The organism is Gilliamella sp. Pas-s27, assembly GCF_009795865.1.
In the GTDB taxonomy this organism is placed as follows: domain Bacteria; phylum Pseudomonadota; class Gammaproteobacteria; order Enterobacterales; family Orbaceae; genus Gilliamella.
The window spans coordinates 57672-98737 of the sequence record NZ_WTEW01000007.1 but is presented as its reverse complement, the minus strand read 5'-3'; the positions used below and the strand labels follow the sequence as shown (position 1 = coordinate 98737).

General features: G+C 34.9%; 35 protein-coding genes, 1 tRNA gene and 2 pseudogenes (1 of these 38 only partly in view). 20 read left to right on the top strand and 18 right to left on the bottom strand.

The features are described 5' to 3' along the window. The first annotated feature begins 334 nt into the window (after positions 1–334). Genes GQ589_RS04415 through GQ589_RS04405 form a run of 3 tightly spaced genes read left to right on the top strand, consistent with a single transcriptional unit; the run spans position 335 to position 6274 of the window. A complete protein-coding gene (locus tag GQ589_RS04415) occupies positions 335–3436 on the top strand; it encodes a type I restriction endonuclease subunit R (protein ID WP_160424808.1) in 3102 nt (1033 codons plus the stop codon). Beyond that, on the top strand, positions 3430–5082 hold the full coding sequence (locus GQ589_RS04410) for a class I SAM-dependent DNA methyltransferase (protein ID WP_160424806.1): 1653 nt from the start codon (positions 3430–3432) through the stop codon (positions 5080–5082). The genes GQ589_RS04415 and GQ589_RS04410 overlap by 7 nt, the downstream gene beginning before the upstream one ends. Continuing rightward, positions 5075–6274: a restriction endonuclease subunit S gene (locus GQ589_RS04405; protein ID WP_202115023.1), complete on the top strand. Its 1200-nt coding sequence runs from the start codon at positions 5075–5077 to the stop codon at positions 6272–6274. The genes GQ589_RS04410 and GQ589_RS04405 overlap by 8 nt, the downstream gene beginning before the upstream one ends. Before the next feature lie 507 nt (positions 6275–6781). Here the strand turns inward: GQ589_RS04405 and GQ589_RS04400 are convergent. Next, the gene (locus GQ589_RS04400) at positions 6782–7519 is read right to left on the bottom strand and encodes a carbonic anhydrase (RefSeq protein WP_160424804.1); all 738 of its coding nucleotides are present in this window, start codon (positions 7517–7519) and stop codon (positions 6782–6784) included. A 485-nt stretch (positions 7520–8004) separates the two neighbouring features. Continuing rightward, positions 8005–8080, bottom strand: a tRNA-Asn gene (locus GQ589_RS04395). Positions 8081–8226: 146 nt separating this feature from the next. Between GQ589_RS04395 and GQ589_RS04390 the strand changes: the two genes are divergently transcribed. Further along, entirely contained in the window at positions 8227–8802 is a 576-nt protein-coding gene (locus GQ589_RS04390; protein ID WP_160424801.1) for a TIGR00730 family Rossman fold protein, read from the top strand. Between the two features lie 54 nt (positions 8803–8856). On the opposite strand, the gene fruA is transcribed toward GQ589_RS04390, so the two are convergent. The 12 genes from fruA to GQ589_RS04330 all read right to left on the bottom strand — a co-directional run bounded on the left by fruA (position 8857) and on the right by GQ589_RS04330 (position 23138). Next, positions 8857–10551, bottom strand: a complete 1695-nt coding sequence (fruA, locus tag GQ589_RS04385; protein WP_160424800.1) for a PTS fructose transporter subunit IIBC — start codon at positions 10549–10551, stop codon at positions 8857–8859. Positions 10552–10560: 9 nt separating this feature from the next. After that, entirely contained in the window at positions 10561–11496 is a 936-nt protein-coding gene (gene fruK, locus GQ589_RS04380) for a 1-phosphofructokinase (protein WP_160424797.1), read from the bottom strand. Continuing rightward, positions 11497–12669, bottom strand: a complete 1173-nt coding sequence (gene fruB, locus GQ589_RS04375) for a fused PTS fructose transporter subunit IIA/HPr protein (RefSeq protein WP_160424795.1) — start codon at positions 12667–12669, stop codon at positions 11497–11499. A 213-nt stretch (positions 12670–12882) separates the two neighbouring features. Next, entirely contained in the window at positions 12883–13887 is a 1005-nt protein-coding gene (gene cra / locus GQ589_RS04370; RefSeq protein ID WP_160424793.1) for a catabolite repressor/activator, read from the bottom strand. 190 nt (positions 13888–14077) lie between these two features. Next, the gene (locus GQ589_RS04365; RefSeq protein WP_160400254.1) at positions 14078–14833 is read right to left on the bottom strand and encodes an ATP-binding cassette domain-containing protein; all 756 of its coding nucleotides are present in this window, start codon (positions 14831–14833) and stop codon (positions 14078–14080) included. Then, entirely contained in the window at positions 14830–15801 is a 972-nt protein-coding gene (locus GQ589_RS04360; RefSeq protein WP_160424791.1) for an iron chelate uptake ABC transporter family permease subunit, read from the bottom strand. Before GQ589_RS04360 ends, GQ589_RS04365 begins: the two co-directional genes overlap by 4 nt. Beyond that, complete coding sequence (locus tag GQ589_RS04355; protein ID WP_160424817.1) at positions 15791–16747, bottom strand: iron chelate uptake ABC transporter family permease subunit; 957 nt, start codon at positions 16745–16747, stop codon at positions 15791–15793. The genes GQ589_RS04360 and GQ589_RS04355 overlap by 11 nt, the downstream gene beginning before the upstream one ends. Before the next feature lie 11 nt (positions 16748–16758). After that, a complete protein-coding gene (locus tag GQ589_RS04350) occupies positions 16759–17712 on the bottom strand; it encodes a siderophore ABC transporter substrate-binding protein (protein ID WP_160400252.1) in 954 nt (317 codons plus the stop codon). Between the two features lie 219 nt (positions 17713–17931). After that, positions 17932–19389, bottom strand: coding sequence for a nitrogen regulation protein NR(I) (gene glnG, locus GQ589_RS04345; protein ID WP_160424789.1), 1458 nt, complete (start codon positions 19387–19389; stop codon positions 17932–17934). An 11-nt stretch (positions 19390–19400) separates the two neighbouring features. Beyond that, on the bottom strand, positions 19401–20450 hold the full coding sequence (glnL, locus tag GQ589_RS04340) for a nitrogen regulation protein NR(II) (protein WP_160400250.1): 1050 nt from the start codon (positions 20448–20450) through the stop codon (positions 19401–19403). Positions 20451–20527: 77 nt separating this feature from the next. After that, positions 20528–21937, bottom strand: coding sequence for a glutamate--ammonia ligase (gene glnA / locus GQ589_RS04335; protein ID WP_160424785.1), 1410 nt, complete (start codon positions 21935–21937; stop codon positions 20528–20530). A gap of 226 nt (positions 21938–22163) precedes the next feature. Continuing rightward, positions 22164–23138, bottom strand: coding sequence for a DUF4952 domain-containing protein (locus tag GQ589_RS04330; RefSeq protein WP_160424783.1), 975 nt, complete (start codon positions 23136–23138; stop codon positions 22164–22166). A 129-nt stretch (positions 23139–23267) separates the two neighbouring features. Here GQ589_RS04330 and GQ589_RS04325 point away from each other — a divergent pair, with 129 nt between their 5' ends. The 16 genes and pseudogenes from GQ589_RS04325 (at position 23268) to GQ589_RS04255 (ending at position 36199) form a co-directional block, all read left to right on the top strand. Beyond that, positions 23268–23708 (top strand): rhodanese-like domain-containing protein, encoded by a 441-nt coding sequence (locus GQ589_RS04325; protein ID WP_160424781.1) that lies wholly within the window; start codon positions 23268–23270, stop codon positions 23706–23708. A gap of 23 nt (positions 23709–23731) precedes the next feature. Then, entirely contained in the window at positions 23732–24208 is a 477-nt protein-coding gene (secB, locus tag GQ589_RS04320) for a protein-export chaperone SecB (RefSeq protein WP_160400246.1), read from the top strand. A gap of 40 nt (positions 24209–24248) precedes the next feature. Then, positions 24249–25262 (top strand): NAD(P)H-dependent glycerol-3-phosphate dehydrogenase, encoded by a 1014-nt coding sequence (gene gpsA / locus GQ589_RS04315; protein WP_202113730.1) that lies wholly within the window; start codon positions 24249–24251, stop codon positions 25260–25262. Positions 25263–25582: 320 nt separating this feature from the next. Beyond that, complete coding sequence (gene aas, locus GQ589_RS04310) at positions 25583–27724, top strand: bifunctional acyl-ACP--phospholipid O-acyltransferase/long-chain-fatty-acid--ACP ligase (RefSeq protein WP_160424779.1); 2142 nt, start codon at positions 25583–25585, stop codon at positions 27722–27724. Between the two features lie 15 nt (positions 27725–27739). Beyond that, the gene (gene lplT / locus GQ589_RS04305; protein ID WP_160424777.1) at positions 27740–28927 is read left to right on the top strand and encodes a lysophospholipid transporter LplT; all 1188 of its coding nucleotides are present in this window, start codon (positions 27740–27742) and stop codon (positions 28925–28927) included. After that, the gene (murQ, locus tag GQ589_RS04300; protein WP_160411911.1) at positions 28914–29810 is read left to right on the top strand and encodes an N-acetylmuramic acid 6-phosphate etherase; all 897 of its coding nucleotides are present in this window, start codon (positions 28914–28916) and stop codon (positions 29808–29810) included. Before lplT ends, murQ begins: the two co-directional genes overlap by 14 nt. Before the next feature lie 158 nt (positions 29811–29968). Next, positions 29969–30344, top strand: a pseudogene (locus GQ589_RS12520) (PTS sugar transporter subunit IIA); the annotation flags it as partial. Positions 30345–30400: 56 nt separating this feature from the next. Further along, positions 30401–30943 (top strand): annotated as a pseudogene (locus tag GQ589_RS12515) (PTS system mannose/fructose/N-acetylgalactosamine-transporter subunit IIB); the annotation flags it as partial. A gap of 20 nt (positions 30944–30963) precedes the next feature. After that, entirely contained in the window at positions 30964–31764 is an 801-nt protein-coding gene (locus tag GQ589_RS04290) for a PTS mannose/fructose/sorbose transporter subunit IIC (protein ID WP_065635490.1), read from the top strand. A gap of 16 nt (positions 31765–31780) precedes the next feature. Further along, positions 31781–32692 carry a PTS system mannose/fructose/sorbose family transporter subunit IID gene (locus tag GQ589_RS04285; RefSeq protein WP_160424773.1) on the top strand — a complete coding sequence of 304 codons (912 nt, stop codon included), beginning with the start codon at positions 31781–31783 and terminating at the stop codon, positions 32690–32692. Positions 32693–32862: 170 nt separating this feature from the next. Beyond that, positions 32863–33237, top strand: coding sequence for a DUF956 family protein (locus GQ589_RS04280; protein ID WP_160424770.1), 375 nt, complete (start codon positions 32863–32865; stop codon positions 33235–33237). Between the two features lie 257 nt (positions 33238–33494). Then, positions 33495–33743: a 30S ribosomal protein S16 gene (rpsP, locus tag GQ589_RS04275; protein WP_034900786.1), complete on the top strand. Its 249-nt coding sequence runs from the start codon at positions 33495–33497 to the stop codon at positions 33741–33743. A gap of 23 nt (positions 33744–33766) precedes the next feature. Beyond that, positions 33767–34297, top strand: a complete 531-nt coding sequence (gene rimM, locus GQ589_RS04270) for a ribosome maturation factor RimM (RefSeq protein WP_160400238.1) — start codon at positions 33767–33769, stop codon at positions 34295–34297. A gap of 16 nt (positions 34298–34313) precedes the next feature. After that, positions 34314–35066 (top strand): tRNA (guanosine(37)-N1)-methyltransferase TrmD, encoded by a 753-nt coding sequence (gene trmD, locus GQ589_RS04265; protein ID WP_160424768.1) that lies wholly within the window; start codon positions 34314–34316, stop codon positions 35064–35066. Between the two features lie 33 nt (positions 35067–35099). Further along, the gene (gene rplS, locus GQ589_RS04260; RefSeq protein ID WP_034900792.1) at positions 35100–35450 is read left to right on the top strand and encodes a 50S ribosomal protein L19; all 351 of its coding nucleotides are present in this window, start codon (positions 35100–35102) and stop codon (positions 35448–35450) included. 146 nt (positions 35451–35596) lie between these two features. Then, complete coding sequence (locus GQ589_RS04255; protein WP_160400236.1) at positions 35597–36199, top strand: MarC family protein; 603 nt, start codon at positions 35597–35599, stop codon at positions 36197–36199. Between the two features lie 79 nt (positions 36200–36278). Here the strand turns inward: GQ589_RS04255 and GQ589_RS04250 are convergent, their stop codons facing one another. The 4 genes in view from GQ589_RS04250 to lysA are tightly spaced (at most 53 nt apart) and all read right to left on the bottom strand, a layout consistent with a single transcriptional unit that may run on beyond the window. Continuing rightward, the gene (locus GQ589_RS04250; protein ID WP_202112508.1) at positions 36279–37673 is read right to left on the bottom strand and encodes an amino acid permease; all 1395 of its coding nucleotides are present in this window, start codon (positions 37671–37673) and stop codon (positions 36279–36281) included. A 53-nt stretch (positions 37674–37726) separates the two neighbouring features. After that, on the bottom strand, positions 37727–38833 hold the full coding sequence (locus tag GQ589_RS04245) for an alanine/ornithine racemase family PLP-dependent enzyme (RefSeq protein ID WP_160400235.1): 1107 nt from the start codon (positions 38831–38833) through the stop codon (positions 37727–37729). 25 nt (positions 38834–38858) lie between these two features. After that, a complete protein-coding gene (locus tag GQ589_RS04240; RefSeq protein WP_160400234.1) occupies positions 38859–40265 on the bottom strand; it encodes an APC family permease in 1407 nt (468 codons plus the stop codon). Between the two features lie 52 nt (positions 40266–40317). Continuing rightward, a protein-coding gene (lysA, locus tag GQ589_RS04235; RefSeq protein ID WP_160407447.1) for a diaminopimelate decarboxylase crosses the window boundary here: on the bottom strand, positions 40318–41066 show its 3' portion. The gene runs 649 nt beyond the window's last position; 749 of the gene's 1398 nt are visible here — the last part of the coding sequence; its start codon lies off the right edge, out of view; its stop codon occupies positions 40318–40320.

Below are 41066 nucleotides of genomic sequence, written 5' to 3'. Positions count from 1 at the left end.
ATAACGCATAATCCACTGATTGTTGTTTGAATTCGATACTAAATTTTTTGACCATGATATTTGTCTCCTATGATTTTTGTTTATACCATAGAGGCAACTTTTGTCCACTTTTTTGGCGAGGATCAGAGTAGTAAAGCGATTGAGAGGCGGTGTTTTTTTATAGTAAACTAGTTAACCTCTAATTTGACAGTTATCTGATACTATAGATAGCTGTCAGATTAATTTTGAAAATATAGTTAAATATTATATGATTGATTGAATTTCTCTACCCATCAAATTTTGTTATAATTACAACAAAAATCTCTTTGTTAAGCGATTAACGTTGGTAAAGATAATGAAATTTAATGAAGATACTCGCGTAAAAATTCCTGTTATTCTGCATTTAGTCCGTTTAGGCTATCAATATCTATCACTCAAAACCCAGCAATGGGATAAAAATACCAATATATTTCCGGTTCAATTTCATGAAGCCATGGCTCGAATTAATCCTGCGCTAACTCAGGATGAGATTAATCGTCTGTTGCAAGATATTAGCCTGTGCCTTGATAATGAAGACCTTGGTAAAACTTTTTATGAAATGTTAATCAATCGTTCAGGTATCAAGTTAATTGATTTTGAAAATTTTAATAATAATAGCTTTCATGTTGTGACAGAGTTGACCTATCAAAACGAAGATGAAGAGTTTCGTCCGGATATTACTTTATTGATTAATGGATTACCGCTTATTTTCATTGAAGTAAAAAAACCGAACAATCGTAAAGGGATGCAAGATGAGTATAATCGCATTAATAGACGTTTTCAAAATAAAAAATTTAGGCGTTTTGTTAATATAACTCAGTTTATGATTTTTTCTAATAATATGGAATATGATGAAAATGCATTGCAGCCAATTGATGGCGCATTTTATGCTAGTCCATCTTACCATAAACTGAGCTTTAACTATTTCCGAGAAGAAGATTTAAACTTTACAACGTTACTTAAATCATTAAATGAAGAACAAGAGCTGGTCATCTTAAAAGATAACAACTTGGAAGTTATTCGTGCCAGTTCGGAATTTGATATTAATAAAGACCCCAATCGACCAACTAATCGAATTTGTACGTCCCTAGTAAGTCGGCAACGCTTAGCTTTCATCTTACAATATGCTTTAGCTTATGTTTCTGAGCGTGATGGTTTGCAAAAACATATCATGCGTTATCCGCAGATCTTTGCTACTAAATCTATTGAAGAGCGACTTAATAGCAATATTAAAAAGGGTATTGTTTGGCACACCCAAGGTAGTGGAAAAACCGCATTAACCTATTATAATGTCCGATTTTTAACCGATTATTTTCAAAAAAAGCAAATTATTCCTAAGTTCTATTTTATTGTGGATCGGATTGATTTGCTGGAACAAGCTCAACGCGAATTTACTAACCGAGGATTAGTCGTCCATGTTATTAATTCTCGAGAGCAGTTTAGCCAAGAAATTAAAAATCAAAAAGCGATTCATAATCATAGTGGCCGTCCTGAAATTACGGTTGTTAATATTCAGAAATTTAAAGACGATCCTGATGTTATTTTAAATAACGATTATAACCTTTCGATTCAGCGTATTTATTTTCTAGATGAAGTCCATCGCAGCTACAAACCCACGGGTAGTTTTTTAGCTAATCTTACTGATTCTGATCGAGATGCCATTCATATTGGTCTAACCGGAACACCACTGTTAGGTGACAATAACTCACGTCGTTTATTTGGTAATTATATTCATAAATACTATTACAATGCCTCTATTTCTGATGGTTATACATTACGTTTAATTCGTGAAGATATTGCAACACGTTATAAACATTCGTTACAAAAAGCGATTGATGAAATTGAAGTTAAGCAAGGTGAAATTAACCGTTCTTTAGTGTATGCCGATCCCCATTTTGTCGAGCCAATGCTTGATTACATTATTACTGACTTTGAAACCAGTCGTCATGCCTATAATGACGCATCAATTGGCGGTATGGTAATTTGTGATAGTGCCGAACAAGCAAAGCAAATGTTTACGATTTTTAATGAAAAATACGCGGGGCAATCAAGACAAGCACCACTCAAGGCGGCCAATGAAAGTATTTATTCCGTTTTAAAAATCGAAGAACCGAACAGTTATTATGAGACTAAAAAATGGCAAAATTGTCGGGTGAATTCTGCTGCACTAATTTTACATGATGTTGGAACCAAAGAAGATCGTAAAATATTGGTAGAAGAATTTAAAGCGGGAAATATTGATTTTCTATTTGTTTACAATATGTTACTTACTGGTTTTGATGCTAAACGGCTTAAAAAGCTCTATCTTGGACGTATCATTCGCCAACATAACTTGCTACAGGCACTCACACGAGTTAACCGACCTTATAAAAATTTTCGTTATGGTTATGTTGTCGATTTTGCAGATATACGTAAAGAGTTCGATGCAACAAATCGCGCTTATTTTAATGAGCTACAAGAGGAGTTGGGTGATGAAATTGAGCATTATTCACACTTATTTAAGTCGTCTGAAGAAATTGCAGCAGAAATCGAGCATATCAAAGATGTATTATTCCGTTTTGATTGTGAAAACGCAGAAATTTTTAGTGATCAAATCAATCAAATTGATGATAAAAAAACGTTAAATATATTAAAAAGAGCGTTAGAAGATACCAGAAGCCTTTATAATATTATTCGTTTACAACAAGATTATGTTTTTTTAACTCACCTTGATTTTGAAAAGCTCAATCATCTTTATCGAATGACGGTCGATAGGTTAACTACTTTAAATTATAAAGAAAGCATTGAACAAGGCCGTGATGACCTCAACTTAATCAATATCGCTCTGGAAGATATTATTTTTGAATTTATCAAAGTCGGGGAAGAAGAACTAGTACTTGCCGATGAATTTAAAGAAACACTTCGTAAAGCGCGCGAAGCATTAAGTAACAATTTTGACCAAGAAGATTCCAAATTTATCACGCTCAAAGAAGAGTTAGAAAGACTGTTCAAAAAGAAAAATTTACGTGAAATCACACAAGAAGAGATGAAACAAAATATACCAGTATTAAATCATATTTATCAGCGTATTAAAGAACTCAACCGTCAAAATGAACTACTTCGGAAAAAGTATCAAGGTGATCGAAAGTACACCCGATTACATAAACGTTTGTTAGAAAATCATCAAACTCAAGCATCGGAACGCAATATTTATGAAGCACTATTCGGTGTTAAACAAAATACGGATGATTTAGTTTTGCGTAACTTGCAAATATTGGATAACGAAAGTTATTTTAAACGAATGGTTATGCCAAATATTATTGAACATTTTGTGGAACGCCAAAATATCAATCTTAGCATTAACGCATCAGACTATCTCAATCAATTGATTGTAAATGAATATTTAAAAGAATTTAATTATGGAGCCTATTCGTGGTAATAGAAACTAAGTTACAAACTAATACCCTAAAACTTATTGATGATTTAAAAAGCGTTTGTGCTAACTATGGGTTAGGCAACGATGGCAATGAATTTAAAATCATTACTCAAGCATTTTTATACAAATTTTTAAATGATCAATTTATTGCTGAGGCTAAAAAGAAAGATAAAAATCTTGCCAAAGTCAAAGATGCTGAAGAGTTTTATAAGTGTATATCAGCAATGAGTGAAGATGATTTTGCGCAATTAGAGCGAAAAATGGATGGAAATATTGCTAAATTGAAGCCGATTCATTTTATCCGTTTTTTGTTTCAGCGGCAAAATGAAGGTGACTTTGCTAAATTAGTTGATGATACCTTGATTGATATAGCGACATTGAATAATGATATTTTTGCCATCAAAACTGAAGGGGAGGCCAAAGTCATTCTTTTTGATCGCATCAGCCAATTTATTGCCGATCCCGCAAAGCGGGATGAATTCTGCCGAGCAATCATTAATAAGCTGGTGAACTTTCAATTTAGTTTTGAAGGTAGCTTTGCAAAAGGCTATGATTTTTATGCCACAATCTTTGAATACCTCATTAAAGATTACAATAGTAACAGCGGGGGAAAATATGCTGAATACTATACACCCCATGCAGTAGCACGCATTATGGCAGCAATTTTGGTACCCAAAGAACAACATAAAGTATTAAGAAATATTAGCTGCTACGACCCTGCAGCAGGCTCTGGGACACTATTAATGAATCTTGCTCATGCGATTGGTGAAGATCGCTGTGCTATTTACACGCAGGATATTTCGCAAAAATCATCTAACCTTCTACGCCTTAACTTAATTTTAAATAGTTTGGTTCTTTCTATTTCTAATGTGATTCAGGGCAATACATTACTACATCCCTATCATAAAGAAGGCAATCGATTAAAACGATTTGACTATATCGTCTCTAATCCACCATTTAAACTCGATTTTAGCGATTTTAGAGAACAGTTGGATTGTGATGAAAATCGACAACGTTTTTTTGCTGGAATTCCAAAATTTAAAGCAAAAGACAAAAGTAAGATGGAAATTTATCAGCTTTTTTTACAGCATATTATTTTTTCGCTTAAGCCAGCAGGAAAAGCGGCTGTTGTTGTACCAACTGGATTTATTACCGCACAATCTGGTATTGATAAAGCAATCCGTCAGTATTTGGTCGAAAATAAAATGCTAGCCGGTGTCGTGTCAATGCCCAGTAATATTTTTGCAACAACGGGAACGAACGTTTCAATTTTATTTATCGATGGTGCGAATAAAAGTGATGTTGTGCTAGTTGATGCCTCCAATTTAGGTGAAAAGATTAAAGATGGGAAGAATCAAAAAACCATTTTAACGACAGCTGAAGAACAACAAATTATTGAGATTTTTAACCAAAAACAAATAAAAGATGATTTTTCGGTAGTAGTAAGCTATGAGGAGATTGCTAATAAAAACTACTCATTAAGTGCCGGACAATATTTTGATGTCAAAATTGAATATGTCGACATTACCCCAGAAGAGTTTGCTGCAAAAATGAAGAAGTTTAGTGATAATTTGGAAAGCTTATTTAGTCAATCTCGCCAGTTAGAAGATGAGATTAAAAATCAGTTGGTGAAGGTGAAGTATGAGTAAAGCTAACAGTTTTCAAAACGGTAACTTAAGTCAATTAATGTTTTTTAGTAATGGGAAATCTACTGATAAAAACAATGGAAACATTCCTATTTACGGTGGAAATGGTATTTTAGGTTATACCTCAAAAAGTAACTTTTCAAATATATTAATTATTGGGCGAGTTGGAGCCTATTGTGGGAGTGTTCATATTGAACCTAATGACTGTTGGGTATCAGATAATGCAATTGCAGCAATACCTAATCCTAACAGCTATAACTACTATAATTATTATTTACTTCAATCCTTGCAACTTAATTCTAAAAAAGTCGGTTCAAGTCAACCTCTGTTGACACAAAGCATATTAAATAATATTTCAGTTAAAATTGAACTTAATAAAGAAAAACAGAAAAAAATAGTTTTCATATTAGAAAAAATAGACAAAAAAATCGAACTCAACAATCAAATCAACGCTGAACTTGAATCAATGGCTAAAACACTATATGACTATTGGTTTGTACAGTTTGACTTCCCCGATGAAAATGGTAAACCCTACAAGTCATCTGGTGGAAAGATGGTCTATAATTCGGTGCTTAAGCGTGAAATTCCTGAGGGGTGGGAGGTAGATTCATTAGAGAAACACCTTATATTTAAAAGAGGTATATCTTATAAAAGTACTGATATCTCAGGTGGAGATGGTTTACCTTTTATTAATCTAAACTCTTTTTCGTTAAATGGTCAATTTAAATTTGATGGGACGAAATTTTTTTCAGGAAAATATAAAATTGATAGCTTATATTCTTGTGGAGAGCTTGTTATTGCTGTTACAGATGTGACTCGAAATGCTGATATTATTGGTAAAGCATTTATTATTCCAAATGTTTTTGATAAAGTGTTAATTTCTTGTGATGTTGCCAGTGTTAAATCGCAAAGATTAAATAAATTTTTTTTAGAACAGTTATTTAATTCCTATAATTATCATAATTATATTAAATATTTTGCATCAGGAACTTTGGTTCTACACTTAAACTTAGACGGCATTAATTGGTTTTATATAGCTCTTCCTCCGTTGAGTTTATTAGAAAAGTATGAAGAATATTGTGCACCAATATTGACTAAAAAATCGAAAATATTGGAAGAAAACAATCAATTGAAACAATTTCGAGATTTTCTTCTTCCGATGTTGATGAATGGACAAGTAACCATAAAAGATTGATTCACCCTATTAAGCCGTTTTTATGACGGCTTTATTCGTTATTTTGCACTAAGTTTATTTTGTGCTCTTCAAGCTGCCATCAAAATAGTTATACGTTTAGTTATATTTTAATTTTTAAAAATTAAAAAAATTTCATTAATTATAGTGATATTAAATAAATTCAACTGACGCCAGCTCATAACGACAGAAACGAAATAAGGTAAATCTATTACATTTCAACTTACTTAATTAACTAATTCGATAAGATAAAAGAGTGAACTCCCCCACAAAATCTGGATTGTTTAAAATCTACTTTTTTGGTGGTGGTTCATTATCCCTGTGCATACAGGGAATACGTGATCAACCTGCTACTAAATCCCTAGGTACTTGTATTCCCTATACACATAGGGATAAAATTGAATCATCACCAAAATATTAGACAGTACTCACACTTATCATATAGATGATAAATGCACAGACTCTTGGCTCTATTTTTATACTAATCTTAATCTATAGAGCCAAGAAAAACTAATCAACAATAATACGACCATTCAAAGGTTGAATTGGACGATTGTTGTCGTGATGCATGATTGAGTGGAATTTTTCGATTTGTTCGGCTGATGCACTACTTTCTTGTTCTAACACAATCCATCGAACACCTTCAGTACAAGGTGGTGTTGTTAGTGAACCGCTAAAGCGATAAAAATCCAATTTATTTGGCAGTAAAGCCTTAATATCGACTGATTGAGATAATGTGGCGGTACTTCCTTCTTTTTCTGGCATTTGTTGCCAAGCTTTCGCTAATTCAGGGTTAGATTTTCCTTTATTAAACATCAAGGCAACAACCGCTAAGTCACCATTTTTGTTTTTATAAACAAAATGAGCTTCCATCGGAAAAAGTTTACCTTTAATTTTATTTTCGCTTGGCGAATGAAAATGGAACTGTTGTAAGGTAAACAGTTCGTTGTCAATTTCAAGCGTATTACCATCATTAACATTAATTTGAATTGTATGACCGTTATTGATGATTTCTTGCTTACTTTGTTTAAATGCTAGTTTAAGTTTATCGTGGTGCGTTTTAAAAACATGTTCAATATTGATTGGCGATTGATTTTTTCCTGTTTCGCAGGTTGAAAACTCTGGCGAAAGGTGTCCCCAATTTTCTGGATTATTTTCGCCGTCATAACCCCAATGAGGCGCCGATTCTGTTGCAGCACAAGATAGGCTGGTAACCATTAAAGCCGTAATTATTGCATTAAATTTCATTTTGTTTTTATGCTAGAAAGTTGATTAGTAGGAACCAAATTATACGCCTCAAAAAAGCACCTTACTAGAATCGCACATCATCACTTTTTGATATTTTTATAAAAAAATTGTTTGACATTTAAACAAAAAAATAAACTAAAAAATAACCTGCTTTATTTGCTGTTGATTTTACTCTGTCTAAGGCAATGCATAAAGCCAATAGCATTTTCTTATTATTAGAGCAAAAAACTTCAATAAAATCAACACCTTTCCTGACCGATTTTTGAGTGCTAATTAGATTATTTTTAGTAAAAAAAATCTAGCTTTTTATAGCAATAAAAAATTTAGCATAATCGTTTTTTACTTATTAATTTATTTCGAAATAATCAAGGGTTACATCATTCCCTGTTTTATAGATGCTTTCATTATTGTGCTAATAGGTGATCAAAAAGTGTTTTTAGGGCATAAAAAAACCTGCCATAAGCAGGTTTTAACAATTCGGTAGTTGGCTCCTCCAACAGGACTTGAACCTGTGACATACGGATTAACAGTCCGCCGTTCTACCGACTGAACTATGGAGGAACACTTAACAAGCGAAATATTAACGATCTATTATCACAAAGTCAATTAGTAAAACATTAAATGCAATCAATTGCTCACCTTGTAAACAAATTTAAAGTAACTATGCTAAAATAGCGATTAACTAACATAACAGGTAAAATCAATTGATGAAAAAAAATATTTGTGTTTTTTGTGGTGCAAGTGAGGGCAGTCGTCCAAAATATCGCGAGCAAGCCGAACAATTGGGTAAAATCTTAGCTCAGCAAAATAGGCGTTTGATTTATGGCGGTGGTAATAAGGGATTAATGGGCATTATTGCTAATGCGACACTAGCGCATGGTGGCGAGGTGATTGGTATTATTCCTGAACGCTTAGTCAAAGCCGAAACTGCACACCACGGTATTACTCGTTTAGAGGTGGTAGATAATATGCATCAACGTAAGGCAAGACTATCCGAACTTGCTGATGGTTTTGTTGCAATGCCTGGTGGAACAGGTACGCTAGAAGAAGTTTTTGAAGTTTGGACGGGAATGCAAATCGGTTATCATGAAAAACCTGTTGCTTTATTTAATGCTGCTGAATTTTGGCAGCCTATGCTCAATTTTTTACAACATGCGGTGAATGAAGGGTTTGTTCGAGATAGTTTTTATAAAACATTAATTGTTGATAATGACCCTGAAAGTATGCTTCAAAAAATGGATAACTTTATTCCTAAAAATTTGCAACGTTGGGTTAAAAAGTAGTTTGAAGAATAAAAAAACGCCATCATTTGATGGCGTTTTTTTATATTATTAACATTAAGCAACAGTTCCAGCTTCTGATTCTGGTTGTTTAATAAATGCATAAGCTACACCAGCAAGAACAGAACCAACAACAATAGATAATAAGTAGCCTCCTACTGGTTTAACAACGCCCGGAATTGCTAAAGCAAATAACCCACCATGTGGCGTCATTAATTGAGAACCAAAGGCTAACGCCATACCACCAGTAATAGCACCACCAATAATACAACATGGAATAACACGTAATGGGTCACGCGCGGCAAATGGAATAGCTCCTTCTGATATAAAGCATAAGCCTAATACTAGTGAAGCTTTACCACTTTCTTGCTCAGCTTTAGCAAATTTTTTGTGTGCAATAAGTGTTGCAATCCCCATTGCTAAAGGAGGAACCATTCCGCCAGCCATAACAGCTGCCATTGGGGCATAAACTTGTGCTGAAATTAGACCTGTACCAAATGCGTATGCAACTTTATTAATTGGCCCACCCATATCGGTACACATCATACCACCTAAAATAGCACCCAATATAACAGCATTAGCAGTACCCATTGAATTCAACCATCCCTTTACAAAATCCATTAACCATGCAATAGGGGTACCAACAATAAATTGCATTACAAGACCTGTAATTAACGTTGCAAATAACGGTACGATTAAGATTGGTTTTAAAGCTTCTAACGTTTTTGGTAATGGTAAATATTTTGTTATTAGTAGCGCCAAATAACCCGCAAAATAACCAATAATAATCCCACCTAAAAAGCCGGCGCCAGTCGATACTGCCAGTAAACCACCAACAAGACCCGGAGCAAGGCCTGGTCTATCGGCAATAGAATAAGCAATATAACCTGAAAGCAGTGGTACCATAAGTGAGAAAGCTAGTTCTCCAATTTGAGCTAAATGTGATTCGCCAATTAATTTTTGCACGCCATCAACCATTTCAAAGGAACCAAAAGCAAATGAAAGTGCAATAATCAAACCACCTGCAACAACCATTGGTAACATATAAGATACACCAGTTAAAAGATGTTGATAAACACCTTTTTTCTCATTGTTTGATTTAGTTGTTGAAGCATTAGCGCTTGGTTGATACACGGTTGCTTCTTCAAATGCTTTATCAAATTCTTGCGCTGTTTTTTTCAGAGCTGGACCTGTTTTGGTGCGATAAAGTTTTTTACCTGCAAATTTGCTTAAATCAACGTCAATATCACAAGCAGCGATAACTACATCGGCCGAAGCAACTTCTTCTGGCGTAAGCTCATTACCAACACCAACCGAGCCACGAGTTTCAACTTTACACCACCAACCACGTTTTTTAGCTTCTTCTTCAATTGCTTCAGCCGCCATAAAGGTGTGAGCAACACCTGTTGGGCAAGCGGTAACAGCAACAATGCGTTTTACCCCTGTATCATTACTTGATGTTGGCGCAATATTATTGCTTGCTTGATAAACTACAGCTTTACTTTGTGCATCAGTTAAAACTTGTCTTGGATTAGCAAAAAGCGGGTTTAAATCCTCAACCACATAAACTTTTTTACCTGTCACAGCTTTATCGCTAATGACACCCGAGCCAACAGCAATAATAACATCTGCTGATGCGGCATTTTCAACTACATTTAAATTTAATGCATTTGCAGCTAAAGTTAATTCAGCTTTAGCTAAACGTCCATTAACTGGACCTGCATAACTACCTTCAGTAATATAAATATTCATGAATACTCCTTATCCAGCAATTATTTCGATTTTTTCTAACATATTATTTACAGCTTGACGATCAGAAATCCCCACACCAGCCTGCTCAACCGATAATGCAGCAACGCTTGATGCAAAAACTAAAGTGTCTTTTATTGATTGTTCAGTCATTAAACCATACATTAAACCTGCAACCATTGAATCACCAGCACCAACAGTACTAACGACCCGACATTTTGGCGGTTTTGCCAACCACGCTTCATGTTTAGTTACCCATAAAGCGCCTTTACTACCTAATGATATGATGACATTATCAACACCACCATTAACTAGATCCATAGCAGCTTTTTTTACATCGTTTAATGTAGGTAGCTGATGCCCTATCCACATTTCGAGTTCTTTATCGTTTGGTTTAATTAACCATGGCTTAGCTTTTAAACCAGCAACGAGTGCATCACGACTACTATCAAAAATAACTTTTGGACAAATGGCTTTGACTTGTTCCATCCAATGAGTGAATTTTTCAAGTGAAACACCGGCTGGTAGACTACCACTAATGGCAACCATATCTATATTTTTTAGCCATTCTAGCGAGCTGGTAACAAAATTTTGCCAGTCTTGTTCACTAATTGTGAAGCCTGAAAAGTTAAGATCGGTAACTTCGCTATTTTCTTCGGTCAATTTGACATTAATGCGTGTACGACCTTCGACAGTTTGAAACTTATCAACCACATTTAGTGATTTAAATAATAAATTAAAACCATCACGGTTTTCTTTACCTAAAAATCCACCAACGGTTAATTGAACGTCTAAATCTGATAAAACTTTAGCAACGTTAATACCTTTACCAGCTGCAAGTAAAGCATTGGTTTGGACTAAATTAACATCACCAAGTTCAACTTTAGGACAAAACCCCAAAAGGTCATAAGCTGGATTTAAGGTAATTGTTGCAATACGATAAGTCATTTAAGCACCCTCACCTAAACCACTTTCAATCGCTTTACCTATAGCATCAAGCGCTTGCTGCGCATCATCACCAATAGCAGTAAATTGTAATCGACTACCTTTTTTAGCACCTAATGCAACAATTTTCATTAAGCTAGTTGCACTTACTGGTTCCGCTTTACCATCTAAATTAGCAACTGTCACTTTGCTGTTAAATTCTTTAACGAGTTTAACTAAAACAGATGATGGGCGTGTATGTAAGCCGTTTTCGTTAGGAACAATAAACTCACAAGTAAGTACACCATTATTGGAGCTAACTTCTGATACAGAATTTTCTGTAGCAGTTTGTTGTTCAGCAACAAGTAGATTAATAAGTTTATCAGCATTGGCTGAGACTAGTTGGTCTAAATTTTGATTGAAAGCTAAAGAGGCAATATTGTTAACAACACCAGAAATAGAATCATCAACAGCAGATATGGTAATAAGTAATTTAACAGGGTTACCATTTTCATTCAAATTATTCGTTGTACGGCTAATGGCAATGGCATTTTTTACGTTACCTGTTTTACTATCATTTAACCAAACACCTTGACCAAGGTAATTAGGTTTGTTGTCTAGTACATCAGTAATAAAAGTTGTATTTACCGCGTTTTGCTGCTTTAAACGTGAGGCATTTAAAGCTTGTAGCATAGCTAAACTGTCGGCTGGAATATCAAGTAGCAATGATGATGAATCAACAACAATTTGGTTATCTTCAGTACTTGTTTTACCCGTTAAAATGGCAATGGCTTCGTCGGCGGTTTGAATTTTTTTAATTCGTTCCTCTACTCCATCGGCACCAAGTACATGAGTTAATTGTCGAAGCAATTCTAAATGTTCGTCAGAACTTGCTGCAATACCAATAGCAAGATAAGCCTTTTCACTATCATCCCCCCACTCAACACCATTCGGAAAACAAAATACTTGCACTCCAGTTTTTTTGACTAGATGTCGAGTTTTGGTTGTACCATGAGGAATGGCAAGACCTATACCCAGATAGGTTGCCGCTTGTGATTCTCGTTCAAGCATTCCGTCAACATAACCTTGTTCAACAAATCCCGCACTAGTTAAGGCTGCAGCAATTTTTTTTATCGCTTCAGTTTTATTAGCGGCTTGTTCATTTAAATGAATGTTTTCTGTAACTAAATGAAACATATAATAAATACCTCAGGGTTGAATGTATGTCGATTAAAAAATTTACACAAAAGTAAATCTTTTAATCAACCTCTATTGAATCGTTTCAGCAATAATGAATAGATTAACATGAATAATCCAATAAATTATGGCTATCAATAACCTATTTGTGATCTAGATCTTGTTTTTATTTAAACCGTCAAAATGATAATAAAAATTTTGCTTATCAATTTATTATCGTCCTAAGCTACCGCGATAGATCAATCGTCTTGGGATAATTGTTGTGCCAGATTGATAATTCTGATTATCCATATAGTCTAAAAAAAGTTTTATTGTGACGTTAGCAACTTCTTTATGATCTTGTGAAAGTGATATGACTTTACATGGTAAAAAGTCTAACAACTCGTTATCACCAAAAGTCGCAATGGTTAAGCTTTCAGGTAAATGACCAAATTTTCTTAAAATTGCATCGATCGTTCCTTGTAATAACGAAAAGGAAGTGGTGAAAATACCATTAGGCATTTCATTGTGTTCTAACCATTGACTAAAAGCTAAATCTGCATCGTGACGACTATAATTATTTGCATATAAAAAATCAACTTTATTGCAACGATTAAGTTTGATATCGTTAAAACCATCTAGACGGAGTTGGCTAACCGATAAGCTAGGTAAAGCCCCAATATAAACAACAGAGCCTTCTACAAAATTATTGAATGCTTGAGCCAATAATGTTGAGTCTTGTTTATCTGCACCAACGATGTTTCTAAATTTTGTTGTAGATAATGTTCTATCAAGTGCAAATAGTGGGATTTTTTCGTTTCGCCAATCATCATAAAAAAGATAGTCTTGGGCAGAAACAAATGACGATGAAACCAATAATGCATCGACGCGACGTTGTTGTAGATGTTTAACGCACTCTTTTTCGATTTGTGGATTATCTTCTGAACATGCAAGTAATAATTGATACCCTTCTTTTCTTACCAATTGTTCTAAATAATTAGCAATACGGGTATAACTGTTATTTTCTAAATCAGGAATAATAATACCAATAGTGCGGGTTTTACCTGCTCTAAGTCCAGCTGCAACTGCGTTAGGTTGGTAATTGTACTCTTTTACCACCGACATGACTTTTTCGATTGTTTTATCACTAACGCGGTATTTTTTGGCTTTTCCATTAATCACATAGCTCGCCGTGGTTCTTGATACACCAGCCAAAAGTGCGATTTGTTCTAATTTCATAACACAATCTCAACTAAAATACTGTTATTTAACCTGAATCAAAACCATTTGTAAATCTGATTCTAATGTCTAGTCAATAAGTTAGCTATATTTTCATATTATAAAAAATTTAAGATAAAGATGGCTACTCTAAAAAAATAGTACTTAGCCAAAATCTAAATACTATCAATAATAATAAATGCATTAATCATTAGTAATAGATAGCAATATTTTGACCACTAATATTTTCAATCTTGACAGCTGTATCAAAGATATCTTCCAAAATAGCCTCATTCATGATCTGTTGTGGAGTACCTTGATATACCAGTTCACCATTTTTCATGGCTAAAATATAGTCTGAATATACAGATGCAAAGTTGATGTCATGAATAACAATCATAATTGTTTTATTTAGCTCATCGGCAGCTCGGCGTAATTGTTTCATCATGGCGACAGCATGCTTCATATCGAGATTATTGAGCGGTTCGTCAAGTAATACATATTCCGTATCTTGACATAACACCATAGCAACATAAGCACGTTGCCTTTGACCACCAGAAAGCTCATCTAAAAAACGATCTTTATATTGCGTAAGATCTAAAAACTCAAGAGCTCGGTGGATATGCTCGTAATCGTCAGCCGTTAAGCGCCCTTTGCTATAAGGATAACGCCCAAATCCGACTAATTCAAAAACAGTTAATCGGCTAGTAAAACGATTTTCTTGTCTTAATACAGATAAATAGGTTGCTAGCTTATCGCTTGGTGTGCTTACAACATCCATGTTTTGAATTTTTACTCGCCCTTCATCAGCAAATAATAGTCGACTTATAATCGATAATAATGTCGATTTACCAGCCCCATTTGGACCAATAATAGCAGTAATACCACCTTTTGAAATTGTCGCATTGACGTTTTTTAATACCGGTATTGTTTGATAGTTTTTACTAATATTATCAATTTCTATCACATCGGAACCTTTTTCAATAATAAGAAGATAAACAATGAACCACCTATAAATTCAATCACAATCGATAATGCACCAATCATATTTAGCACCCGTTCTAAGAACATTTGCCCGCCAACAAGAAATATCACCCCCAATAAAAAAGCAGTGGGAAGTAAAAAACGATGCTGGCTTGATCCACTAACACTATAAGCTAAATTAGCAATTAAAAGCCCTAAGAAAGTAAATGGTCCGACTAATGCTGTTGATATGGAAACCAAAACAGACACAAGCAATAAAATAACGGTGACACTTTTTTGGTAATCAATGCCTAGATTTATAGCATTATCACGTCCTAATGCCAGAACATCAAATTGATATCGCATTCGCCATAAAAACAAACCAATGATACAGGCAATAATTAATGAAAAGATAATCAACATCGGTTCGGCACGGGTAAAGGTAGCAAAAATTCGGCTTTGTAATATTGCAAACTCGGAAGGCGTCATTAGACGCTGTAATAGGTTAGAAAAGCTACGGAATAATGTTCCCAAAATAATACCGATTAATAATACTAAATGTAAATTTTGCTTGAGCTTAGTAAACAAACCCCGATATAAAAATAGTGAAAATAAAATTAATAAAAGTGATTCAAATATAAATCGACCAATAACACCAATATAGGGAATACCTTGTGCATCAAGACAGAAGATCACAACAGTTTGAATAAGTACAAACAGTGATTCAAATCCCATGATAGAAGGTGTTAATATCCGATTGTTAGTAACGGTTTGGAAAAGTAATGTTGATGTTGCTGCCGAAAAGGCAACTAAAATCATTGTTAGTATAATCCAAGTTCGATGCTTCAAAATGTAGTTAATATTTCCTTTAAGACCAATTGCCATAAAACAAACGACACACATTGATGCAATAACAAACAATAAAAAGACCCTTTTATGACTTGAAATATGACGGTTTTGATTAATTAACATAGCGTTTTCGACTCAACAATATTAAAAAAATAATAGCGCCAATTACGCCAAGAATAACACTCACTGGGATTTCAAAAGGATAGCGAATTATCCGCCCAATAATATCGCAAATCAAAACCAACCCACTGCCAAATAAACAAACCCATGGAATGGTTTTACGAATATTGTCACCAAATAATAAGCTGACAATATTGGGGACAATTAATCCAAGAAAGGGTAAAACGCCAACAACCACAACAACAATACCACCAATCAATGCAATGACAATAAGTCCAGTCAACATAACACGACGATAATTAAGTCCAACATTGATCGAAAAATCACGACCTAACCCAACAACAGTGAATTGATCTGCACTCCAACAAGCAAGTAATGTTAATCCGCCAACTAACCATAATAATTCGTAACGGCCTTGCAAAATAGCAGAAAAATCACCAGACTCCCAACCTGCTAGTGATTGTAACAAATCAAAATACATGGCAAAAAATGTAGTCGCTGCACTAATAATCGCGCCCAACATAACGCCAATAAGAGGTACCATCAGTACCGATTTAAAAATGATTTTACGAGAAATTGCCATAAAGACCATCGTGCCAACCATTGCAAATAAGCTTGCAACAGTCATTTTAGTCATAACACTTGCACCAGGAGCTAACACCATCATGATTAATAAACCAAGACTGGCCGATTGCGTTGTGCCAACTAACGAGGGTTCAACAAATCGATTTTGAGTCAACAGTTGCATAATTAAGCCAGCAACACTCATTGCGCTACCAGCTAACAATAAAGCAACCGTTCTTGGCACTCGACTAACAAAGAAAATCTCACGCATGTTGCTATCAGACCATAGTTCTAATAGCGTCACGTTTCCGGCACCAATAAATAAACTTATTGCAGTCATGATCAATAAAATGAAAATGCCTGCAATAAAATAAAATGATTTAATCATGCTTTACATTAATGTGCAGGCTCAGCTTGCAAAGCTACGCTAATTTGTTCCATCAAATTGCTATAAGTTTGAATACCACCAGAAATATAGATCGACGTTGAATCTAAGTAAACAATATGGTTATGTTGCCATGCTGAGGTTTTTTGAATTAATTCGTTATTCAATACTTGCTGTGCTGATTGTGCTTCTTTGTTACCAATTGCATTATCTCTATCTAAAACAAATAACCACTCAGGGTTAACACTTAAGATAAATTCCGAAGTAACAGCATTACCATGGCGCCCAGCTTCTTGGAAAGTTGTAGCGGGTTTGAATCCTAACACATCAAATACAAAACCAAAACGAGATTTCGCACTATAAGCAGACATTTTGCCACCATTAACCATAATAACTAATGCTGTTCCTGCTGTACTTGTTTTAGGTTTTAGCTGTTCTATTCTTTGATTAAAATCAGCTAATAATTTATTTGCTTCATTTTGTTTATGAAAAATCTCGCCCAATTGTTGTGTTCTTTGCGTTATGCTTCCTAAAAAGTCATTGTAATCAATATCTAATGAAATCGTTGGCGCAATATCATTTAATTTTTTATAAGCATCATTAGCACGACCACCAGCAATAATGATATCAGGCTGAATAGAACTTAATACCTCGTAATTTGGTTCAAATAAAGTCCCTACATTGGTGTAATCTTTACTGCCGTATTTAGATAAGAAAGTGGGATAATGTACATCTGATTGAGGTACTGCCGTCACAGGAATATTCAATGCGTCCATAATATCAAGCGTTGCAGTGTTAAAAACAACAACTTTTTTAGGGTTGTCTGGAACTTCTGTTTTACCTTGAGAATGTTCAATGGTCACCGTTTTTACCGGCGATTGCTGTTCTTCTTTATTATCACATCCCACTAAAACAAATAATACAGTAAGTAGTATGATGGACTTCGTTTTAATATATGAATACATTATAACTCCTAATTATCGGCCTGATTAAAAATCTATGAAAAGATAATTATAATAATTATCATTTACATTCCGATTGTAACGAAAAAAGGCATAAGGTTCAATGAACTTTAAAGATTAAAAAACACAATATGTAACAAAAGACAAGATAAATAGAAGTAAACAATAATCACAGGACTGAAAAGCTACCGATTTATTCGGTAGCATAAAAAATATTGATATTTAAAAATTTTGATTTGAATCAACAGATAAATCTTTAAGTTTTCGAGTTAACGTATTGCGTCCCCACCCTAATAGATGAGCGGCATCCTGTTTATGACCTCTAGTAAAATTGAGGGCACTTTTTAATAAGATACATTCAACATCATGTATCGCTTCAGTCAAAATGCCTGTTTTCCCACTCATAAGGGCTTGTTTTGCCCATTGTTCAAATAATAGTTTCCAATCGGCTTGTTGTTGTGGCAATAGGGTAGTAGACAATGCTGAATATTCATCATTTGTCACAACCGTTTTAGTTGTTGATGACAGCAACAATTCTGGTGGTAAATCTTGAACAAGAACCTCTTTACTAGAAGACATTACAGTGATCCATCGACAGGTGTTTTCAAGTTGGCGAACATTACCAGGCCAGTTAAATCGACATAAAACATCTAATGCTTCGGGTCTTAATATTTTACTTTCTACACCAAGTTCTTTTGCTGTAGTATACAAAAAGTGCTCGGCAAGTTTTGGAATATCTTGCGACCTATCCCGTAAAGGTGGAAGTAATATACGAATAACATTCAAACGGTGAAATAAGTCTTCTCTAAATTTACCTTCTCTGACTCTTGCTTCTAAATCTTGATGTGTAGCAGCAATAATTCGCACGTCAACTTTAATGGGTGCATACCCCCCAATACGATAAAATTGCCCATCAGCTAAAACTCTGAGTAATCGAGTTTGAACATCAAGTGGCATATCACCAATTTCGTCCAAAAACAAAGTGCCACCATTAGCTTGTTCAAACCGTCCATGCCTAATTTGAGCTGCACCAGTAAAAGCGCCTTTTTCATGCCCAAACAGTTCAGATTCAATTAGGTCTTTAGGAATTGCGGCCATATTTAACGCAATAAAAGGGGATTGTGAACGTGGACTGTGGGTATGTAGAGCTTTAGCAACTAACTCTTTACCTGTGCCTGATTCGCCATTGATCAGTACACTAATTGATGATTTAGATAATCGCCCAATAATACGAAATACCTCTTGCATTGAAGGGGCTTCGCCAATGATTCCTGTTGATGCTTTTGTACTTGTATTATTGTTAGTTTTATTAGTTTGAGTTTGAGAAATCGCCCTTTCAACCAGTTGTATAACTTCATCCACATCAAAAGGTTTTGGAATATAATCATAAGCACCTTTTTGATAAGCATTCACTGCTGCATCAAGATCCGAATGCGCAGTCATAATAATAACAGGTAAATGAGGCAATTTTTCTTTAACATAATGAAGTAATGTTAAACCATCAAGCCCCGGCATTTTAATATCCGAAATTAACACCACTGGTTTTTCAACATAAGTGTCCAAAGCCTCCATAACCTCTTGCCCTGTTGAAAAACAGACACAATTAAAATTGGCATGTGTTAGTGCTTTTTCTAATACCCAGCGAATGGAGCTATCATCATCAACAATCCAAACATTCATTTTAATTTACCTCACTGCTTAATTGGCAAATAGACAGAAAACATTGTATGCCCTGGCCAACTATTAAATTCAATTTTACCACGATGTTGATCAACAATATTATGTGCAATAGAAAGCCCAATACCTGTACCACCTTCATAACCACTCACCATAGGATAAAATAAGGTATCTTGAATATGAACAGGCACACCCGGACCCGTATCTTCAATATCGATACGAGCACATAAGCGGTAACGTTGTCCGTGTAAAGTAACCTGAAAAGCCGTTCTTGTCCTAATAGTAATTGTGCCAGAATTAGAACCAATAGCCTGTAAAGCATTACGAACAATATTTAGAATCACTTGCTCTATTTGTTCAGAGTCATGAATAAAATCTGGTAAGCTTGGGTCATAATCACGAAAAATCTCAATATTGATTGGCTTTTCTAAACACAGTAAAGCATAGATTCGCTCTATTGCTTGATGGATACTTTGCTCTTTTTGTTGTAATCGTTGTTGTGGTCCTAATAATCTATCTACAAGATTTCGTAACCTGTCTGCCTGTTCAATAATGATTTTTGTATAATCTTGTAATTCATTTTTAGGTAATTCACGTGATAATAACTGAGCAGCACCTCTTAATCCTCCTAATGGATTTTTAATTTCATGAGCAAGTCCTCTAACTAATTCACGAGCCGCATTTTGCTGAGCTTGTTGCAGTTGTTCTTGACTAAGGCGTTTATGATTATTTAATGGAACCATCTCAATTAAAATACGACCATTACCCAATAGCTGAGCGGTCAACGATAAAATATGCAGTTCATTATTAATAACTAAATTAACTTCATTATCGGTAAAACCTTGATTTTGTTCTAATGCACCAAGCATTAAATTAATATCTAATGAAAAATAACTTAATAAATCTGGAAAATAACTTTCTAGTATTTTTTTGTTACTTTGCGCTAATAACTGTTGTGCTGCAGTATTGACGTAAAGAATATTGAGTTTTTTATCAAGTAGTAAAATACTTGTAATCATTGAATCGAGAACAAGATTAGCATCAGATTCATTAGCAAATGTCATCGTCGGTTTTCCGTCCTGATTTAGGAACCACCGCATGCTAGCGGTGGTTTAGTGATTTAAATTATTTTAAAAATAACTTATAAGCTATAGTACATTTCAAACTCAACTGGGTGTGGAGTCATACGTACACGATCAACATCTTGACGTTTTAAATCGATATAAGCATCAATAGTGTCGTTAGTAAATACGTTACCACGAGTTAAGAATTCGCGATCCGCATCTAGTGCGCTGAGAGCTTCCTCTAGTGAACCTGCAACTTGTGGGATTAATTTAGATTCTTCTGGTGGTAAGTCATATAAGTTTTTATCCATAGCATCGCCAGGATGAATTTTATTGATGATACCATCTAAACCAGCCATTAACTGTGCAGCAAAAGATAAATATGGATTACCAGCTGGATCTGGGAAACGAACTTCAATACGACGAGCTTTAGTGCTAGTTACAACAGGAATACGAATTGATGCAGAACGGTTACGCGCAGAATAAGCAAGCATAACTGGCGCTTCATAGCCTGGTACTAAACGTTTATAAGAGTTAGTCGCAGGGTTAGTAAATGCATTAATTGCTTTAGCGTGTTTAATAATACCGCCAATATAGAATAATGCCATTTCAGAAAGACCTGCATATTTATCGCCAGCAAATAAATTAACACCATCTTTCGCTAATGATTGGTGACAGTGCATACCTGAACCATTGTCACCAAACATTGGTTTTGGCATAAATGTTGCTGTTTTACCATAAGCGTGTGCAACATTTTGTACTACATATTTATAGATTTGTACTTCATCAGCTTTTTTGGTTAACGTATTAAAACGACATGCAATTTCGTTTTGACCCGCGGTTGCCACTTCATGGTGATGAGCTTCAACCACTAAACCAAGTTGTTCCATAATTAAACACATTTCAGAACGAATATCTTGTGATGAATCAACCGGAGGAAGTGGAAAATAACCACCTTTCACACCAGGGCGATGACCTTTATTGCCTTCTTCATATTTAGTACCAGAATTCCAAGCAGCTTCGATATCATCAATATGCACAAAGCTACCTGACATTGGCGAACCAAAACGAATATCATCAAATAAAAAGAATTCTGGTTCAGGCCCAAAAATAACGGTATCAGCAATACCTGATGATTTTAAAAACTCTTCAGCTCGTTTAGCAATTGAACGTGGGTCACGATCATACCCTTGCAACGTTGCTGGTTCTAATACATCACAACGTAGATTTAATGTTGCATCTTCAAAAAATGGATCAATTACCGCCGTTGAGGCATCAGGCATTAATACCATATCTGATTCATTAATTCCTTTCCAACCAGCAATTGATGATCCATCAAACATTTTGCCTTCTTCAAAAAAATCATCATCAATTTGATTAACAGGGATAGTTACGTGTTGTTCTTTACCTTTAGTATCAGTAAAACGTAAATCAACAAATTTTACATCATTTTCTTTAATCAATTTTAAAACTTTTTGTGTAGACATGTAGCTTCTCCATTAAGGACAAATAATAATTGTTCAGTTTAAAAGGCGTTCTTGCCGAGTTATTAGATTATATGCAAATATGATGCCAATTTTTTAACTCTATTTTTTAGTAGCTTTATAAGCAGCTATAGTAACATAAATATTACAATTGCACTAAAATAAAGCAACAAACACCAAAATAACGCACCAAAATAGTCACATAAAAATTAAAACCAATTTTTATGTCCTATATATCTTCTCGTAGTGCTTTAATGCTCAAATAAAAAGTTATTTTATTCCAGTCATACTCGATCGTTTCTTCTGAACTAAATACCACACTATACAGCATATGATCTTTAGGATTTACGAATGATGTAGAGGGATAACCATCCGTACCCCAATAACAGCAAATTAATTTCAGTTCACTTATTCCCATGGTGTTAGCTAAATACTGATGTGCTTGTTTAGCATATTTACCTTCAATTTTATAAATGACTTCAAGCGGTTTTCCTTGTCCTTTGTCATTTTTTATACAATCATTATATTTAAAGAAATCGGGTGCATCTGCATCAAACTCACGCAAAAAATCACGACAAGTTAAATCAGGATCATAGTAATAGTGAGGAAAATATTCAGGATGTTTGATTTTTACGTTACGAAGTTTTGTTTTCTTTAACTCAGAAATTTGTTCATTAAATTGGATTAATACATTTGGATTATTAGGAAATAAAGTTGCAAATAAGTCTGACTTTTGTTTTGCAGAAACATAATGGCTATTTGAAACAATATCAACAAACATTAAATTCCACAATTTTTCTTGTTGACTAATATAATGTGCAGCATTCACCTCACTCATCATCAAATCATGATTAAATTGATTGGAATCTCGATAAACATCATAATAAAGATCAACCGCTTTATGTAGATCTTGCTCGGTACCATATCCATTTAGAATTAACCAAGCAAGGGAACGCTGAACATAAACTTTCTTGGGAAAATAAAGTTCAGTTTTCTTCATCAATTTCACATAATCACTATAAACCTTATGATAATCACCATTTTCTATATAACGATGTAAATCACTTAAGTTCTGCTCTATATAAGGATAAGAATTATCTATATCAATTTGCTGATTGATATAATCAGAATTGTCATCAGACCAAACAGGGAAAATTGAACAACAAAATAAACAAAACATGAAAATAAACTTTCGAATATGCATTTATTTTTTCCTTAAAATTTAATAATCCCTATTTTTATAGAATAAGATTTCTCTTTTGGTACTGTATTTCAGTACATAATATAGTTATAATCAATACTTATATTTAAAAAATTAGGTAATCATACAAGTATGGAATTTATTACACTCGAAATTATACCTTTTGTAAAAAACCATCTTTTACTTTCATTAGGTTGGATAGTTTTATTTATTGCAATCATTGTATTAACCATTAAAGGAAAACTATCTAAAGTTAAAATTATTAATAATGCACAAGCTATCCAGATGATTAATAAGCAAGATGCCGTTATTATTGATATTCGTTCTGCGGATAGTTTTAAAAAAGGACATATCACAGATTCTCACAATGTTTTACCTATCGACATTAAAAATGCGAGTGCAAAAACAATTGAAAAATTTAAAGAGAAAATTGTTATTTTGATCGATGAGAATGGGTTATCATCAGCAGGTATAGGTGAAATACTTGTTAAACAAGGTTTTTTATATGTTCATACCTTAAAAGATGGCATTGCAGGATGGAACGGCGAAAATTTACCATTAGTTAGAAAATAATTTTATAAAAATAAGGTTTTATTATGACAGAACAAAACAATACACAACAACCCGAAACACAATTTGCTATTCAACGCATTTATACTAAAGATGTTTCATTTGAAACTAACAATGTTCCTGAAATTTTTACCAAGCAATGGCAACCGGAATTAAATATTGAGTTAAACTCATCTTCACAAACATTAAGTGAAAATGTGTACGAAGTTGCGCTACGTGTCACTTTAACGGCAAAACAACAAGATGAGGTAGTATATATTTGTGAAGTAACTCAAGCAGGTATTTTTTCACTTATCGGATTTGACGACGGCCAAATTCAACATTGTGTTGGCGCTTACTGCCCAAATATTTTGTTCCCTTACGCACGTGAAGTTATTTCCAGTTTAGTTAACAAAGGAACATTCCCTCAAGTAAATTTAGAACCAGTAAATTTTGAAGCTTTATTCATTAATTATCTTCAACAACAGCAACAACAAGCGGAATCGACCGAAACATTACAATAATAATGTTTTAGTTAATTAACGATAAGTTTATTGGAATATTATGAAAAAAAATGCTGCAGTTACAGTAATTGGCGCAGGCTCCTACGGGACTTCTTTAGCTATTTTACTAGCACGAAATGGTCATTCCACTCTATTATGGGGACATAACCCAAATAAAATGACCATTTTGCAGCATGATAGGCAAAATAAACAATTTTTACCCGATATTCCTTTTCCAGATTTATTACAAATTGAAAGTGATTTAAAAACAGCAGTTTCAGCTGCACCTATTTTACTCATAGTGGTACCAAGCCACGCTTTTGCAAGCACACTAACGCAAATCAAACCTTTTTTGCGCAAAGAGACTAAAATAGTTTGGGCAACAAAAGGACTAGAAGTTGATACAGGTCGATTATTACAAGATGTCGCAAGAGAGATTTTAGGTAATCAAATTTCATTAGCAGTTATTTCAGGCCCAACATTTGCCAAAGAAGTAGCATCCGGCCTACCTACAGCAGTAACTGTCGCATCGACTGATGATCAGTTTTTAGCTCAACTACAACATTTATTTCATTGCAGTAAAAGCTTTCGTGTTTATAGCAGCAAAGATTTTATTGGTGTGCAACTTGGTGGTGCAATTAAAAATGTTATCGCTATTGGCGCAGGATTATCTGATGGTCTTGGTTTTGGAGCTAATGCTAGAACAGCGTTAATTACCCGTGGACTTGCCGAAATGATGCGATTAGGTGAAGTATTGGGCGCAGATCCTGCAACCTTTATGGGAATGGCAGGACTTGGTGATCTTGTTTTAACTTGCACAGATAATCAATCCCGTAATCGTCGTTTTGGAATTTTACTTGGTCAAAATAAATCAATTCAAGAAGCCCAAGATGCCATTGCGCAAGTTGTTGAGGGGCGTAATAATACCAAAGAAGTCTGGTTACTAGCCCAAAAATACCATGTTGATATGCCAATAACCGAACAAATTTATCAAGTTCTTTATGAAAATAAAGAACCCAAACAAGCTGCAATGGCATTACTTGGACGGTCACAAAAAGAAGAGCTAAAAAGCTAGTTTTTATACTCAAATATCTACCTAAAACTTTTTTAATAAAAACTACTTTTCAATACCGACTTTTTTAATTAGATCAATAATATCATGTTTTAACAAACACACGCTTTTTGATATCTAACATTAAAGGTTAGGCACGCATAAACAAAAAATTGGTAATTTTTTTAGTTTTTTATATTTAATATCCATTTTTTAAATCAATAATCATTGCAAATAAAACTTTAACAACTTGTTTTATATAACAAAAATCACATTTCTTGTATATTTTCTATATTTTCACTATTATTACAGAGTGTAATTTTGCACGATACTTGAGAAATCAGATGTTATTTAAAATATTAAAATTTTTCTTAAAGATCTTATTCCATGTAAAAATTCATGGTAATTTTGAAAACTTAAAACAAGATAGACTTCTTATTACTCCTAATCATGTATCTTTCCTTGATGGTATTCTAATCGGTGTATTTTTACCTGTAAGACCCGTTTTTGCTATTTATTCGGGTTATATTAATCACTGGTTAGTCCGCTTAGCAAAGCGTTATGTTGATTTTGTGCCAATGGATCCTCTCAGTCCAATGGCAATTAAGCGATTAGTTAGAGAAATTGAAAAAGGTCGCCCTATAGTGATATTTCCTGAAGGAAGAATTACTATAACAGGTTCTTTAATGAAAATTTATGATGGCGCTGCTTTTGTTGCAGCACGTTCTCAAGCAACCATCGTACCAGTTTGGATAGAAGGAGCAGAATTTACTCTGACCAGCCGTTTAAAAGGATTGTTTAAACGTCGCTTATTTCCAAAAGTAACCATTCATGTACTTGAACCGACATCAATTGCAATGCCTGATGCACCTAAGGCTAGTGAACGACGTTATATTGCAGGTGAAAAACTTCATCAAATTATGATGAATGCTCGTATGGCAAGTCGTCCCAAATTAACACTTTTTGAAGCATTATTAGAAGCACAAGTTCGCTATGGCGTTAGATCAAGAATGGTGCAAGATCCAACAACACATGAAGCTTCTTATCGTAATCTACTCAAACAAATTATTGGCGTTAGTTGCATTATTGCCAAAATAACCAAAGACAAAGAGCGAGTGGGTGTTTTGTTACCAAATGCAACCATTACTGTTGCAACTATTTTTGGTTTATCAGTAAGAAATCGAATTCCAGCAATGCTTAACTATACCGCTGGAACAAAAGGTTTGAACTGTGCTATTACGGCTGCCGAAATTAAAACTATTATTACTTCACGCAAATTTATTAGAAAAGGTAAACTTGATTATCTACTTGAAGAAATCAAAGATGTTAAGTGGTGTTTTCTTGAAGATCTACGTCATAATTTAACCGTTACAGATAAACTTTATATCGCAATTCATCAGTATATTCCTCGATTAGTTAAATGCTCTCAGTCAAGTGATGATGAAGCACTAATACTATTCACCTCTGGTTCAGAGGGAAATCCAAAAGGTGTTGTCCATAGCCATGGAAGCCTACTTGCTAATGTTGAACAAATTCGGACTGTTATAGATCCAACCCCCGCAGATCGCTTCATGTCGGCTTTACCGCTATTCCATGCCTTTGGTATTACCGCAGGGTTATTTTTACCACTATTTTCAGGTAGCCGTACATTTTTATATCCAAATCCATTACATTACCGTATGGTCCCTGAAATTATTTATGACCAAAACTGTACGGTCTTATTTGGTACTCCAACTTTCTTGGCAAACTATGCCCGTTATGCGCATCCATATGATTTTATGCGTTTACGCTATGTTGTTGCAGGTGCTGAAAAGCTATCAGACGCAGTACGAGAACAATGGAAAGATAAATATGGTATTCGTATTTTGGAAGGTTATGGTGTTACCGAATGTGCACCTGTTGTAGCACTTAATGTTCCCATGGCATTTAAAGCGGGTACTGTAGGGCGATTATTGCCGGGCATGACATCAAGATTAATTCACATTCCAGGTATTAGTGATGGCGGTGAATTACAAGTCAAAGGACCTAATGTTATGAAAGGTTATTTACGTGTTGAAAACCCAGGCAAACTTGAAGAACCTGTCGCTATCGATGAACATGGGGAGTCCGAAAAAGGTTGGTATGATACTGGTGATATCGTTGCTATCGATAGAGAAGGATTTGTAACGATCAAAGGACGCCTGAAACGATTTGCCAAAATTGCAGGCGAAATGGTTTCATTAGAAAGTGTTGAAACCTTAGCAAAAAAAATCGACTCAGATGCAATGCATGGAGCAACAGTTAAAGCTGATGTAGCTAAAGGTGAAGCGATTGTCTTATTTACGACTTCTGAAAAATTAAATCGAGAACAACTTAACCTAGCCGCTCAAGAATTAGGTATCCCTGCATTAGCTGTTCCTCGTGATATTCGTGTGGTTAAAGCATTACCATTACTAGGTACAGGTAAAATCGACTTTATTACCCTACGAAAAATGGCTGATGAATAAACAAAGAGATGTCATATGAAACAGCATTCACTATTAAGCAAAGGCATGGTCTCGACCATGCTAGCGCAGTTTTTTTCAGCATTTGCCGATAACGCAATTTTTTTTGCCATCTTAGCTTTCATTAAAAATTTGCATTATCCAACCTGGAGCCAATCGGTATTACAGATTAGTTTTGTCGCACCGTTTATCATACTTTCACCTTTTGTGGGTCAATTTGCTGACAGTATGTCAAAAGGCAAAGCAATGATGATTTCAAATAGTATCAAATTATTAGGTGCAGGTTGTATTTGTTTAAATATAAGTCCTTTTGTTAGTTACTTTTTAGTTGGCATAGGAGCTGCTGCTTATTCTCCTGCTAAATACGGAATTTTAGGTGAACTCACTACAGGCAATAATTTAGTTAAAGCAAATGGATTAATTGAAGCATCTACCATTGCGGCAATTTTGCTTGGTTCGCTAGCTGGTGGTCATATAGCTGACTTTAATATAAATGCATCCTTACTTACTTGTATATTAATGTATGGACTAGCGGTTATTGCTAATTTTTTCATTCCTAAGTTACCTGCTGCACGGCAAAATATTTCATGGCAATTTATCGATATGGTAAACGATTTTACTAATACAGTAGAAATCATATGCAACAATAAACGTGTTTTATTTACACTATTAGGTACCAGTTTGTTTTGGGGAGCAGGTATTACTTTACGTTTTCTATTAATTAGTTGGGTTCCTGCTATTTTAGATATTCATGACAACGCTACACCAACAAACCTTAACGCGATAGTTGCTATCGGAATTGTAATTGGTGCAGGGCTAGCAAGTACATTTATTTCAATTAACAACACATTACGTTGTATTCCGGCAGGAATAATGATGGGAATAGCTGTAATCGCCTTTACATTACAAGGCCATATCATTTCATCTTATATATTACTTATTGTTATTGGTGCATTAGGCGGTTTCTTTTTAGTGCCATTAAATGCATTTATTCAAAAAATAGGCAAAGAATTGGTTGGTGCCGGCAGTGTTATTTCCGTGCAAAATTTGAGTGAATATACTGCAATGATGGTAATGTTAGGGATTTATACGTTAGCAGTTGCGTTAAAATTATCAGTAATTACTATAGGCGTTGGCTTTGGTAGTTTATTTGCTATAGTGATATTTTTGTTATGGTTAGGACTAAAAAAGAATGCAAAAAATTAACCTATCAGGTATGTTAACCGAAAGTCGTAACCCAAATAGTGAAACAATAGATAACTGTTCCACGCTGGAAATACTACAAATAATCAACAATGAAGATAAACAAGTTGCACTTGCTGTTGAAAAAGAGCTAATAAACATAGCAAAAGCTGTCGATGCAATTAGCCAGAGCTTTTTAAATCAAGGACGATTAATCTATATTGGTGCAGGTACTTCTGGCCGGCTAGGTATTTTAGACGCAAGTGAATGCCCACCTACTTATGGCACACCGCCCGAACAAGTTATTGGCCTAATTGCAGGAGGAAACTCTGCTATTTTTAAAGCAGTTGAGAACGCCGAAGACAATTCTGAGTTGGCGATTAATGACCTAAAAAAAGTCAATTTTAACCCAAATGATATTTTAGTTGGCATTGCAGCTAGTGGGCGCACACCTTATGTAATAGGCGGTATGCAATATGCCAAATCAATCGGAGCAACTGTCGTCAGTTTATGCTGCAACCCTAAAGCCCCAATGATTAACATAGCAGATATAGCAATCACGCCTATTGTTGGTGCTGAGGTAATTACTGGCTCGTCAAGAATGAAAGCCGGTACAGCACAAAAACTGGTACTAAATATGCTAACTACAGCCAGCATGATTAAAATAGGTAAAGTGTACGGCAATCTCATGGTTGATGTCGAGGCGACCAACGCAAAACTCATTGAGCGACAAATATCAATCGTCATGCAATCCACCGATTGTAGTCGAGAAATGGCTATTCAAGCATTAAATCAATGCCAAAAGCATTGCAAAACTGCCATTTTAATGATTCTTTCTGGTCTAAATGCAGCACAAGCTAAACAAGTCCTTAATAAGAATAATGGCTTTATTCGTCGAGCATTATAGCGCTCACCAATCGTATTTTGATAAAAACAAAAGTATTTTTTACTATAATGTGATGAGTAAATATTTTTTAGCTTATTTTGTAGTGTAAAATAACTGAGTATTTTTATTTTATAGACTTTATATTATGTAATTAATATAAAAATTAGGAGGTAGTTATTATGGTTGGAATTATCCTAGCAACTCATGGGGAGTTTGCTGAAGGTATTCTACAATCAGGAACGATGATATTTGGAGAGCAAGAAAATGTTAAAGCTGTTACCTTGCATCCAAGTGATAGTCCGGAAAGTTTAAAAGAGCGAATGCTTGAAGCAATAGCTACATTTGATAATCAAGATGAAATACTTTTTTTAGTTGATTTATGGGGAGGCACACCATTTAATCAAGCCAACAATTTATGTGGAGAGCATAGTAACTGGGCTATTGTAGCTGGTTTAAATCTACCTATGTTAATTGAAGCCTATTCCTCTCGTTTTTCAATGGAAACAGCGAAAGAAATTGCTGCTGCAATTATTGAACCAAGTAAAGAAGGCGTTCGTACAACGGTCGAGACTCCAACAAGTAATACTCAATCAAGCAAACAATCATCGACTATTCCAGAAGGTACAGTACTTGGGGATGGCAAAATGAAAATTGTATTAGCTCGTATTGATTCCCGCTTATTGCATGGTCAAGTTGCTACTGCTTGGACTAAATCAACAACCCCTAATCGTATTATTGTCGTTTCTGACTCAGTATCCAAAGATAAGTTAAGAAAAAAACTCATTGAAGAAGCAGCACCTCCTGGTGTAAAAGCCAATGTTGTTCCTATCAAAAAAATTATTGAGGTATCTCGCGATCCACGTTTTGGAAATACAAAAGCTTTACTTTTATTTGAAACACCGCAAGATGTATTACGAACAATAGAAGGTGGTGTTGACATCAATGAGATTAATGTGGGATCGATGGCTCACTCTGTAGGCAAAGTTATGGTAAACAAAGTACTATCAATGAATGCTGAAGATGTCGAAACATTTGAAAAATTAAAAACAAAAAATATAAAATTTGATGTTCGTAAAGTACCTAACGATTCTAATAGCAATATGGACGAATTACTAAAAAAAGCGAAAGAAGAATTAGCGCAGCAAAAGAATTAATTTATTTAAGGGGTTATATTATGACATTATCAATTATTGCTATCATTTTGGTGATATTTATCGCTTTTTTAGCAGGAATGGAAGGTATTTTAGATCAGTTCCAATTCCATCAACCTTTAGTTGCTTGTTCATTAATTGGACTTGTAACAGGTAATTTAGAAGCAGGTGTTGTACTAGGCGGTTCGTTGCAAATGATTGCACTTGGTTGGGCTAATATTGGCGCAGCCGTTGCGCCCGATGCCGCACTAGCATCGGTTGCTTCGTCAATTATTTTAGTACTAGGTGGACAAGGTGTTGCTGGTGTATCGACAGCCATTGCTGTTGCCATTCCACTTGCAGTAGCCGGTTTATTCTTAACCATTATCGTGCGAACTATTGCTGTTCCGTTAGTTCATATGATGGACGCTGCTGCTGAAAATGCCAATATTAGAAAAATTGAATTATTACAAATTTTCGGTATCTGCCTGCAAGGCTTACGTATAGCTATTCCCGCAGCAGCTTTACTATTTATTCCTGCTGAAACGGTTAAAAGCGCTTTAGCTGCAATGCCTAAATGGTTAGAAATAGGAATGTCTATTGGGGGTGGTATGGTGGTTGCTGTTGGTTATGCAATGGTAATTAATATGATGGCAAACCGTGAGGTATGGCCATTTTTTATTATTGGTTTTGTGATTGCGGCTATATCGCAATTGACATTAATTGCAATTGGTGCTTTAGGCGTCGCATTAGCACTAATTTACCTCAGTCTTTCGGAACGTGGCAATTCATCAAATGGTGGTAGTAAAGGGGATCCACTTGATGATATTTTAAATGATTACTAAGGACTTGGAGAAAAAAATGACTGATAGAATTCAATTAAGCAAAAAAGATCGTTTAGCTGTTGTTTGGCGTTCAACTTTCCTTCAAGGTTCTTGGAACTATGAACGTATGCAAAATGGTGGTTGGGTTTACTCAATGATTCCTGCTATCAAAAAATTATATACTAGCAAAGAAGATCGTTCAGCAGCTCTTAAACGCCACTTAGAATTTTTTAATACACACCCTTATTTAGCATCACCAATACTTGGAGTAACACTTGCATTTGAAGAAGAACGCGCAAATGGAGCGGCTATTGATGACGTTACCATTCAAGGGGTAAAAATCGGTATGATGGGGCCACTTGCAGGTGTGGGCGATCCCGTATTCTGGTTTACATTGAGAATGATGCTTGGAGGACTTGGCGCATCACTCGCGCTTAGCGGCAATATTATGGGACCAATTTTATTCTTTTTACTCTGGAATATTATTCGTTGCTGTTTTATGTGGTATACCCAAGAATTTGGTTACCATACTGGCTCAAAAATTATTGATAATTTATCCGGTGGTTTACTACCTAAAATAACTAAAGGTGCCTCTATTTTGGGAATGTTGGTTGTAGCCGCTTTGGTACAAAGATGGGTGTCAATAAAATTCCAACCTGTTGTTGCAAAAGTAAAATTAAATAACGGTGCATTCATTGACTGGGACTCATTACCTACTGGTGGAGAAGGCATTCAAAAAGCATTAATGCAAATGCAAAATGGTTTATCACTTACCCAACAAAAAGTAACTACTTTACAAAATAACTTAGATCAATTAATACCAGGACTCGTTCCTTTACTATTGACCTTCTTTTGTATGTGGTTACTTCGTAAAAAAGTATCACCAATTTTAATTATCCTTGGATTATTTATTGTTGGTATAGTTGGGCATGTAATCGGCCTGTTATAAAATATAATGTTTTATAACATTTTCTAAAAAAGTACTATATTTTAATATATAGTACTTTTTATATATCACCATTTTATTATATCTTTCGATAAAACCATTATTTTTAACTCATTTAACGTTTAAAAATAATAGGTTAATTTATAAAACTACCAATTTATTTATGGATAATAATGGTTCAATCATTAAACACTAAATTAGACTTAACCACACAAGCAACAGCTTTCGTTGGTTTTACAGAATATGGCAATATTATGATTGGCGACAAAGCCTTTGAGTTCTACCACAAAAATGACCCTCGTAAATATATACAAATACCTTGGGACGAAGTAGACTACGTTGTCGCATCTGTGCTATTGGGTGGTAGATGGATTCCCCGCTATTCAATTCAAACCCAAAAAAATGGAACTTTCACCTTTGCATCTAAAGACCCGAAAAAAGTACTAAAAGCTATTAGAGTTTATGTTGACGGACAAAAAATGGTTCGCTCACTGGGTTTTTTTGATGTTTTAAAACGGGCTTTTTTTCGAAAAAATAAAAAGAAATAGCACCATCATTGCGATAACTCTCGATAAATAAAATAAAACGGACTATTTTTAGTGCTCTTTGTGGCACTAAAATTAAATAAATCATAATTATACTATTTTTTCTATTCTTTTTTGTAAGTTAGCTTAAACAAACAACATAGAATCACATCAACAACAATCAGCCATTGCACTTTTTACTAGAAAGAGTATAATTCTGGGGCTTTGATTTTGTCCATGTTGGGCAAAAAAAAGATTATTTTTTAACTTAAGAGGATGTTATGGTAACTATTCGTTTAGCTCGTGGCGGCTCTAAAAAGCGCCCTTTTTATCAAGTAGTTGTCACTGATAGCCGTAACCCACGTGATGGTCGTTTTATTGAGCGCGTTGGCTTTTTTAATCCAATTGCACAAGGTAAAGCAGAAGAATTACGTTTAGATCTTGATCGCGTAAATCACTGGGTTGGTTTAGGTGCAACTGTTTCTGATCGTGTTAACGCACTAATCAAACAAGCACAAAAAGCTGCTTAATAAAGTTATTAAGAGTCACTGTAATGATGAATACTGAGAACCTCATTGTTGTTGGCAAGCTTGGTTCAAGCTACGGAATTCGTGGGTGGATCAGAATTTTTTCGTTTACAGAAATTCCAGATAGTATTTTTGATTATACTCCTTGGTATATCCAGCGTGCTGGACAATGGCAAGAAATAATCGTAGAAAGCTTTAAACCGCATAATCAAGACATGATTGTGAAACTCAAAGGCATTGATGATCGAGATCAAGCTAATGCACTAACTAATGCTGAAGTATTTGTTGATGCAGAAAAATTACCCGCACTTAGCAATGGTGATTTTTATTGGAAAGATCTCATTGGTTGCCGAGTAAAAACAGTTAATGGTTATGATTTAGGGCTGGTGACTGATTTAATGGAAACCGGATCTAATGATGTATTGGTGGTAAAAGCAAATCTAAAAGATGCATTTGGAACAACAGAACGTTTGATTCCTTTTGTTGAAGATCAATTCATTAAACAAGTTGATTTAACAACAAAAACGGTTTTGGTCGATTGGGATCCCGCTTTTTAATTGGTAAGGTAACAATATGTGGATTGGCGTAATTAGCCTTTTTCCCGAAATGTTTCAAGCTATTACCTGTTATGGCGTAACTGGTCGAGCAGTAAAAAATGGTCTGTTAACAGTAGATTATTGGAATCCGCGCAATTTTGCGCATGATAAGCATAAGACTGTCGATGACAGACCTTATGGTGGTGGTCCAGGCATGTTAATGATGGTACAACCACTTAGGGATGCGATTCATGCGGCAAAAGCAGTTGTAGGTGACAATACAAAAGTAATCTATCTTTCCCCACAAGGGCGCAAATTAGACCAACAAGGTGTTTGCGAATTGTCAAAAAATCAAAAATTAATTTTGATTTGTGGACGATACGAAGGCATAGATGAACGCGTTATCCAAACCGAAATTGATGAAGAATGGTCAATTGGGGATTACGTGTTAAGTGGCGGAGAGATACCGGCGATGACAATGATTGATGCACTAGCAAGATTTATTCCTGGCGTATTAAATCACCAATCATCAGCAGAAGAAGACTCTTTTGCTAACGGTTTACTTGATTGTCCACACTATACTCGGCCTGAGGTGTTAGATGGAATGGCGGTGCCTGATGTGTTAATGTCTGGTCACCATGAAGCGATTCGTCGTTGGCGATTAAAGCAATCACTAGGACGAACTTGGTTAAGAAGAGAAGATCTTCTTGCAAATCTAGCTCTGACTGATGAAGAGCAATGTTTACTTGCTGAATTTAAACATGAATACAGCAATAAACAAAGCAATTAATATTTCAGTGAAACTAGCATAAGAGATAACATTATGAAAAATGCAATTATTCAGCAATTAGAACAAGAACAAATGAAAAAAGACATCCCGTCTTTTCGCCCTGGTGACACGGTTGAAGTAAAAGTATGGGTTGTTGAAGGTAACAAAAAACGTCTTCAAGCTTATGAAGGTGTCGTCATTGCGATTCGTAATCGTGGTTTACATTCAGCATTTACAGTACGTAAAATCTCGAATGGCGAAGGTGTTGAACGAGTATTCCAAACTCACTCACCAATTGTTGATTCAATTACTGTGAAACGTCGTGGTCAAGTACGTCAAGCTAAACTATACTACTTACGCGAACTTCGTGGTAAAGCTGCTCGTATTAAAGAGCGCCTTAACTAATTTTTTATTGTTTATCAATAAAAATATCAGATTAAGATGGTCACCTTCATGGTGACCGTTTTTATATATAATAAAAAAATTCAACCCAACAATTATTGTTGGTAAATTAACGTAGTTTTTAAAAGAATTAATATAAAAGGTGGACTATGATTGACTATATTTTTGCAATTTTATCAACAACGGTAAAATTATTTGCATTAATGACACCACCTGCTGTCTTAAGCGCATTTTTAAGTGGCACAAAACAATATAATGAAGAGCTTAAACGTAAAACTGCACTCAAAACATCTTGCGCTGTTTTCATCATTGGTATCGTACTCTTCTTTTTTGGCAATACTATGTTTAGTGTTTTTGGCTTTACGCTTGACGCATTCCGAATTGGTTCAGGGGTATTACTATTTATTACTGCGGTTTCACTCATGAACGACTCGCCTGAAAAAAACAAAATTAATAGCGATGAAGATATCAGTGTAGTTCCCCTTGCAATCCCACTATGTATGGGGCCTGCATCCATTGGTACTATTATTGTGATGGGAACAAGCTCACTAGGATTTGCTGCCAATATGACTGGTGCTATCTCTTTATTTATTGCTTCATCTGGAATTTATGCAATGCTTTTATGCGCAAAAAGAATTGCTAAAGTATTAAAAAACACAGGAATTGCAATTTTATCAAAGTTAACGGGGCTATTGATATCAGCAATTGCTGCACAGGTTGTATTTACAGGTATATCAGCTTTTTTAAAATAAGACACAAAAATAAAAAGCGATTGTATGTAATCATACTAAAATAATATTATTAGATGATTACATACACATACAAATTACATTAATCATTTTTGATTATATTATGTTTTTTATAAAACAAATAAGAAATAAGAATAACAATAATTAATATAACTTCCGACAATAAAATAAATTGCCCAGAATCACCAAACCAAACACCAACAATAATAACACTATTTATAATAATGGAAATAACAGCAAGCCAAGGGAAAAGTGGTGATTTAAACTTTATCATCTCTTTAGAGTATTTACCGCTATTTACACCTTTACGAAAACGATATTGACACCAAGCAATAATAATCCACGCAAAGCACCCTACTTGCCCTGTACCTGCTACTAAATAAATATAAAGCTTTTCAGCCGCAATATATTTAGAAAACAAAGAAACTAATGCAATAATGGCTATAAATAATATGCCCTTTGTTGGAACACCTCGTCGATTCACTTTTGAAAAATATTTTGGAGCCAAGTTATCTTGAGCCATAGACCATAACATTCTTGAGCTTGCATAAATAGCTGAATTAGCAGCAGATATAGCCGCACAAAAAATCACAAAAAGCATTATATACGAAGCAAATGTAATTCCAGCTTGATTAAATACCCACACAAATGGACTGATTTCAGTATGTTCTGTTCCATATGGATACACAAGCGCCAAAACAGCAATGGCCAAAACATAAAATAAAATAATACGAAAAGCAACACCAGTGATAATTTTAGGTAAAACAGATTGAGGAGACTCAGCTTCACCTGCTGCATTTCCAATTAATTCGACACCTTGAAATGAATAAGTAACAATAGTCATACAAACAAATATTGCTAAAAAGCCATTAGGAAACCAGCCTTTTTCGGTTTTAAATGTTGGTAAAATATGCGTTTCAGCATATTGGTGATTAAGTAAATAAATCCCCACACCAATAAATGCAATAATCGCAAGAACTTTAATAGTTGAAAACCAATACTCACTTTCTCCAAATGCACGAACAGAAGTTAAATGCACTGAAGTAAGAACAATTAAAATTAACAAACTAAAAAGATAAATAGGAATCGACGGGAAAGTTTGGTGAGCAATCATTGATGCGGCAGTTAAATCGGCCGCCATAGATAGCACCCAACTTAACCAATATAACCAACCTATGGTATAACTCCAAATTGGATTAGGTATAAACATTAATGCATAATGTTGAAAAGAGCCAGCATGAGGGAATGCACAAGAAAGCTCACCTAAACATAACATAGTTGAAAGCATAATGCTTCCTGCCATTAAATAGGCAATAATGGTTCCTAATGGACCAACCGTACTAAGTGGAGATGCGATACCGATAAATAACCCAGTGCCAATAGAACCACCTAAAGAAATCATCAAAAGATGACGATTTTTTAGATTTTTCTTCAAACTACTGGGATAAGGACTTTCTTGTGATTCTGATGTTGTCATGTAAACCGCCTAATAATCAATAAAAACTGCTGGTTTCCCAGCAGCTAACACAATTAATAAATAAACCGTTTTTCTACACCATTTGTTTGGCAAGCCATCAGTAAGGCAGTGTAATCAAGTTCAAAACCGATCATATCACCGACATGTAATGTTTCAGAAACATCTTCAATATCAACAATAGTATGATCACTTGTTTGCCCTAAAACAGTAATTTTATCATTGATAGGCACACAGCTTTCTGCGGGTACATCTTGTCTTCCAAAGGCAAGAAGTGCTCGTTTGCGTGTACCGTTATCAACAAACGTCTTACTGTTTAAAAAAGCATCCACACCTAACTCACCAACAGGAACCGTTGGCTTGCTATTGAGCTCAATAACTTGCGCATATAATTTATACAAATTACTACACGCTTTATCAACAGGTTTGCTTGAATGATGAAACTCATCCAGGTATTTCATATCCACATACTCAATACCAAATTCATGCAATCCTCCTATTCTTAAGTGATTCAACCCTTCCGGCCAAATACCTTTATCTAATAGGTGATAGCTTGTACAATTACCAGCCGATAAATATTTAATTTTAATATTACAAGACTCTTCTACTTTACGCGCAATATGTAAAAAGTCCACTCCATTTTTTACTGTTGGTAAAACAGTACCATAACAGTTAAAATTGGTACCAAGCCCATATAGCTCAACACCTGGTAAAGAAAGAATTAATTTAACCGTATCAATAATTTCATCAATATGTTCAAACCAAATACCTTCTCGTAAATCGCCCATATCTACCATCAACAAAACTTGATGAACTTTTTGTTGCTTAACTGCTTCATCAGAAAGAGCTTGAATAACTTGCTTCTCGCTATTTAGGCTAATATCAGCGTATTTAACCACATCACTAATTTCACTTAAACAAGGGCTACGTAATAAACATGTTTTACAATTTAAAGCCTCTTTCAATTTTTTTAAATTGTAGGTTCTTGACTCAGCAATCACATCGATACCGCCGTCAAGCACAGCTTTGGCGGTTTCTACGCAGCCATCAAAAACTTTATTGACAGCCATTACTTCAATGCCGTGCTTAGCTAACAACTCTTTTTCAACACGAGCATTATTTCTTAATTTGCGCAAATCAATTTCTAATATAGGTTTGTACATACAATTACTCCTCTATATATTATTACTATTGCAAACGGTTACGCTTTTGTGCTCGATAGTAGATCCATTCAGCTAAACCAATAGCAAGCACAGCACCCCCTACTATTTTTGCGATATACTCAACATATCCCCCCATATCAATTTGAGCCGGTGGAATAAAAACCAAAATTACAGCAAATAGCGTTGATAAAAATCCTAATGCAGGTAAAACAATCGGCATAATCTTACCTGGAATCTTAAAGCTACGCGGTACATCAGGTTGAGTAAAGCGTAAACGATAATACGCAATAAACATCACTAAATACGGAATAAAATAACAAATTGTTGTAAGTGCTGTTAACATCCAATATGCCGCTGCAATACTTGGAGACACAAATGTTGAAAAACAAAGTACAGTGACAATAATTGCTTGAATAATTAAAGCAAAAGCAGGTGTTTTATACACAGGGTGTAAACGACCAATACGTTCACCAAGCAAATTATCTTCTTTTGATGCTTCTTGTAACATATAAATAGGGCCTACTAACCATGAGTTAATTTGTCCTAATGCACCAAAGAATAAACAAATTGCCATAACAGGTAATAACCAAGGCATATGTAATTCATTGGCCGCAGCTTCCATCGCTTGCATAACACCAGCAACAATATCGGTATCTGCAGCAGGTAACAATGTATTAATTGCCCATGAACCCACCATATAAATACCAACAATTACAATTGCTGAAACTAACATTGCTTTTGGAAAATCACGTTGAGGATCGCGCGTACGTCCTGCAATCATTGGTGCAACCTCAAGGCCAGCAAATGCAAACATCATACTAGACAAAAATACGATAGTATCCCAACTACTTAAATCAGGGATCCAATCACTAACATGACTATAACTCGTTGCCATTGGGTGTCCAGTAAACAACCATACCACGGCTAAAACAATAATAATGGCAGCAGGAATAAATACACCAAGCCACGCACTTACACTATTGATAATTTTAGTCCATTGCATGCCTCGAATATTCATCAACGTTAAAATCCAAAACACAACCATGGAACCAACGCCAATAAAAACTTGATTTTGAGCTAACTCAGCACTAAACATATACCCAATTGCAGTAAAACCAAATTGCAACATTAACGGAAAGAAAAGAACACAAGAAAACAAAAAGCAAACAACAACAATCCAACCAATACGTTTACCAAACGCTTCTTTTACCCATACAAAAATACCGCCATCTTTTGGCCAACCGGTTGAAAGCTCACCGCAAACCATTGCTAACGGAAAGAAAAGACAAAATGCAGCAAGTAACCAAAGTACCATTGCTGACGCCCCATAAGGAGCAACATTCGGAATTTGACGCAAACTGAGTATTGCAATGACATTCATAAACACAATGTCTTTAATACCAAGTAGGCTTGAATCTTTAGAATCACTCATAATAACCTCACTTTATAATATCTGGAGCATAAAATGCCCCAGATATTGATGATTAATATATGTCGTACCCAACCATATCTTCGTAAGTATCCTCACGGCGAATCAATCGATCTTTACCTTCTTTATCTATCATAACAACAGAAGTACGAGGACGATTGTTATAAACAGTTTGGCTTTCGATGGTATAAGCACCAGCATCAAGGAAAGCCACAATGTCGCCGATTTGAGTGTCTTTTGGCATCAAGAATTCTTCACCTTTAACACCGACATGGAAATAATCACCACCATCACATAAAGGACCTGCTAATTTGATGTATTCATCATGTGTTTCATTGATTTTTGAAGCATTATAAACATAGAAAAACCAATCAAAATGTTGACTATCAGATAACACACTATAACCCGCATCAACAAATTTCCACTCAACGTGTTCTTCAATGTTACCGTCTAAATCATAATTGGTTTTACGTTTTTCACAGGCAACTTCAGTTACAAGCACGCCTGCTGAGCCTGTTACTTTACGACCTGGCTCAATACAGATTTCAACATCAGTACGCCATTTGTGGACTTCACTAATAACCGCATCAGCAAAATCTTGTGCAGTAATACCAGCATACATATTATCTTCTAATGGATTACCATTTTCTTCATCATATTTATATGGAACAGGAATCCCCCCACCAACGTTGATTAAATCAAATTTAATACCAAGCACTTCTTCTAAGCGACGTGATTCATCAACTAAAACTTTTGTTGCTTTAGCAAAAGGCTCAGCTTCAGGTACCTGATCACCAACATGCA

Coding starts and splice junctions, on each gene's coding strand:
- aas (WP_160424779.1), top strand. CDS start 25,583: ATGTTATTTAAAATATTAAAATTTTTCTTAAAGATCTTATTCCATGTA.
- GQ589_RS04240 (WP_160400234.1), bottom strand. CDS start 40,265: ATGAGTGATTCTAAAGATTCAAGCCTACTTGGTATTAAAGACATTGTG.
- fruA (WP_160424800.1), bottom strand. CDS start 10,551: ATGAATATTTATATTACTGAAGGTAGTTATGCAGGTCCAGTTAATGGA.
- gpsA (WP_202113730.1), top strand. CDS start 24,249: ATGAAAAAAAATGCTGCAGTTACAGTAATTGGCGCAGGCTCCTACGGG.
- glnL (WP_160400250.1), bottom strand. CDS start 20,450: ATGACATTTGCTAATGAATCTGATGCTAATCTTGTTCTCGATTCAATG.
- glnG (WP_160424789.1), bottom strand. CDS start 19,389: ATGAATGTTTGGATTGTTGATGATGATAGCTCCATTCGCTGGGTATTA.
- rpsP (WP_034900786.1), top strand. CDS start 33,495: ATGGTAACTATTCGTTTAGCTCGTGGCGGCTCTAAAAAGCGCCCTTTT.
- GQ589_RS04255 (WP_160400236.1), top strand. CDS start 35,597: ATGATTGACTATATTTTTGCAATTTTATCAACAACGGTAAAATTATTT.
- fruK (WP_160424797.1), bottom strand. CDS start 11,496: ATGACTTATCGTATTGCAACAATTACCTTAAATCCAGCTTATGACCTT.
- GQ589_RS04285 (WP_160424773.1), top strand. CDS start 31,781: ATGACTGATAGAATTCAATTAAGCAAAAAAGATCGTTTAGCTGTTGTT.
- secB (WP_160400246.1), top strand. CDS start 23,732: ATGACAGAACAAAACAATACACAACAACCCGAAACACAATTTGCTATT.
- GQ589_RS04280 (WP_160424770.1), top strand. CDS start 32,863: ATGGTTCAATCATTAAACACTAAATTAGACTTAACCACACAAGCAACA.
- rplS (WP_034900792.1), top strand. CDS start 35,100: ATGAAAAATGCAATTATTCAGCAATTAGAACAAGAACAAATGAAAAAA.
- GQ589_RS04330 (WP_160424783.1), bottom strand. CDS start 23,138: ATGCATATTCGAAAGTTTATTTTCATGTTTTGTTTATTTTGTTGTTCA.
- fruB (WP_160424795.1), bottom strand. CDS start 12,669: ATGTTTCATTTAGTTACAGAAAACATTCATTTAAATGAACAAGCCGCT.
- GQ589_RS04405 (WP_202115023.1), top strand. CDS start 5,075: ATGAGTAAAGCTAACAGTTTTCAAAACGGTAACTTAAGTCAATTAATG.
- rimM (WP_160400238.1), top strand. CDS start 33,767: ATGATGAATACTGAGAACCTCATTGTTGTTGGCAAGCTTGGTTCAAGC.
- GQ589_RS04250 (WP_202112508.1), bottom strand. CDS start 37,673: ATGACAACATCAGAATCACAAGAAAGTCCTTATCCCAGTAGTTTGAAG.
- GQ589_RS04350 (WP_160400252.1), bottom strand. CDS start 17,712: ATGTATTCATATATTAAAACGAAGTCCATCATACTACTTACTGTATTA.
- GQ589_RS04290 (WP_065635490.1), top strand. CDS start 30,964: ATGACATTATCAATTATTGCTATCATTTTGGTGATATTTATCGCTTTT.
- GQ589_RS04390 (WP_160424801.1), top strand. CDS start 8,227: ATGAAAAAAAATATTTGTGTTTTTTGTGGTGCAAGTGAGGGCAGTCGT.
- GQ589_RS04400 (WP_160424804.1), bottom strand. CDS start 7,519: ATGAAATTTAATGCAATAATTACGGCTTTAATGGTTACCAGCCTATCT.
- lplT (WP_160424777.1), top strand. CDS start 27,740: ATGAAACAGCATTCACTATTAAGCAAAGGCATGGTCTCGACCATGCTA.
- GQ589_RS04415 (WP_160424808.1), top strand. CDS start 335: ATGAAATTTAATGAAGATACTCGCGTAAAAATTCCTGTTATTCTGCAT.
- GQ589_RS04360 (WP_160424791.1), bottom strand. CDS start 15,801: ATGTTAATTAATCAAAACCGTCATATTTCAAGTCATAAAAGGGTCTTT.
- GQ589_RS04325 (WP_160424781.1), top strand. CDS start 23,268: ATGGAATTTATTACACTCGAAATTATACCTTTTGTAAAAAACCATCTT.
- GQ589_RS04245 (WP_160400235.1), bottom strand. CDS start 38,833: ATGTACAAACCTATATTAGAAATTGATTTGCGCAAATTAAGAAATAAT.
- trmD (WP_160424768.1), top strand. CDS start 34,314: ATGTGGATTGGCGTAATTAGCCTTTTTCCCGAAATGTTTCAAGCTATT.
- murQ (WP_160411911.1), top strand. CDS start 28,914: ATGCAAAAAATTAACCTATCAGGTATGTTAACCGAAAGTCGTAACCCA.
- glnA (WP_160424785.1), bottom strand. CDS start 21,937: ATGTCTACACAAAAAGTTTTAAAATTGATTAAAGAAAATGATGTAAAA.
- cra (WP_160424793.1), bottom strand. CDS start 13,887: ATGAAATTAGAACAAATCGCACTTTTGGCTGGTGTATCAAGAACCACG.